General features: G+C 39.8%; 46 protein-coding genes, 6 tRNA genes and 1 other RNA gene (2 of these 53 running past the window's edge). 23 read left to right on the forward strand and 30 right to left on the reverse strand.

Translation table 11 applies throughout. The annotated features are described in order from the left end of the window. Both W7W_RS0111605 and W7W_RS0111610 read right to left on the reverse strand, forming a co-directional pair. Positions 1 to 288, reverse strand: the 5' portion of a protein-coding gene (locus W7W_RS0111605) for an endo-1,4-beta-xylanase (RefSeq protein ID WP_010663926.1). The gene continues 858 nt to the left of window position 1, outside the view; 288 of the gene's 1,146 nt are visible here — the first part of the coding sequence; it begins with the start codon at positions 286 to 288; the stop codon falls past the left edge of the window. A gap of 176 nt (positions 289 to 464) precedes the next feature. After that, positions 465 to 1,943 (reverse strand): MFS transporter, encoded by a 1,479-nt coding sequence (locus tag W7W_RS0111610; protein WP_010663927.1) that lies wholly within the window; start codon positions 1,941 to 1,943, stop codon positions 465 to 467. 284 nt (positions 1,944 to 2,227) lie between these two features. Here W7W_RS0111610 and W7W_RS0111620 point away from each other — a divergent pair, with 284 nt between their 5' ends. Beyond that, the gene (locus W7W_RS0111620) at positions 2,228 to 2,434 is read left to right on the forward strand and encodes a hypothetical protein (protein WP_010663928.1); all 207 of its coding nucleotides are present in this window, start codon (positions 2,228 to 2,230) and stop codon (positions 2,432 to 2,434) included. 579 nt (positions 2,435 to 3,013) lie between these two features. Continuing rightward, complete coding sequence (gene gap, locus W7W_RS0111630) at positions 3,014 to 4,027, forward strand: type I glyceraldehyde-3-phosphate dehydrogenase (protein WP_010663929.1); 1,014 nt, start codon at positions 3,014 to 3,016, stop codon at positions 4,025 to 4,027. Between the two features lie 168 nt (positions 4,028 to 4,195). Here the strand turns inward: gap and W7W_RS0111635 are convergent, their stop codons facing one another. Continuing rightward, complete coding sequence (locus W7W_RS0111635) at positions 4,196 to 6,721, reverse strand: FG-GAP-like repeat-containing protein (RefSeq protein WP_010663930.1); 2,526 nt, start codon at positions 6,719 to 6,721, stop codon at positions 4,196 to 4,198. A gap of 258 nt (positions 6,722 to 6,979) precedes the next feature. Further along, positions 6,980 to 8,407 carry a TIGR03032 family protein gene (locus W7W_RS22105; RefSeq protein ID WP_010663931.1) on the reverse strand — a complete coding sequence of 476 codons (1,428 nt, stop codon included), beginning with the start codon at positions 8,405 to 8,407 and terminating at the stop codon, positions 6,980 to 6,982. Positions 8,408 to 9,153: 746 nt separating this feature from the next. Between W7W_RS22105 and W7W_RS0111645 the strand changes: the two genes are divergently transcribed. The 3 genes from W7W_RS0111645 to W7W_RS0111655 all read left to right on the forward strand — a co-directional run bounded on the left by W7W_RS0111645 (position 9,154) and on the right by W7W_RS0111655 (position 13,025). Beyond that, a complete protein-coding gene (locus tag W7W_RS0111645) occupies positions 9,154 to 11,418 on the forward strand; it encodes an aconitate hydratase (protein ID WP_010663932.1) in 2,265 nt (754 codons plus the stop codon). A 170-nt stretch (positions 11,419 to 11,588) separates the two neighbouring features. Continuing rightward, on the forward strand, positions 11,589 to 12,059 hold the full coding sequence (locus tag W7W_RS0111650; protein ID WP_010663933.1) for a Dps family protein: 471 nt from the start codon (positions 11,589 to 11,591) through the stop codon (positions 12,057 to 12,059). Positions 12,060 to 12,179: 120 nt separating this feature from the next. Continuing rightward, positions 12,180 to 13,025 carry a restriction endonuclease gene (locus tag W7W_RS0111655; RefSeq protein WP_010663934.1) on the forward strand — a complete coding sequence of 282 codons (846 nt, stop codon included), beginning with the start codon at positions 12,180 to 12,182 and terminating at the stop codon, positions 13,023 to 13,025. A gap of 258 nt (positions 13,026 to 13,283) precedes the next feature. Here the strand turns inward: W7W_RS0111655 and W7W_RS0111660 are convergent, their stop codons facing one another. Together W7W_RS0111660 and W7W_RS22110 are read right to left on the reverse strand one after the other, a co-directional pair. After that, positions 13,284 to 15,623, reverse strand: coding sequence for a TonB-dependent receptor (locus W7W_RS0111660; protein ID WP_162097980.1), 2,340 nt, complete (start codon positions 15,621 to 15,623; stop codon positions 13,284 to 13,286). 237 nt (positions 15,624 to 15,860) lie between these two features. Further along, positions 15,861 to 16,712, reverse strand: coding sequence for a LytR/AlgR family response regulator transcription factor (locus tag W7W_RS22110; protein WP_010663936.1), 852 nt, complete (start codon positions 16,710 to 16,712; stop codon positions 15,861 to 15,863). Positions 16,713 to 17,553: 841 nt separating this feature from the next. Between W7W_RS22110 and W7W_RS0111675 the strand changes: the two genes are divergently transcribed. The 4 genes from W7W_RS0111675 (at position 17,554) to cobA (ending at position 23,031) form a co-directional block, all read left to right on the forward strand. Then, positions 17,554 to 18,012: a precorrin-2 dehydrogenase/sirohydrochlorin ferrochelatase family protein gene (locus W7W_RS0111675; protein WP_010663937.1), complete on the forward strand. Its 459-nt coding sequence runs from the start codon at positions 17,554 to 17,556 to the stop codon at positions 18,010 to 18,012. 125 nt (positions 18,013 to 18,137) lie between these two features. Continuing rightward, positions 18,138 to 19,925: an assimilatory sulfite reductase (NADPH) flavoprotein subunit gene (locus tag W7W_RS0111680; RefSeq protein WP_029510583.1), complete on the forward strand. Its 1,788-nt coding sequence runs from the start codon at positions 18,138 to 18,140 to the stop codon at positions 19,923 to 19,925. A 36-nt stretch (positions 19,926 to 19,961) separates the two neighbouring features. Beyond that, entirely contained in the window at positions 19,962 to 21,659 is a 1,698-nt protein-coding gene (locus tag W7W_RS0111685; protein WP_010663939.1) for an NADPH-dependent assimilatory sulfite reductase hemoprotein subunit, read from the forward strand. 79 nt (positions 21,660 to 21,738) lie between these two features. Then, positions 21,739 to 23,031, forward strand: a complete 1,293-nt coding sequence (cobA, locus tag W7W_RS0111690; protein ID WP_010663940.1) for a uroporphyrinogen-III C-methyltransferase — start codon at positions 21,739 to 21,741, stop codon at positions 23,029 to 23,031. Between the two features lie 203 nt (positions 23,032 to 23,234). Here the strand turns inward: cobA and cysK are convergent, their stop codons facing one another. The 6 genes from cysK to W7W_RS0111720 all read right to left on the reverse strand — a co-directional run bounded on the left by cysK (position 23,235) and on the right by W7W_RS0111720 (position 29,170). Then, entirely contained in the window at positions 23,235 to 24,155 is a 921-nt protein-coding gene (cysK, locus tag W7W_RS0111695) for a cysteine synthase A (RefSeq protein WP_010663941.1), read from the reverse strand. A 130-nt stretch (positions 24,156 to 24,285) separates the two neighbouring features. Continuing rightward, positions 24,286 to 24,612, reverse strand: coding sequence for an RrF2 family transcriptional regulator (locus W7W_RS22915; protein WP_010663942.1), 327 nt, complete (start codon positions 24,610 to 24,612; stop codon positions 24,286 to 24,288). A gap of 461 nt (positions 24,613 to 25,073) precedes the next feature. After that, complete coding sequence (locus W7W_RS0111705) at positions 25,074 to 25,487, reverse strand: hypothetical protein (RefSeq protein ID WP_010663943.1); 414 nt, start codon at positions 25,485 to 25,487, stop codon at positions 25,074 to 25,076. 81 nt (positions 25,488 to 25,568) lie between these two features. After that, complete coding sequence (locus W7W_RS0111710) at positions 25,569 to 25,994, reverse strand: DUF3244 domain-containing protein (protein WP_010663944.1); 426 nt, start codon at positions 25,992 to 25,994, stop codon at positions 25,569 to 25,571. Positions 25,995 to 26,286: 292 nt separating this feature from the next. Next, the gene (locus W7W_RS22120; protein WP_010663945.1) at positions 26,287 to 27,972 is read right to left on the reverse strand and encodes a tetratricopeptide repeat protein; all 1,686 of its coding nucleotides are present in this window, start codon (positions 27,970 to 27,972) and stop codon (positions 26,287 to 26,289) included. Positions 27,973 to 28,009: 37 nt separating this feature from the next. After that, positions 28,010 to 29,170, reverse strand: coding sequence for a BamA/TamA family outer membrane protein (locus W7W_RS0111720; RefSeq protein ID WP_238532135.1), 1,161 nt, complete (start codon positions 29,168 to 29,170; stop codon positions 28,010 to 28,012). Positions 29,171 to 29,325: 155 nt separating this feature from the next. Here W7W_RS0111720 and W7W_RS0111725 point away from each other — a divergent pair, with 155 nt between their 5' ends. From W7W_RS0111725 to W7W_RS0111735, 3 genes are all read left to right on the forward strand, one after another. Then, positions 29,326 to 29,856, forward strand: coding sequence for an IS1096 element passenger TnpR family protein (locus W7W_RS0111725; protein WP_010663947.1), 531 nt, complete (start codon positions 29,326 to 29,328; stop codon positions 29,854 to 29,856). Then, positions 29,847 to 30,764, forward strand: coding sequence for a tRNA (adenosine(37)-N6)-dimethylallyltransferase MiaA (gene miaA / locus W7W_RS0111730; RefSeq protein WP_010663948.1), 918 nt, complete (start codon positions 29,847 to 29,849; stop codon positions 30,762 to 30,764). The genes W7W_RS0111725 and miaA overlap by 10 nt, the downstream gene beginning before the upstream one ends. Before the next feature lie 141 nt (positions 30,765 to 30,905). Then, positions 30,906 to 31,364, forward strand: a complete 459-nt coding sequence (locus W7W_RS0111735) for an NUDIX domain-containing protein (protein WP_010663949.1) — start codon at positions 30,906 to 30,908, stop codon at positions 31,362 to 31,364. Positions 31,365 to 31,372: 8 nt separating this feature from the next. Here the strand turns inward: W7W_RS0111735 and W7W_RS0111740 are convergent, their stop codons facing one another. Genes W7W_RS0111740 through W7W_RS0111750 form a run of 3 tightly spaced genes read right to left on the reverse strand, consistent with a single transcriptional unit; the run spans position 31,373 to position 33,669 of the window. Then, positions 31,373 to 32,101, reverse strand: a complete 729-nt coding sequence (locus tag W7W_RS0111740; RefSeq protein WP_010663950.1) for a class I SAM-dependent methyltransferase — start codon at positions 32,099 to 32,101, stop codon at positions 31,373 to 31,375. Between the two features lie 48 nt (positions 32,102 to 32,149). Continuing rightward, the gene (locus W7W_RS0111745) at positions 32,150 to 33,097 is read right to left on the reverse strand and encodes a glycosyltransferase family 2 protein (protein ID WP_010663951.1); all 948 of its coding nucleotides are present in this window, start codon (positions 33,095 to 33,097) and stop codon (positions 32,150 to 32,152) included. After that, positions 33,097 to 33,669 (reverse strand): DUF4199 domain-containing protein, encoded by a 573-nt coding sequence (locus W7W_RS0111750; RefSeq protein WP_010663952.1) that lies wholly within the window; start codon positions 33,667 to 33,669, stop codon positions 33,097 to 33,099. Before W7W_RS0111750 ends, W7W_RS0111745 begins: the two co-directional genes overlap by 1 nt. Positions 33,670 to 34,011: 342 nt before the next feature. Here W7W_RS0111750 and ffs point away from each other — a divergent pair. The 8 genes from ffs to W7W_RS0111785 all read left to right on the forward strand — a co-directional run bounded on the left by ffs (position 34,012) and on the right by W7W_RS0111785 (position 35,637). Next, positions 34,012 to 34,105, forward strand: an RNA gene (ffs, locus tag W7W_RS23195) — signal recognition particle sRNA small type. Positions 34,106 to 34,113: 8 nt separating this feature from the next. After that, positions 34,114 to 34,187: transfer RNA gene (locus W7W_RS0111755), tRNA-Thr, on the forward strand. Between the two features lie 107 nt (positions 34,188 to 34,294). After that, a tRNA-Tyr gene (locus W7W_RS0111760) sits at positions 34,295 to 34,376 on the forward strand. 63 nt (positions 34,377 to 34,439) lie between these two features. Then, positions 34,440 to 34,513 (forward strand) — tRNA-Thr (locus W7W_RS0111765). Between the two features lie 46 nt (positions 34,514 to 34,559). Then, positions 34,560 to 34,641 (forward strand) — tRNA-Tyr (locus tag W7W_RS0111770). Between the two features lie 6 nt (positions 34,642 to 34,647). Further along, positions 34,648 to 34,720 (forward strand) — tRNA-Gly (locus W7W_RS0111775). A 108-nt stretch (positions 34,721 to 34,828) separates the two neighbouring features. Continuing rightward, positions 34,829 to 34,901 (forward strand) — tRNA-Gly (locus W7W_RS0111780). A gap of 118 nt (positions 34,902 to 35,019) precedes the next feature. Beyond that, the gene (locus tag W7W_RS0111785) at positions 35,020 to 35,637 is read left to right on the forward strand and encodes an L-threonylcarbamoyladenylate synthase (protein WP_010663953.1); all 618 of its coding nucleotides are present in this window, start codon (positions 35,020 to 35,022) and stop codon (positions 35,635 to 35,637) included. Positions 35,638 to 35,653: 16 nt separating this feature from the next. Here W7W_RS0111785 and W7W_RS0111790 read toward each other — a convergent pair whose 3' ends face one another. Both W7W_RS0111790 and W7W_RS0111795 read right to left on the reverse strand, forming a co-directional pair. Further along, complete coding sequence (locus W7W_RS0111790; RefSeq protein WP_010663954.1) at positions 35,654 to 35,899, reverse strand: acyl carrier protein; 246 nt, start codon at positions 35,897 to 35,899, stop codon at positions 35,654 to 35,656. Positions 35,900 to 35,927: 28 nt separating this feature from the next. Beyond that, positions 35,928 to 36,764 carry a hypothetical protein gene (locus tag W7W_RS0111795; protein ID WP_010663955.1) on the reverse strand — a complete coding sequence of 279 codons (837 nt, stop codon included), beginning with the start codon at positions 36,762 to 36,764 and terminating at the stop codon, positions 35,928 to 35,930. Between the two features lie 326 nt (positions 36,765 to 37,090). Here W7W_RS0111795 and W7W_RS22125 point away from each other — a divergent pair, with 326 nt between their 5' ends. Then, positions 37,091 to 37,885, forward strand: a complete 795-nt coding sequence (locus tag W7W_RS22125; protein WP_025006957.1) for a polysaccharide biosynthesis/export family protein — start codon at positions 37,091 to 37,093, stop codon at positions 37,883 to 37,885. A gap of 11 nt (positions 37,886 to 37,896) precedes the next feature. Beyond that, a complete protein-coding gene (locus tag W7W_RS0111805; RefSeq protein WP_010663957.1) occupies positions 37,897 to 40,257 on the forward strand; it encodes a GumC family protein in 2,361 nt (786 codons plus the stop codon). Between the two features lie 591 nt (positions 40,258 to 40,848). Here W7W_RS0111805 and W7W_RS0111810 read toward each other — a convergent pair. From W7W_RS0111810 to W7W_RS0111830, 5 genes are all read right to left on the reverse strand, one after another. Then, positions 40,849 to 41,841 (reverse strand): hypothetical protein, encoded by a 993-nt coding sequence (locus tag W7W_RS0111810; protein WP_148660882.1) that lies wholly within the window; start codon positions 41,839 to 41,841, stop codon positions 40,849 to 40,851. Between the two features lie 7 nt (positions 41,842 to 41,848). Next, positions 41,849 to 43,312, reverse strand: a complete 1,464-nt coding sequence (locus W7W_RS0111815; protein WP_010663959.1) for an MBOAT family O-acyltransferase — start codon at positions 43,310 to 43,312, stop codon at positions 41,849 to 41,851. Positions 43,313 to 43,676: 364 nt separating this feature from the next. Beyond that, on the reverse strand, positions 43,677 to 45,590 hold the full coding sequence (locus tag W7W_RS0111820; protein WP_025006953.1) for a polysaccharide biosynthesis protein: 1,914 nt from the start codon (positions 45,588 to 45,590) through the stop codon (positions 43,677 to 43,679). Between the two features lie 499 nt (positions 45,591 to 46,089). After that, a complete protein-coding gene (locus W7W_RS0111825) occupies positions 46,090 to 47,031 on the reverse strand; it encodes a hypothetical protein (protein WP_010663961.1) in 942 nt (313 codons plus the stop codon). Between the two features lie 42 nt (positions 47,032 to 47,073). Next, positions 47,074 to 48,153: an MBOAT family O-acyltransferase gene (locus tag W7W_RS0111830; protein WP_157202476.1), complete on the reverse strand. Its 1,080-nt coding sequence runs from the start codon at positions 48,151 to 48,153 to the stop codon at positions 47,074 to 47,076. Between the two features lie 52 nt (positions 48,154 to 48,205). Between W7W_RS0111830 and W7W_RS23515 the strand changes: the two genes are divergently transcribed. Next, positions 48,206 to 48,529 (forward strand): hypothetical protein, encoded by a 324-nt coding sequence (locus W7W_RS23515; RefSeq protein WP_148660880.1) that lies wholly within the window; start codon positions 48,206 to 48,208, stop codon positions 48,527 to 48,529. A gap of 78 nt (positions 48,530 to 48,607) precedes the next feature. Here the strand turns inward: W7W_RS23515 and W7W_RS0111835 are convergent, their stop codons facing one another. The 8 genes from W7W_RS0111835 to W7W_RS0111870 form a co-directional block, all read right to left on the reverse strand. Further along, positions 48,608 to 49,774, reverse strand: a complete 1,167-nt coding sequence (locus tag W7W_RS0111835) for a DegT/DnrJ/EryC1/StrS family aminotransferase (RefSeq protein ID WP_010663963.1) — start codon at positions 49,772 to 49,774, stop codon at positions 48,608 to 48,610. A 515-nt stretch (positions 49,775 to 50,289) separates the two neighbouring features. After that, positions 50,290 to 50,880: a sugar transferase gene (locus tag W7W_RS0111840; protein ID WP_010663964.1), complete on the reverse strand. Its 591-nt coding sequence runs from the start codon at positions 50,878 to 50,880 to the stop codon at positions 50,290 to 50,292. A gap of 17 nt (positions 50,881 to 50,897) precedes the next feature. After that, positions 50,898 to 51,947, reverse strand: coding sequence for a glycosyltransferase family 2 protein (locus W7W_RS0111845; RefSeq protein ID WP_010663965.1), 1,050 nt, complete (start codon positions 51,945 to 51,947; stop codon positions 50,898 to 50,900). Then, entirely contained in the window at positions 51,944 to 53,224 is a 1,281-nt protein-coding gene (locus tag W7W_RS0111850) for a phenylacetate--CoA ligase family protein (protein WP_010663966.1), read from the reverse strand. The genes W7W_RS0111845 and W7W_RS0111850 overlap by 4 nt, the downstream gene beginning before the upstream one ends. 2 nt (positions 53,225 to 53,226) lie before the next feature. Further along, positions 53,227 to 54,060 (reverse strand): polysaccharide deacetylase family protein, encoded by an 834-nt coding sequence (locus W7W_RS0111855; protein ID WP_010663967.1) that lies wholly within the window; start codon positions 54,058 to 54,060, stop codon positions 53,227 to 53,229. Then, the gene (locus tag W7W_RS0111860; RefSeq protein ID WP_010663968.1) at positions 54,047 to 55,048 is read right to left on the reverse strand and encodes a GNAT family N-acetyltransferase; all 1,002 of its coding nucleotides are present in this window, start codon (positions 55,046 to 55,048) and stop codon (positions 54,047 to 54,049) included. The genes W7W_RS0111855 and W7W_RS0111860 overlap by 14 nt, the downstream gene beginning before the upstream one ends. Before the next feature lie 39 nt (positions 55,049 to 55,087). Continuing rightward, a complete protein-coding gene (locus W7W_RS0111865) occupies positions 55,088 to 56,110 on the reverse strand; it encodes a glycosyltransferase family 4 protein (RefSeq protein WP_025006947.1) in 1,023 nt (340 codons plus the stop codon). A 191-nt stretch (positions 56,111 to 56,301) separates the two neighbouring features. After that, on the reverse strand, positions 56,302 to 57,671 hold the 3' portion of the coding sequence (locus W7W_RS0111870) for an O-antigen ligase family protein (RefSeq protein ID WP_010663970.1). The gene runs 16 nt beyond the window's last position; the window shows 1,370 of its 1,386 coding nt (coding positions 17-1,386); its start codon lies beyond the right edge, outside the window; its stop codon occupies positions 56,302 to 56,304.

Below are 57,671 nucleotides of genomic sequence, written 5' to 3' on the forward strand. Positions count from 1 at the left end.
AACAAAGGCATCAGCCTCATCCCAAAAAAAGATGTCTTCTTCAGGATGAATATTCTCCATCTTCATGCAGTTCTCGGCAACAACAGAATTAAAGTGCTTTTTTGCAATCTCAATGGCTTTAGGTTCGTTTCCGGCAATCTGCTCCACATTAAGAGCAGTACCCATCAGAAATTTCCCTTCAAAAGCATCCTTAAAAGTCAATTCTTCTTTACTCTGCGAACCGCTACACCCGGACAATAATAGTACGGATGTAAGAGCGGCTAAAGCAGAAATTTTCAACTTCTTCATTTTTATAAAATATTCTTAGTTATCTCTCTTATAAAACTCAAGGTTTTCTCAGGTAATTATTAAGTACCATCGTTCTTCAAACAGTTCGGATTTCCTGATCGTTATTGAGGTCGGTTACAATAACCTGAGTCCCTTCTTTCAATTCTATCCCTGAGTGAAAATCAAAATTTAATCTTCTACTCCTCAGTGATACTGCTTCCTCTTCGCTCCAGCAGCTCTTTCTCTATTTTAACTTCCATCGATTTATTGATGTTATAGAAAATCAAACTCACCAAACCTACAAGGAATGTAAGAGCGGGGAATACACTCATAGACAACTTAATACCCTGAATGGCTGTATCCGGCTGAACCACTGCCTGCTCATTGTATCCAAACAAAGCAAGAAGTCCGGCAAGGATCGCGCCTCCCATACTCATACCGACTTTTAACCCAAAGGCCATTGCAGAGAAAACAATAGCTGTAGCTCTACGATTATTCTTCCACTCTGAATAGTCGGCAACATCAGCAATCATTGCCCAAAGAAGCGGAATGGTCAAACCATAAAAGAACCCATGGAAAAGCTGAAGCATATAGACAGCGCCAATGGCATCAGAAGCCAGAAACAGGAATAAAAACTGCGTAATTAAAGCTCCGCTTAACCCAACAATAAAGACATCCCGCTTTCCATACTTATCGGCAAGTCCTTTAGAAAAAGCAATTCCAATCAGCATCATCAATATAGCAACGGCATTAAAAAGACTGAACCCTGAAGTTGGTGCATCATTGGGCCAGCGGAACCCAACAAACCCCATATTCTCAAACATACTGTCCACGTTGTTTATAAAGCCGTTAAACCCTACGTCTGTAAGAAAAGTGCCCAAAGCGGCCTGGTCCAGATAGTTTTCAAAATAATAAACATAAACACCACTTTTGAGAGCCATCGTAATGAAAATAAAAGTGGTCAGAATCAACATCATGATCCAGGGACGGTTATGAAAAAGGTCCGAAAGGTCTTGTTTAACACTGGAGGTTTGCTCCTTGGAAGGAACAATTCGCTCTCTGGTGGTAAAAAACGTAATCAAAAAGAACACAATACCAATAACAGCAAAGAAGCCCATCACTATTTCAAATCCGGCGGCCCGGTCTCCATCACCTACGATAAAAACCAATGGAAGCAAAACAACCTGCACAACAAACTGAGCAACCATTACTCCCGTAAAACGATAAGAGGAAATACTGTTACGGTCTGACATATTTCCGGTAATCACTCCACTCAAAGAAGAATAAGGAAGGTTATTGGCAGCATATACAATAACCAATAATATATAGGTAACCATTGCATAGGCAATTTTTCCTCCGGTACTGAAATCAGGCGTGGAAAATGCCAGAATGGCAATTACGCCAAAAGGCACTGACGTCCACAGAATCCAGGGTCTGAATTTACCCCAACGAGTTTTAGTACGGTCTGCAATCATGCCCATTACAGGCGTAAAAAAGGCTCCTACCATACCACCTGCAAAAATGATGGCGGACGCTGACGATGGCGGTATTTTATACACATCAGTGTAGAAAAAGGCCAAAAATGTCATCAAAGTCTGAAAAATGAGATTGGCTGCAAGGTCTCCAAGGCTGTAACCAATTTTCTCCTTTAAACTAATTCTCTCTGTCGTGCTCATAATTAATATTTTACAAAACTTATCTAAAAATAATTCAATTAAACATCTTTAAATCAGCAAAATCACACTCAAACATTTTATTAAAACTTGTTATGAAATGCAAAATCAAAGATATTTACTCTGAGCCAGTTTTCAAATCCTGAAAATAAAAGAGAAACAGGTCATCTGTTATTTTCTGTTCTGCTTTTGTGCTGAAAAAAATCCACCCCAATCACCACGCCCGTCATATGTGCCTGTTTAATAGCTCATTAGACCACACCTCCATTTCCCTCAAACCTGTCATAATGAAAATATTTCCTCTTTCTGATGAAAAATTTATCCACTATTTAAACCAAAATTTACTCCAACCGAATATGCCTCTGAAGGTAAGAATGGCTGATGCAATTTCAGGAAGACCAGGATCAGATAAAACGCTCAGACACCAGACAGAATATCATTCCCAACCAACAAATCAACAGCGTCCGGTTAAAAAATGGAGATTGCTTCACTAGGTTATCAGTGACAGAATAGTGGAGGCAGATTCTTTTACAAGCAAAGCAGCAGAGCCAAGCGCCAATTCACAGTAAGAAACAAAAATGAATTAAACCAATTCTTGTCTTTTACCCACGAAAAGACAGCAAGGACTTCAATAGCACTTTAAAAAATCAATTATGACATTTTCACTCCCATTAATCAGGGGTTAGCGCCAGGCGGCCGTCAATAAAGCTGTAAAAATGCTTTTATGTTCTTGAAATTCAGCAACAAAACTGTAATTGAAAAGCAATTAACTGTTATAATCATATCAAATAAACTCCTGATTAAAGATTCTATTGGTTCCGCATATTTGGGATGAGCTCAGAAAACAAAAAACAGGACTTCTTACTTTTCCAAAAGCCCCTCATCAATAAATCATCTCCTTTGCCAGACATTAAGTTAAACATTGCGTAGGGTAATATTAAGCCAATACAGGCTAATTAACTTTTATTTAAGAAATTCAGCGGGTTATTTCTTGATGTTTTTGCTTTGATTTCTTACTTTTGTACCGCGAAAACGAGAAGGTATATAAATATAATCTCTAAAAAAGCGATAATATGTCAAAAATCAAGATTGGTATTAATGGTTTCGGTCGTATCGGCCGCCTGGTGTTCCGCGCCGCTCAGAATTTCGATAACGTACAGGTTGTAGGTATCAACGACCTAATTGACGTTGAGTACATGGCTTACATGCTGAAGTACGATTCTACTCATGGTCGTTTCAACGGTGACGTTGAAGTTAAAGGTGGAAAATTGGTTGTAAACGGAAACGAAATCCGTGTAACTTCTGAGAAAAATCCTGCTGACCTGAAGTGGAATGACGTAGGTGCTGAGTACGTTGTTGAGTCAACCGGTCTTTTCCTGACTAAGGAAAAAGCTGAAGGACACATCAAAGCCGGTGCCAAAAAAGTTGTTATGTCTGCTCCTTCAAAGGACGACACCCCTATGTTTGTTTGCGGTGTAAACCTCGACAAATATACCAAAGACATGGATTTCGTTTCAAACGCTTCATGTACTACCAACTGTCTGGCTCCTATCGCCAAAGTATTGAACGACAAGTTCGGTATTGTTGAAGGTCTGATGACCACTGTTCACGCCACCACTGCAACTCAGAAAACTGTTGACGGTCCTTCTATGAAAGACTGGCGCGGTGGACGTGGTGCCGGACAAAACATTATTCCTTCTTCTACCGGTGCTGCAAAAGCTGTAGGAAAAGTAATTCCTGAATTGAACGGAAAACTGACTGGTATGGCTTTCCGCGTTCCTACTCCTGACGTATCTGTTGTTGACCTGACTTGCCGTCTGGAAAAGGGTGCTTCTTACGAAGAGGTTTGTAAAGCTATGAAAGAAGCTTCTGAAGGAGAATTGAAAGGCGTGTTGGGTTACACCGAAGATGCAGTTGTTTCTAACGACTTCGTAGGTGAAACCAAAACTTCCATTTTCGACGCTGACGCTGGTATTTCTCTGAACGACAACTTCGTGAAAGTGGTTAGCTGGTACGACAATGAAATGGGATACTCAACAAAAGTTGTTGAACTCATTCAGCACATGAATTCTGTAGATAACGCCTAATTCAGGTTTTATCATATCATCAAAAAGCCTCCTTTCCGGGAGGCTTTTTTGTTTATAATTCACAATTATCCCAATTCTTTGAGGAACACAGATATGTAAAAAAACAACCCCTTTTCAGAAATGCAGAAAAGGGGCTATAGAATTAAGCAATTAATACAAAAAGCAAACCTACCGCTTCACAAACCTGGTGGTCTCGGTCTCTCCATCAACAATAACCTGAAGAATATAAACACCTTCAGACAATCCACTCACATCAATCTGCCCTCCGGAAGCACCAAGTTCACCATTGGCTACTCTTGTTCCGTTCAAAGAAGAGATAGAATAAGCTCCTTTTGTCGCAGTGACAATATTCAAAACCGAACCGACAGGATTTGGGAAGATTCGCAATGAACTAATTTTTGAGGGCTCTTCAATCAGGGTAACATCGCCTGTTATTTCGATATCAAAACTACATTCTTCAGCATTTCCCTCCTGGTCTGTCACCGTCCAGATTATCGTATTTATACCCACCGGCAATTCTGCACCGCTTAGTGAGGCAGCCTCGTTAAAACTGTTGGAAAGTGAAACTCCACATTTATCAACTACCTGAACAGGATCCAGCTCGGTTCCACTCACCAAATATGCACTTTCTCCCATGTCCAAATCACGCGAAGAATTCATCACACACTCTATGAAAAGGGGAGTGATATCCACATAGGCGTAACGGTGAATACGGTTATCCATGGTAACAAACAAATCACGTCCGCAATCATTGTCAAAATCGGATGTCGTTATTTGAGGACCGGTCGCCATCCCACTTGTCTGAACAGGGATTTTAGCACCATCAGCAAACAAGGTTTCGGTGTTAAAGGATACTGCATTACTAAAATCAAGAACTCCAGTTCCATCATTCCTAAATACAGCAATTTTATTATAATATGTATCAGATACGCTAAGATCCAGATCCCCGTCACCATCCACATCTACCAAGGCAGCACCGTTCGGATAATTCCCCGTAATACTATAGGTAACGGCTTCAGTTACAGGATTCTCCAATCCGCTTCCCGTGTTGACAAAATGCTTTAATGAATTATTTGTAGTTCCGCCAAACAAATCGGGTATTCCATCCCCGGCTAAATCCTCAAAAGCGATGTTGAACAAATCGGCAGAAGGCAAAACATCTCCACCGGTAGTTCTGAGCACCTGCAATCCAGTAAAATTGCCATCAGCATCACCGTAAGAAGCTACCAGCAAATACTCATAAAACATCTCTTCACCAACAGGATCATAAAGAACAAACCCGGAATAAACCAGATCGACATTTCCATCATCATCGAGGTCTGTGAAGGCAAAAACTCCTGTTTCCAGATCCTTTCCATCAACCTGCAAATCCTCTTCAAATATGAAATGTTCATTGCCCTTATTCTTGAAAATACGAACAGGATTACTTGATGCCCCGCTTTTCAGCTGACCGGCTGAAGGAGCCAATGGTCCTCCGCCCCCGGAATCATCGGGCATACAAAGCAACAAATCATCCAAACCATCCTTATCGATGTCGGCAAAATGGAAAGGCCAGGACTCATCAATGTCAACATGATTCAGAGAAGAGGTTGTACCATCATTAACAAAGGTAGTAGCAGGCGTCGATTGAAGGAAACGCAGCAGTTCACCACTTTGACTGACCGACAACAACAAATCATCTGAAGGATTGAGATGAACAAAAGAAAAATATCCATTATTGGTCAAAATCTCATCACCTTTGCTGTCCAAAAGGACTTCCGAACCGGCAAAAACATCATTGCCACTATTTTGAAAAACTTTTAAATGATTGTCCATATAAATTGATCCAACCATTTCCAGAGTTCCGTCATCATCAAGATCCACAAAAGAAAACCCCCGAACATCCTCAAGAACAACACCTTCTTCAGCCTCAAGAAAAGTTGGATTTACAGCAAACCCATCAGCTATATCAAATTTCCTGATTGGTAAGCGATAGGGTGGACTTGAAGTTATCCCTGCATATAGTTCCGGGTTTCCATCTTCATCCAAATCGGCAATTTCAATGGCATTAAGGTGGTCGAGATATAAAGCAGTTGATTCATCGACCATTAAATCACCGTTAAAAGAAAAACTTCCACCTCCGTTACCTGAAAAAACTTTAATACTGCTGCTTACCTGAACAACCAGTTCAGGAATGCCATCACCCGACAAATCATAAAAGGTAAAATCTCCCAGTGCATAGTAATTGATTGCCACCCCGTCAGCCATCAGAAATCCGTCATTAATAAAAGCTCCGGATTCATCCTCTTCAAAAACGGCTATCCCGGTGTTACTCCCTGAATAGGTCATTGTCTGCAACAATTCTGTTTCTCCGTCTCCATCCACATCAAAAAACATGCTTCTACCCCAACTTTGTAATGCAGCGGGTTCAAGAACATTTAGTTCCCCCCTGGCAGTAAATTCCTGTCCAAAAGCCAATACTCCTGAAAACATCAACGCAGCGGCTGTACCGGCCAGGCGAATGCCAACAGCATGTTGCAATTTCTCCAAACGCGCAAAAACACGCTGAAGCTTCTGCAACAAATTATTAATTTCAGCACTATGGCTATTCTCATCCAGAAAAGCCAGCTGAACACGACGATACAGTTTGTGAAACTTACCAACCAGGCGATTCCACTCCTTATGTCTTGGAATAAAAAGCAGTTTCTTTTTCATCAGCAAAATTTTCGATTACAACGTAAAAAACCACAAAAGAAATCACTAGTGCCCGTTTAAAGATTTCTCCGGACAATAGTGATAATAAATTAATCTCAGTCTCTTACCTTGCCATTTAGATAAAACACACAAGGAGTAAACAGGCTGAAAGTCTGAGAGCACAAACACAGGACAAAAGCCCTGGGGTGGAAGACAATTCCAAAATCTACATCACAAAACTGAATCTTATTATAAAAACTTGATTTTCTGACAATAGTTTCACTTTTCGTCAAAAAAATCAGACCGGTTATCCCAATCTATCTTATTGTGACCTGCAACAATATCAATTTGGCGCACCAAATATTGCTCTACACCTCGCCCATAATGCTCAGGCATCACCTTAAAAGAAGGGACATTAAAACTTTTTTCTCCTTTCATCTGAACCAAAGCCATGGCCGCAGGTTTTTGTTCCAAAACAACAACCAAAGCCGTCATTAAATCCTTATCACCATAGTCACCGTTGCTGTCAAAATCATCATTTATTAAGGCGGGAAACTTCCTTTTGATTACCGACAATGCAACATTTTTGATGACTTGTGTGGAATAACTTCGTTTAAGGGGGGCAGATTGAGGCTGAGACTGAGGTTGAGGTTGAGATTTCTCCGTTTCTTTCCAAAACGATTTTTGCCCCAACGCATAAGCAGCTTTGTGGATATCCATATCGGCAGATAAAATTGAGGGCCGCAAAGAGTGAAGAATCTTTACATCATAAATTTCATCAACACTCATGGTATATTTCATAAACCCAACGACAGTTTTATAGGGCAGGTAAACTGCAATAACCCCTGCAAAAGAGGTTTTTGCAATGGGTAAATCAGCAAAGACCGGACTGTTATGTCTGAGTTTGGAAACCCCGATAAACAGATAGTCTCCGTAACGAGCCATTCCACGGGCAAAACCACCAAGACTGACAATCACCTCATAGGATTTATGGCGGGGGTCAACTTTAATCAATTCGCCTTGTGCAGAATTCAACAGATATAGTTCATCATCATAAACCCTCGGAGAATGGGGCATAGAAAGATTATCAAGGATAATTTTCCCGGATGGGTACTCCATCAGCACACCACCATTCATTTTGCTTTCGCGCCACTGATGTGGTTGGTCTCCCTGCCCGAGAGCTGTTAAATATTTTATCTGCCCGCCTGCAACAGCCATTCCGTTAAGATGACATCGATCTTCCGGTTGCAAATCACTAATAAAGGGAGGTTGCCAGACAGAAACAAAGTTGCTTTCACTTTTAATCTCACTCACTGAAGAGAACTGGGTGTTAACTGCCAGCAACTTACCATTCACAAACTCCATATCATGTAAAGCCAGATTGCCAGTATAAAAAGAAGCTCTGGGCAGATAAATGGAATCATAAATTCCGGGTTTTGTCGGATAACCAGCCGCAAGGGATGGCTCATTTCGGAGCAAAACAACTTCATTAGTATTGGCAACGGCAAGCTTACCCTCAAAAGCAGCCATCCCCATTGCGCCGGGGAAAGTCCGGGGCAACTGAATAAGTCTGTCATTATTCACAGAGCTGACTACAATAACTTTACCGGCCTGATATGTACTTACAGCCAGGGAAATACCCAGTTTCCCCAATAGTTCTGCAAATTGTGGGGAATATTCACAATCAAAAGGTTTTGGTTGATTCATTAGTCAGAATTTAATCTAAATTAATTAATCTGATGGAACTCACAATTCTTTTATACATTAACTTGAGCCTCCGCGATAGCTTCAATCACAAGCAATTTGTCGCAGATTTGAAAAACCAAAGCTCCATACTTGTTCCATTTTTCTCCAAAATATATGTTAATGTAGTAATTCTGAAAACAAAATACACTTTTATTCCATTTCACCTACACCCTCTTGATGAGTTATCGCTCACCGTAAAATATTTGACCAGTCAAACTTACCTTCAATTACTTAGTGTCTGTCCATAAAGTACCACTTGCTGCGTTACGCTTGCCGCAAAAATACTCATTTACCCAAGTAAACTCGGTTTTTGGCGGCTTCGCAAGCCCCCGAAAAAAAATCGGGGCAGGCTTTGCAACTGGCACTTACTGACCAGACACATGACTTTTTACAAACTTTCCCGACTTTATAGACGGGCATGCTTTATACATAAAACAGGTAAGGTGTAAACAAACAACAGCGCAGAGCAACGTCCTGAGTCAGGAATAGCCTGCCCCTCTCCCTTTATTGGCCGCATTGCTACAGATTAAGAATTACCGATTTATGTATATGGCAGGTTAAAAACAAAACCTACCATTATTTGTTAAAAGAATACTGTTTTAAACAGATTATGCTTACTGGATAAACCTGTAATCCGGCAAGTTTTCACTAAATTTGTCAATCTGTAACCGAAAACAACTAATCATCTTACAAAAATACATTTAACCATGGCATTCGACATTGATATGATTAAAAAGGTCTATACCGGAATGGACGAGAAGATAAAAACAGCTCGTGCCCTTCTGAACAGACCACTGACACTGACAGAAAAAATTCTTTACAGTCACCTGGCCGATGAATTTCCGGCTCAACCTTTTGAGCGGGGAAAATCTTATGTCAATTTTGCTCCCGACAGGGTGGCGATGCAGGATGCCACCGCACAGATGGCCCTTCTGCAGTTTATGCAGGCCGGAAAAGATAAAGTGGCAGTCCCGTCAACCGTCCATGCCGATCACCTGATTCAGGCTCAGGTAGGGGCTGCAAAAGACCTTGAAGGTGCAAAAGTTACCAACAAAGAAGTTTACGATTTTCTGAGTTCCGTATGCAATAAATACGGCCTAGGATTCTGGAAACCCGGTGCTGGAATTATTCACCAGGTAGTGCTGGAAAATTATGCATTCCCCGGTGGAATGATGATCGGTACCGACTCTCACACTCCAAATGCCGGAGGACTTGGAATGATTGCAGTTGGCGTAGGTGGTGCTGATGCCGTTGATGTGATGGCCGGGATGCCGTGGGAAGTAAAATTCCCCAAGCTGATTGGAGTTAAACTTACCGGAAAACTAAACGGTTGGACTGCTCCCAAGGACATCATCCTTAAAGTCGCCGGACTACTTACTGTAAAAGGGGGTACCGGATACATTCTTGAATATTTCGGCGAAGGTGCTCAATCACTTTCTGCAACCGGAAAAGGGACCATCGGAAATATGGGTGCTGAGATTGGTGCCACCACTTCCACTTTTGGGTTCGACGATGCTATGGTTCGTTATTTCCGGGCTACCAAACGTGATGATGTGGCAGATGAAGCCCTCAAAGTAAAAGAACACCTGACAGGAGACCCGGAAGCTTATGCCGACCCTGAAAAATATTTCGATCAGGTAATAGAAATTAACCTCAGTGAGCTGGAGCCGCACCTCAACGGTCCTTTCACCCCCGATTTGGCCACCCCTATTTCCAAGGTTCGCGAAGTAGCCAAAGAGAACGGATGGCCAACCAAAGTTGAATTCGGTCTTATCGGATCCTGTACCAACTCTTCTTATGAAGACATCTCCCGTGCTGCATCCATTGCCAAACAAGCAGTGGACAAAGGACTGAAAGTAAAATCAGAATTCACGGTAACTCCTGGATCCGAACAAGTTCGCTTCACCATTGAACGAGACGGTTACATCGATCTTTTCGAAAAGATGGGTGGACGTGTTTTCGCAAATGCCTGTGGCCCCTGTATTGGTATGTGGGCACGTGAAGGTGCCGATAAGGAGGAGAAAAACACCATTGTACACTCCTTCAACCGCAACTTTGCCAAACGTGCCGACGGAAACCCCAACACACACGCGTTTGTGGCATCTCCTGAACTGGTGACAGCCATCGCCATCTCCGGGGAGCTTGGATTCAACCCTTTGACTGACACACTGAAAAACGACAAAGGCGAAGAAATTAAGCTGGAGCCGCCAACAGGATATGAACTTCCGCCCAAAGGCTTTGATGTGAAAGATGCCGGTTATCAGGAACCTGCCAAAGACGGGTCCGGATTAGAGGTCGTAGTAAAACCCGACAGTAAGCGTCTGCAACTGCTCACGCCCTTTGAACCGTGGGACGGGAAAAACATTTCAAGTGCCAAACTGCTCATTAAAGCAGCCGGCAAATGCACCACCGACCACATTTCAATGGCCGGTCCCTGGTTGCGTTTCCGCGGGCATCTGGACAACATATCCGACAACATGCTGATTGGTGCCATCAATGCTTTCAACCACGAAAGTAACAATGTAAAAAATCAGCTGACCGGAGAATATGGCAAAGTTCCTGATGTTCAAAGGGAATACAAAGCCAAAAATATACCTACCGTCGTCGTGGGCGACCATAACTATGGAGAGGGTTCTTCACGCGAACATGCTGCCATGGAACCACGTCACCTTGGGGTAAAAGTGGTGCTGGTAAAGAGTTTTGCACGTATCCACGAGACCAACCTCAAAAAGCAGGGAATGCTTGCCCTCACATTTGAAAACGAGAACGATTACGATAAAATTCAGGAAGATGATGTTTTTAACTTCACGGATTTAGAATCTTTTGCTCCTGACAAACCTGTTACCATTGAAGTGGAACATGCCGATGGCACTAAAGATACCATTAAGGCTCTTCATACCTACAATGGACAACAGATTGGATGGTACAAAGCAGGTTCAGCACTTAATTTGATTGCTGCTAAAAATGCCTGATTAATACAACAAAAAATATCCAGACTCCGCCCGACATATTCGTGGCGGAGTTTTTTTTTACTACCATTCAGACTATAAACCAAATCTATATTGAATAAAGATTTCCTATTTGATTGACATTAGACTTTTGACTAATTTTGTTCTAAACAAAAACCAAAAAAGATAGAATTATGAAGAATACAAATGAATTAATTGGACTTCAAAACACAAGTGAAGTAAACGAAAAGTTAAATGAACTACTGGCCAGTTTTCAAGTATTTTATCAAAACCTCAGAGGTTTTCACTGGAACGTAAAAGGAAAGATGTTCTTTACTCTGCACAATAAATTTGAAGAGCTTTACGACGATGCAGCAGAAAAAGTGGATGAAGTTGCAGAGCGTATCTTAACTTTGGGGGGAACTCCTCTTCACACTTTTGAGGACTACCTTAAAACTTCAAAAATTGCTGTTATAAAAGATGAAAACGACGGCATGAAATTAGTGGAAGCCACACTGGAGAACCTGAGTACCCTTATAAAAATTGAAAGGGAACTACTGGAAGTTGCCGAAAAAGCAGATGATGAAGGAACCAATGCCCTGGCAAGCGACTTCATCTCAGAGCAGGAGAAAACTGTATGGATGCTCAATTCACTACTTGGATAATCAGTTATTAAAAAATTATATCGGCCCCTGTCGGATTTTCCCTTCAGGGGCTTTTTTATACATCAGACCAAAAAAATTTATTATCATTGTTGCTGAACATTAACAGCAATAAATAAACTTATGAACCAATATCCACTCATCCTAAAAGAATCAGGAGAATCCCAACCATTTCTACCATCCAAACTTAAAGCATCGCTTTATCGGGCAGGAGCCGAATCCACACTCATCGATGAAATAACCAATGAAATCGAGTCCTGGCTTACGGATGGCACCACAACCAAGCAAATATACAGACGTGCCTTCAGCCTGTTGCGCAAAAAAAGACGAAGCATGGCAGCCCGTTATAGCCTAAAGAAGGCCATTATGGAACTGGGCCCCTCCGGCTATCCGTTTGAGCATTTTATAGGACACATTTTCAGATTCAAAGGTTTTGATGTGGAAGTTGGTCAAACAGTAAACGGTAAGTGCGTGACTCACGAGGTTGATGTAATTGCCTCTGATGAGGAAAATCAACATCTCGTAGAGTGCAAATACCATAATAGCCAGGGTAAGTTCTCCAGCGTTCAGGTCCCGCTTTACATCCGCTCCAGGGTGAACGATATCATCGAAACCCGGCAGGCGCTGCCCGAGTATAAAGATCTTCGCTTCCACGGGTGGGTGGTTACCAACACACGATTTACCTCCGATGCCATGGATTATGGCCGTTGCAGCGGATTAAACCTCATGAGTTGGGATTATCCTGAAAAAGACAGCCTTAAAGAATTGGTTGAAAAATTTCACGCTTTTCCGGTGACCACCCTAACTCAGTTGACCAAAGCACACAAACAACATCTGCTCAATAAAGGCATTGTGCTTTGCAGCGAACTAAATAGCCATCAGGAAGAGTTGGATGCTTTGCAAATTCCTGCTGCAAAACAGCGCAAGATTATGATGGAACTGGAAGATCTTTGTGATGGCAAACAATAACAAATCCAAGTTAACGCGAAAATCCTAAAAACAAACACTTAATTCATCACCAAAAAACATTTTATTCTTTTTGCAACTTTGTTTGAAAATTGAGCAGAACCTCCTATTCTTACAGTGCATTCAGGAATAGCAAACCACTCTCTTGGAGCAGAATTCCTAAGTAGCGTCCCGATGAATCGGGATTAATCCGCAGGTCGTAGATTTAAGTCCTGCCTGGGGAGCTAAAAAGACCATATTCTTAGGAAAGGGTCTTTTAATTTAAAACCCATCCCTCATACGTTTATCTTCAAACACATCGGAATCACGAATTTTTCCTCTGCTTTTGCCCGATGAAAAAGTGTACTTTATTTTAAACCAAAAAGGACATTCCGATGTCAGGATATTGTCATCAACATTTTCAGAAAAACCATCTCCCATAAGGGAATACCCCTGATAAGTGACCTTCCCGGCAAAAGGAACAGCACTAGTGACCCCTACTGTAAGATTCCTGAATATCTTTTTGTCCAGAGATACGAAATACAGAAAATCCTCATAAAAAGAAGACTGAATTTGATGAACATCGGCTCTTTGCATCCCCGAAGCCGACAATGACCAGCCATGGTTCATTTGCCAGGACAATCCAAATCCCCACTCTGAAGTCCACTTTTTTACCGACTCGATCTGGTGCATGAGTGCTACTCCTTTCGGCGCTGTTTCCAGGCGAAAGAACCTGAAATAAGAACTAAATATCAGACGATCGAATGGCTTAAGTGCTGCATTAAACCGGACACCTAACCGTGTGATATCTCCAAGGTTTTGCGGCTGCTTAAAAAACCCCTCCGGATTTTTCATTGTTGTAAAATCAGCTATCACATCTGTACTCCTGGAAAAAAATGGTCCCACAGACAGGAACTGATTTCCGACCAATAAAGAATACTCCAGCGCCAACTCTTCAAAAAACTCCGGATGTAAATAAGGATTCCCCTGCTTTTGAGTGAAAAAATCACTTGAAAGCAAAGAGGGCATCAACTGTATCAGGTGAGGACGTACCACAGACCTGCGGTAACTTAATTTCACCTGATGTTTCGCGGAAGGCTTAAAAGAAAATGAGACAAACGGAAAGAAAGACCATACACCATCAAGCTCTTCGCCGCCCACCTTATTTTGAAAAAACTCAGCCCGCACTCCTGCCTGCCCCTCAAAACCAGACCCCTGAACAACAATTGAAGTAAAACCTGACAATATATTTTCCTGATAATCTTCACTTTCATCAACGGCATCTCCCAATTTCCGGAAATGCCCCTCTCCCCCGGCCATCCAACGCCAGCGCGAATTCAGCCCCACCTGATACTCCATTTTTCCCATAAGGGCTCTTTCGTAAGCATCCGTTGAGGTCCAAAAAACCTCATCTTCCATGTATTTTGTTCCCTTTCGACCGTCAAACTGATAATAACCTGCCTCAAAAGCAACCGACTGATTTTCTGCTCCATCAAACAAATGCTTGAAATACAAAGAACCACCAAAGGCAAGATTGTCATCAAGTTCATCCTTCTCCAATGACTTTTCAAAACGAGTTTCATTCTCTGTGTCCCGGGTGGCAGTCACAAAACCATCCTGTTCGTTTGAATAAGGATTTACAAATGCGTAAATATTAAACTGGTTCTTCGAATCCGGAAACCAATCCACTCCGGCCATCACTTTATGCGACCAGTTCTTCTGACTCAACAATTCTCTGTTTTTCAACACCAACTCCGGGCCTTCAAAAATCTTTTTCGTATTTTCAGATTCAATATCAAAATAACTAAACTCCCCCCGGTACGAACTGAATACATTAAGGTTCGGGGCGCTATACAAAACACTTGCGGAGGGAAAAGAGTAAATCTCGTTCGAACGAGCAGGAATTTCACCATTCAAATGGCCACTAAAACCACGAACCTCGTTTTTCCGGGTAACCACATTCACCACGGCAGAAACATCTGAGCGATATTGTGTCCCGGGTTGATGGTTTATTTCTATTTTATCAATTCGGTCAGAATCCAACTGCCCAAGAAAATCGACCGACCGTTCAATTCCATCCACCAGAATCACCACATTATTTCTTCCTTCCACCATCACATTCTGCATCATGTCCACCTGAATACCAGGAACAAACTTCACCATATCAATTCCGGAAGCTGAAGCTTCCTTCATATTTCGATTTACAAAATAAGTAGTTCCGCCAGAAGTATTTTTGGCTCTTATCCGATCCCTGACTGCCCTTACTTCCTCTAAAGCATAGGAAGCAGGAATCAGCGTAAGTTCTCCCATATCATAAAACTCACGGCCAGCTAAAGCTATTTTTTGAGAAGACAACTCGTAACCGACACAGCTAACCTGAATCAACCCCTCCTGACTTCCTGGCACATTCACGGAAAACCCACCATCCGATCCGGTAATGACACCTGTTACCATACCAGAATCGGGCAATGACTTAAATACCACGGTGGCAAATTCTACTGGCCCTCCGTTTTTCGCTGTTACAGCTCCGTTGATTTTAACCAGTTTCTGAGCATTTAAACTGATGTCTAAAAGAAAAAGCAAGAAGAGTCCAAACCATAAACATTTCATTATCCTTTTCATAATCCCCATTTTTTTTGTTTTGTAAAACATTCTGCGTTCATCTCGCCCGACAAAAGAGAACATTTATTTAAACTCAGGATTTTCCTCTTTCGTCATGACGTTGATGCAAAGAGAATAAAGGATACAGAAAGCCCAAAGAAACTGGGATATACAGAAAAGTTTTGTGATAAAATGATAAGGAAGACTCCTCCTTTGTGATCAGCAACAAGTTTTTGTGATAAAGAACAAGACCCAAAATCAACAGTAGCGGCGATCAAAATCATAAATTCTGGAACGTGATACAGGCACTTCTCCGGAAATATGAGACAAACGAAGCCGGTAGCCCAAACTGTTTCCTTTTTTCTTCTGAACCTGGTCCACGTTAACAATATAGGCCCTATGGCACCTTACAAAAGCAGGAAATGACTCAAGCTGCTTTTCGATCTGTGAAATGGAGTTACGAATGGGTATTTTCTTTACTTCTCCCTGTCGAAACAAGTAGAAAATGACATAATTTCCATCCGACATCGCATAAAGAAATTCATCCTCAAAGAATTGCAGCGATTCCTTTTTTAACTGAGAGGAAATATTAACCTTTTCCCCTTTCTCAGGGTTTTCATTTGCATTCATATTTTGAGAAAGATCACTACTCCCGTAAAATACCTTAAGATTGGATGAAGTAAAATAGACAAAAGGAAGAATGGCTATAAAAAATGTCCTGATAATGGAATCAAAAAATGTAGCCCAATTCCATCTTGAATTGACTGACAGAGGCTCCACAATAAAAGCCAGCAGAAAAACGGCACACCCCATCATGAGCATCAACAATAAAACAGCAAGCAATTCCCTGCCAAAAGTCCAATGCTTATCAATTCCAAAAAAGGGAACCACTCTAAGCAAGAAAATGCCTCCCATTGCTGTAAGCGAGATTCCTCCCGAATAAATCAACATCGTCAATTCGAAGTTCAGGAATTCTCCTTCATGTGTATTTAATGGCTGATAAAAAACAGTAAACAAAAGGCTAAACAAGAATAAGATCAAACTACCACGAACAGGATATGCAATGATATAATTCTGGGGGAACAAATGAGTAAATATATTTTTTTTCATGGACTCAGCAGATCATTTTCTAATACTTACACAAAAGTATCTAATTTTCGGCAAACCTGCTGAAACAACGGTCCCATTTCAATCCCCACTTTCTTGCCTCCATACCCCCCTCAAATGAACTGCCGGAAACTGGAGAATATCGTCGAACAACAACCTTGTCAACAACAACTCATAAAAACACAATTAGTTATTTTACTGAAACTTACATAAATGAAAAACTAATACCCACAAAAAGACCATGCTTTAACACTAATAAAACATACAAAACACTTAAAAAACCCTTTAAAAAAAAGAGAACACAAAAGATAAAGGCATTAAATTCAAATAACGTTTTGCAATTAAATATTGCTTCGGACAAGGCCCCTGCCAACATATTCCATATAAAAGTAAAAAAACGTCATTACGAGAGATCAGCCCGAAGCACTCTCTAAATATACACATGCAACTATAAACTTAAGCCAATATAAAACACAAATTAATTCATACCATTTTAAAATGCTTAACTTTTACAAAATAACTAATTACCTGTAATAGTACACTTTAGACATGAAGAACAAATAATTTCGGAAACTTTTATCCGATTTTATTTCTTTTAAAAAAAATAGTCCCCTATATTTGAATTCGAAACAACAAAAAACCAACCAAAATGCAAGCTATATTTTCTGCAAATATGATGATGAAAATGACATATACCATGATGTGTATGTGTCACCATTATATATTGCAGAAAGGTAAATATCATAATTGAATCAGGATATTAAAATTTAAAATGAAAGCCCTTCTGCATAATGTAGAAGGGCTTTTTTTATGGATTTTTCAATAACTATCAACCCCCGGAACTATGAAACAAAAAAATTACCTGCCAATAGCCATCAACATCACCGGAGAAAAAATCCTCGTAATCGGAGGAGGACAGTCGGCATGGAAAAAAATCCAGATTCTGAAACGATTTGATGCCAAAGTTGAAGTCATTGCATTAGAGATATGCGATGATTTAAAAAAAAGTAACATCCCCTATCGCATTAAATCCTATGAAAAAAGCGACCTCAAAGGCTATCTGATGTTCTATTCCTGCACCAACAACCCTCAACTGGATAAGCAAATAGCGAATGATGGTAAAAAAGCAGGTGTGCTCGTAAATATTCACGATCAACCGGAACTTTGCCAGTTTGTTTCTCCCGCCATCTACCAGAAAGACCATCTGAGAATTGCCGTAAGCTCCAATGCCAGGGATGTTTATGCGTCTATAGAAACCAGAAATATCATAAGAAATTATTTTGAATCAATAGCTAACAATTAAGTTCTGAACACAAGCCAATCAGGAACATAAAATTCAGTTTTCGGCATTTAGACACCACTTTGTTGACCTATTACAGAAATCAGAAACAGTAAAACCTTATTAACCATCTAATGACACAAACCAAAATGAGTAACCAACTATCACCTCTAAACGAAGCTCAGTTAAAGTCGCTGGAAAAATTAACAACGAATCTGACAAAAGAACAAGCCATCTGGCTGAATGGCTACATCCAGGGCTTTTCGGCAAGCACATTTGCTTCCGCTGATTCCGAAATTTCTCCGGCTGCGGTCGAAAAAACAGCAAAAACACCCCTGACCATCCTGTATGGGACACACACGGGACGCAGCGAAAAAATAGCCAACAAGATTCACGCTGAAGCCACAGCAAAGAATTTTGAAAGCACTCTGGTGGCGATGGACCAATACAAACCGCGAAACCTGAAGAATGAAAAAAACCTGCTCATCATCGTCAGCACCCACGGAGAAGGCGAACCGCCGGTGATGGCTGAGGACTTTCATCAATTTATCACCGGGAAACGGGCTCCCAAACTAACGCGATTAAAATTTTCTGTTCTTGCGCTGGGCGATAAATCCTATAAACATTTTTGCCAAACAGGAATAGATATCCAAGAAGCCTTACTAAAATCAGGTGCCGAAGAAATTACCGATTTGGTGAAGTGTGATGTGGATTACCAGCCAGATGCAGATCAATGGAAACGGGAAGTTTTCAACAACCTGCACAGTGAGCCAGCTGAAGAATTGTCCACTTCAAGCCCGGAGAATCCAACCGGAATTGCAACCAGAACCTATTCAAGAAAGAATCCTTATGAAGCAACCATCCTGGACAAGGCTCGCATTACGGGACATGAATCTAACAAGGAAGTATATCATCTGGAAATATCCATTGAGAATTCAGGAATCAAATACGAACCAGGAGATTCACTTGGAGTAATTGCACAAAACCCCGACAAACTGGTAGACGAGCTACTATCCTCTCTCAAAGATGATGGTTCGGAGTCGCTGGACACACATGCCGGAAAAATCTCCTTCCGTGAGGCTCTGCTGCACCACTACGAAATCACCATTCTCACCAGAGATCTGATTGAGAAATATGCAGAAAAGACCAATCACAAAGAGGTAAAAAAGCTCATAAAGGATGACCAGAAGCTGGAAACATATCTCTACGGTCATGATGTACTCGATTTACTGCATGAATTTCCGTCAAAAATAACTGCCGTGGAACTCCTGGAAATCCTGCGACCATTGCCCCCAAGACTTTACAGCATTTCTTCGAGCCAGGAAGCTGTGGGAGAAGAAGTTCACATCACAGTATCTAAAGTTATCTACGAAAACAAAGGAAGACAACGACTGGGTGCTTGCTCCGGACACCTGGCCGAACACAAGGAAGTGGACGATAAAATACTGATATACATCGAAAAGAATCCAAACTTCCGCCTTCCGCCCAATGGCAGTCCCATCATCATGGTTGGCGCCGGAACCGGCATTGCCCCTTACCGCGCCTTTATCCAACAGCGGGAGGCCATCGGACAAAAAGGCAAGACATGGCTATTCTTCGGGGAACGTAGATTTTCCTCTGATTTTCTTTACCAGACCGAATGGCAGAAATATTTAAAAGAAGGATACCTCGGCAAAATAGATCTGGCTTTCTCTCGCGACCAGAAAGAGAAAATCTATGTGCAACACAAGCTCCAAAAGCAACAAAAAAAGATTTTTAAATGGCTGGAAAACGATGGAGTCTTTTACCTGTGTGGCGACATGAAAACGATGGCTAAAGATGTGGAGGCAACGCTTCTTTCCATCATCGAAAAGCAAGGAGGAATGACTCCCGAAAAAGCCAAAGGATACCTCAAGAAATTAAAGAAAGAGCGGAGGTTTCAGGCTGACGTGTATTAATCAGGAACAATACTTTCATAATAAAACACCAAAGACATGAGCAATCAAATAGACTGGACCACACTTTCGGAAGTAGAAAAAATAAAATATGACAGCAATTATCTTCGGGGCACACTCAAAGAAAGTCTGGCAGATCCGGTAACCGGAGCCATTGCCCCTGCCGACACACAAATATCCAAATTTCATGGAATTTATCAGCAGCACGACCGTGATGTTGCCAAAGAGCGGAAATATCAAAAACTGGAACCGGCCTTCTCATTTCTTATCCGGGTACGTCTGCCGGGTGGAATTGCCACAGCCGACCAATGGCTGCAAATGGACAAACTGGCCGACAGCCATGCCAATGGAACCATTAAGCTAACGACCCGCCAGGCATTTCAGCTCCACGGAGTCATAAAAAGAAACCTGAAACCCACCATTCAGGGAATCAACGAAGTCCTGTTAGATACCATTGCGGCATGTGGTGATGTCAACAGAAATGTAATGTCACATGCCAATCCTTCCGAATCTCCGCTCCATGCGCAGGTCTATAAACTGGCCGGTGATTTATCCAGGCACCTGACACCGCAAACAGGAGCTTATCACGAAATATGGCTTGATAAAAACCTTGTTTCTTCCAGCAAAAAGGAGACAGAACCCATATACGGAGATCGTTATTTGCCCCGAAAATTTAAGATTGGCATCGCCATTCCTCCATACAACGATGTGGATGTATTCTCTCAAGACCTTGGATTCATTGCCATAGAAGCAAAAGGAAAGCTAATTGGTTACAACATAACAACAGGCGGAGGAATGGGTTCCACCTTTGGAATACCCGAAACCTACCCAAGACTGGGAGATGTAATTGGATTCTGCAAACCGAATCAGGTAATTGATGTTACCGAAAAAATCGTCCTCATCCAGAAAGAGCATGGAAATCGGGAAAACCGAAAAAGAGCACGGCTTAAATACACCATCGACACCAACGGAATTGACTGGTTCAGGAAAGAGCTCAACAAAGCGCTGGGATTTCCTCTGGAAAAAGCCAAGCCTTACAGGTTTACCCGCAATGGCGATCGTTATGGCTGGAAGCAGGGCACAGACGAAAAATGGAGTCTTAATCTTTTCGTTGAAGGTGGAAGAATAAAAGATTCTGAGCAGCTCCCCCTTAAAACAGCCTTACGGGAGGTGGCCAATGAAGTGAATGATGCACAGTTTATTCTGACAGGTAATCAAAATCTGATTATTGCCAACACCAACGAAAAAGAGAAAGTAGCCAAAATTCTAAAAAAACACAAAGTATGGCCCACGCCTCTTTCAGGCTTACGTCAGAACTCAATCGCCTGTGTGGCATTGAATACCTGCGGATTGGCGTTCGCCGAGGCCGAACGATATCTGCCCGACCTGATCACAAAAATTGAAGAGATTTTAAATAAGTACAACCTGCTAAAAGAAGAGATTGTGATACGAATGACCGGTTGCCCCAATGGATGCGGACGTCCTTACCTGGCAGAGATCGGACTCATCGGAAAATCTCCCGGTCATTACAATCTCTACCTGGGTGGCAGCAATACCGGAAACAGACTAAACACACTTTACAGAGAAACACTTACTGAAGCGGACATTCTTACAGAACTGGAACCCATCATTAAAGATTTCTCCAAAAACAGGTTAAAACAGGAATCCTTTGGTGACTTCGCTATCCGACAAAAATATGTCACAGAGACAAAGCAGGGGAAGGATTTCCGGCATTAAAAATCAACCTCAATAAACCAATCTACCGGGCAAAGAGCTCCTACGGGAGTCCCCTGCCCCAACCTAAAAAAGGCACCCCATGGACAATACCAATAATCTTCAGGCAGAGTTTTTACCCATTTCAATCAATATTAAGGACAAAAAAATCCTGATCGTAGGTGCGGGGCGTGTAGCTCTTCAAAAAGTAAAGAATCTTCAGCGCTTCAATGCCTCCATCACTATCATCGGCGAAGCAGTGAATCCTGAATTACAGGCAACAAATAACATCAACATTAACAAAAAAAAATATGAGCCTGCAGATTTGCAAGGAGCTTTCATGGTATATGCCTGTACCAATGACAGAACAACCAATGAAGCCATTCGTCGCGATTGTGAAGAACAGAACATTCTGGTCAACGTCGCTGACCGGCCCAAATCAGGAGATTTTATTTCGCCGGCCATCCACAAAAAAGAGGACATCACCATTGCAGTGGGATCGAATGGAAACAGTCCGGCCAGATCGGTAAAAATCCGTAATCTGATTAAAAACCATCTGGAGTTTAAGTGTGAACAAATCTCCCTGAAAAACACATCACCTGAAAAATATGACAGAAGCCTTCACTCTCCAAACTTGCATCAGGCGATACCCCGACCAAAAGGGAAAGTGATTCTTGCCGGTTTCGGGCCAGGAGACCCGGGACTTTTAACCCTTAAAGCCAATCAATACCTGGAAGAAGCCGACTTTATTTTTCACGATGCTTTGCTGGATGTCTCTTACCTTGACCGGTTTTCAGCTGAAAAAATCCCCGTTGGCAAAAGGTGTGGTCAGCATTACAAAAAACAGGAGGAGATCAATGAATTATTGCTCAATGCTGCGCTCACAGGCCGAAAAGTAGTTCGGCTGAAAGGTGGAGACCCCTTTGTTTTCGGACGCGGAGGAGAAGAAGTGGAATTTCTGAACAGCCACCACATTGATGTGGAAGTCATCCCGGGAATTACCAGTGCCTTTGCCGCATCAGCCCAGTTTGGCATCCCCCTGACGCAAAGAAACATCTCCTCTTCCATCGCCTTCGTAATGGGACATGACATGACTCAGCGACCATTTCCAAAAGCAGACACGTTGGTATTTTACATGGGGGCCAAATTTCAATGCGAAATATCGAAAGCACTACAGAAAGAGGGGTGGAGCAAATCCACTCCGGTAGCACTTCTGAGCAATATTTCCAATCCCAACTCAAGGGCAGTAATCTCCCAGCTTGACCAGCTGTGCGAAGAAAAATTACTGGAAGACACCCCTTTATTGTTTATCGTTGGGGAAACGATTAAAAACATCCCTGATCTGGCAGGAATTTCAGAAGAGAAACGACATGCAGCAGCTTCCTTCCATGCGTAAAACCCTTAAAGAAGGGTTATGCTACGAAACAAAAAACCTCCTGTCGCCACAGAACCGACAGGAGGTAAAATTTCATCATCCGCTCAACCTGACTTCCCTTCGCATAAACCCCAGATAAGAGAATAAAAAGAATAGTCAGGGCCAATAGACATAAAAAAACCGTCCCTGCCAAAACAGAAACGGCTTTTGGATAGAAAATTGATTCAAATTTCAAACGTACTCAAATACCGCTCACCGGTATCAGGCAATAATACCACTATTCGTTTCCCTTTTAACTCCGGCCTTTTTGCGAGTTCTATGGCAGCCCACAAAGCAGCGCCAGATGAGTATCCGCAAAGAATTCCCTCTTTTTGTGCTGCCTCATGGCTAAAATGGATGGCATCCTCATTTTCCACAGTAATAACCTCATCAATAACCTCCTGATCGAGAATATCCGGCACAAAACCGGCACCAATCCCCTGAATTTTATGAGGCCCCGGCTGTCCACCCGACAAAACAGGAGAAGCAGAGGGCTCAACAGCTACAATTTTCACACCCGGTTGCTTCTTCTTTAAATGATGACCGACACCGGTAATCGTCCCTCCGGTTCCAACTCCTGCTACAAACACATCCACCAGACCATCTGTGTCATCCAAAATTTCCTGCGCAGTGGTTCTGTAGTGGGCATCCGGATTGTTTTTATTTTTGAACTGCTGTGGAATAAAAGATTTAGTATGTTTTTCGGCTATCTCCTGAGCTTTAGCAATGGCTCCTTTCATGCCATCTGATGCCGGTGTAAGCACCAATTCAGCACCAAACTTTTTAAGAAGTTTCCGACGCTCAATACTCATGCTTTCGGGCATAGTAAGTATTAACTTATACCCTTTTACTGCAGCCACTAAAGCAAGCCCCACACCAGTATTTCCACTCGTAGGTTCAATAATAATGGTTTCCGAATCAAGGACTCCCTCTTTCTCTGCTGCCTCTATCATAGACAATGCAGGTCTGTCCTTTACCGACCCACCGGGATTGTAAAACTCAAGCTTTGCAACCACTTCAGCGACTGCCCCATCAGCCATCTTGTTCACTTTCACAAGGGGCGTACTCCCAATCAATCCTGTCATATTTTGAGCGATCTTTGTCATAATAGCTGTTTTTTAATAAATGATGTAAACTAAATATAATACATTAATCCTTCGTCCTGAACATTTAATGCCGGAAGAACATCCAGAAACACCTCTCCGAAAACTTTATCAACAGAATCTGAGGTCTGTATCAAAAAAGAAGAAATTGCTTTCTGCCTGGAAGTAAGCGGCTCCCTCTGTTTTTTTTACTTTGTCTCTCCCACTCAGGGTCGAGACATCGAAAAACCTCCAATAAAGAAATCTCTTTCAATGGCCTAGCAAGACGATACCCTCCCTGAGCACCTCTCTTTACTTTCACAATGGCACTTTTGCGAAAATCGACAGCAATACCTTCCAGAAATTTTGGCGGAAGATTATCTGACTCAGCCAATTCTTTTACCGACCTGTGCCCAGGCCACGCATAATGCAACTGCAAAAGAAACACAAGACCATAATGTACGCGTTTGGGAAACTTCATTACACCTCTTTTTAATATGTTTTATTTGCAAATATATTCTTATTATCAATAACAACAAAGATTGACAAAGGTTTATACAAGCATATTTTTTTAATATGATTTAAGCATCCAGGAGAAGGAAAAAGCAAGGGAAACAGGCAATAACAACGGCTTTACATCCACTAAAACAATGATAATAAGACCGGGCAGGGACTAATAAAAAACAAAAACCCCGAAAGCAGAATTCATTGCTTCCGGGGTCTTACATCCAAATTACAAAAAAACTTTTTTTTGCACTTAGAACATGGGTAGAACGGGAATAATAAAAGATTAAAGGGTATTCTATATTCGTATTAGCCTGAGCACGACAAGACAACTCATCAGTATAAAATTAACGTAAGTTTTTGGTCTTATGAAACTCTCAATTCTTTTACACATACTCTTTTGTGGCAGTTTTGAGAAATCAAAGCTCCATGCTCGTTTCATCCCTTAATCCAAACAAGACAGGCTCGTCTGGTAGTAAACGGTCTTAATTCATACATGAAATTTTCACGGGCAATTAGCATAAGAACTACAATATTATGCGGCGTATTGGCAACCACTCCGATTTTGAACCGACCAACAAAAGAGATATTTTCAACAAAATAATCCACTATCCGAAGATACCCGGAAGCTTTAAAACTTAATTTAGCATTACTGAAGTCAAGCAAAACGCCCTTTGTTTCGGGAGGCAAATCCTCTTTCATTAAAGCATCCCAAAAAGAGAGAACATCATCGACGGTTACTTCTCCTTGAAAAACACCCACAATTGCTCTGGATTTCCAATTGAATTCAACAGAAGCCAAACACTCCTTTGTGGAGGGCAAAAATTCGATTTGATCCTGCATCAGAGTCATAAATCATCATTTGTTAGTAAAAGCCCCCCGCGGGCACAGGGGGCTTTTGAGGGCTTAAACATCAGGGCGGGCGGGTATTATTCAATTAATGGCAAACTGTCCGGTAAACCTCACAGTTCCCATATCTAACTCAACTTCATACTCTCCGGAGGCAAGCGCAGAAAGATCTACTACAAAATAGCCGGAGCCATGTACATAGAAAGAATCACTAACACTTCCGGAGCCTGAAACAGCCGTCACATCAACATCCACAACACCAACATAATCCTTAACAAATAACACCAAATCATCTCCTCTTATTTCAGCATCCACAGATACCATAGAAGAGAGATTCTTAAGAATACTAAAAGATTTCAAGGTGGTGTCCCGTACCTTCAACAAATCAACTGCTACTGGATCATCAGACTCTGCTGAATCATCATCTTCTTCATTTTCTGCGAATGCAAACCCAGAAAAGGTCATTGACATTAAAAAGGCAATTACTAAAAAATAATTTCTTTGTAACATGGTCTTTGAATATAAGTGCAACAATAAATCACAATTCAAAGTAAATGGTTAACCTGCACGCAATCAATACTTTTTAACGCCACTCATTTTATTTAATGGCATTAAACAACCCAACAAGCTATATCACAATCGATTAGCACTCAAATATTAACAATGGGGGGATAAATGGAAGGGCCCTGAAAAACGGTGGGACAAATGGTTAAAGTCACTTAAAATCAAAGAATTAAACAGATGAACGGCAATTGATTGCTGTTTTGCCTGACTTCTGCGTTTTAATATAAACCTTACGTCATCAATTAAACAATTCAAGCAAATTATTAAGAGAAGGATAGTCAGAGAGATTTTCGAGAATCCTTTTTTTCAGGTTAGATTTTCTAACCCTTAAATTATTATTGGTAATTCCCAGGACTGTGGCAATCTCCGCAGAAGGAATCTCAAACTTTAGCAGAAAAAGAACAACTTTCTCCGTATTGCTAAGTGGAAAGCCTGAGGGAACGTCTACATTAGAATAGAATAAATCATCGTTCATCAAATTATACATCATTCCTGAGAATTCTTCTTTCAAAGCGTTCAATTCGGTCTGCAACTCCTTATAGGCAGAGGAATCTGACCGAATGTATTTTTGAGAAAGCATATCAAAACGCTGCTGAGCAACCATCTCCCGCTGTGTAATCAACTGATAAAAACGCAAAAGATGACGGCGCTGAAAACCTTCTCGAACCTTCCCGGCAACCTCTTTTTCTGCAGAGATTCTCATCAAACGTTCATTTTCATACTCCACACGACTTTTCCGAAGGTTAAGAAAGTAGATTAAGACAATAAAAACCAGAAGAACAAACCCGGCCCCGGCAATAAAGGCAAATCGCTGAAACTTCTGTTTCTGCCTTAATGTCTCCACCCTGGCCTCAGACAGATCATATTGCTTCTCCAGTTCCAAAATCTTCTTTTCACTTCTTTCGCCTGATTTATCCACCAGAAAGTTAACCGCATCTTTATATCGGGTGGCAGCCAGTTCATAATCACCAACCTTAGAAGCTTCATTCCCCAAATTGACAAACAGATTGTAATCCTGCCATTCACCTAAAGAATCAGGAAAATGTTTTACCGATTTTTTCGCATAAAACAAACTTGAATCTCTTTTTCCTAAACCGGAATAAACCCGGGAAATAGAATAATAGATATTAGACAGCCGCGGTTTAAGCTTAACTTCTGACATCCGCTCCTCAAGTATCTTATATTCTTTCAAGGCATTCTCATAATCTTTATAATAATAATAATAAGCAGCTTGCGCATTGATAATATCATACCGATTCTCAAACGAAACTCCATTCAGCAACCTGAGTTTATCCAACACACCCTGAGACTTTTCCTTATTATCAATAGAAATGTATCTCCAAAACACCGCCAGAGAGGTAATCACAACCGCAGATACATCCTCCATTTGCTCGGCTTTACGTAAAGCCATATCCAGATATTTTTCGGCCTGTTGAAAATTATTGTTATCATAATGAAGAATGCCAAGGAAAAACCAAAGTTTTGCTTCTTCTTCAAGACGAAGCAACCCGGGGAATGTATTTATCATTGGCTCCACCTCCTTCAGCGAAATGAATACAAGTGAATCGGGGCTATTGGGAATCTTATATCTCACAATCCCCTGGTAAACAAGAGCTCTGGCAATATTATTATTTGGCAACGGACTCCGAAAGCTTTCTACTGCAACACTGATGGCCGAATCACTCACAAAGGTTTGGTCCAATCTACTTTTAAGAATGGTACTCAGCAAATAATAGTATCCTCTATTTTTTGAATTCAGCTGCGAAACATCAATATCTTTTAAAGAATCATTGGCCGCATTATAATCCTCATAAATAAGGCTATCTATTGCAACCAGGGTTCTTTCCGCCTCCTTCTGAAAAGGAGTCTGGCAACTCCAAAAAGTCACTAAAAGAATCAAGGTACAGAAGAAGCAAAACTTCATTGGGAGGTTTATTTATTAGGAAAAATTTATATTCAAATCAAAAAGCTTCTTTCAAAGATATAAAAAAACCGGTGGTTCCAATTGAAGAAACCCCGAAATCAAATCGAACGTTCAGCGGGTCGTCCGGAAGCATCCTAAAACGGAGGCCTCCTCCTGCAGAAGAAATCAAGTCTGTAAAAGGTCTTTGATATCCGTTGTCGGCTTTCCCTGCCCCTGCAAAAGCCACCACTCCCAGACGCCACCAAAGATGCTGTCGAACTTCGGCTCTCGCCAGCCACACAGCATTCCCGGTCTCTTCAAGAGGGTGTCCGATGCCACGAAGTCTCTCCTTCCCCCCCAATTGAGGTTCCTCATAAAACGGAATGTTCCCCTCTGCATAATCAATGATTACCTGAAAAGCCAACGAAGTAACCTCTTCTTTCAGCGTAAGGTATTGTCGGCCATCAAAGGTATATCGCTGATAATTATAATCTCCTACTCCTGAAACCCCGGCAAACAACGGGAGTATTTCCAACCACAATCCACTCTGAGGTGATAGTGTGCGGTGCCTTGTGTCAACCACCAGCTTTGGCCCTACCCCGGCAATAAAGCCACCTTCAGCTCCTGTAAGACCCTCTCCTTCAAAAACAAAAGGAGCTGACTCGTCAAAGCGATTATTGTTCAGAAGAATCCCTCCGCCAATCCACAAAGCAGGAAAAGGATTGCTTAAAAAATCCCATTCTATCCGAAACTCCTTTCTGTCAAAGAAAAAATCCCTGTCATCGGCTCCCACCCAGAATTGATCTTCCCTGCTATTCAAAAATGCCTCACCGGTAGTCAGCCACCTCCCTCCAAGGTACCATTCATGCTCCAATTGTAGCTGAAGCATCCCTTTAGTAGAATGCTCTGCATTGATGGCAAGAGTATTATACTTCCCCTTATGAGCACTGTTCCACTTAACAGCAGGCATTACCCCATATACAAACCCATTGCGGGGACTCACGCTCAGAGATGGATAAACAGTATATACCACCCCCTCCTTCTCCCAGGTTACAAGGTCAAGTACTTTTTCTCCCAGACCTGCAATCCCTGATGTCTGCCCAAGGGAATCAGTTTTTTCACCATCACCTGCTCTAACCTCCTGTGAAAAAACACAATTCACACCTGATACAATCCAAATAAAAAAGACAATCAGTCTCAATAATCGACCATACATCATATTCTAAAATCAATTAATTTCTAACCAGCTTTATGCACCATTTGTCAATTAATCCTCAAATCAGGCAGAAAAATACCTGTTTTTTGTAACAATTCGGATAGTTTTGCGTTTTTCCTTACCATAATCAAACAGAGAACAGAACATTTCAAACCTATATGATATATAAATTTCGGATCATATCCAGTGAAAATGAAGACTTTATCAGAGAGATTGCCATTAACAGTCACGCAACCTTCTTTGATTTACATACTTTCATTGTGGATGAATTGAATTATGATAAGAGCCAAATGACCTCTTTCTTTCTTACTGACCAAAACTGGCACAAGGAAACAGAAGTCACACTTATTGACATGACCGACGGACAGGATCCAGACATAAAAGTGATGGACACTACCAAGCTGGGAACACTTATTACTGAGAAAAAACAAAGATTGCTGTACGTTTTTGATCAGTTTGCCGAACGCGCACTTTTCTTAGAATTATTCGAAATGAGCGACGGGGAAGAAAAGCACCCTACATGCATCAGACGGCAAGGCACTCCCCCTGTTCAACTGGACAGTTCTGCCCTGGAAAGCGGGGATTTGGATGACATCGATTTGCTTGAATTTTCAGGAGATGAAGAAAACGAAGACATCATGGACTTCGGCGAACAACAAGACTCATACGATGAAGAAGAATGGTATTAAGCAATAAAACTGTCGTCGTTATTACCGGACCAACGGGCATCGGAAAGACCGGCCTTAGCATTCAACTGGCCCAAGAACTCAACTGTCCTGTAATCTCTGCTGATTCCCGCCAGATCTTCAGGGAAATGAAAATCGGAACGGCAGCTCCCAACCAGGAACAGCTTGAATTGGTCCCACACTTCCTTATCGGGACACATTCCATATTTAATTATTACAGTGCCTATGAATATGAACAGGAGGCCCTGGCTATAACCAATAAATTGTTTCAGAAAAACAATACCATAATTCTGACAGGCGGTTCTATGTTGTATATAGATGCCTTTTGCAATGGAATTGACGATTTGCCAACCATAGATCCTGAACTTCGGGAAAATTTACAACAAAAGTATAGAACCGAGGGAATCGAGAGCATCCGAAGACAACTGAAAATACTGGATCCGGACTTCTATACCCAAGTGGACCTGAAGAATCCAAAGCGCGTCATTCATGCCGTTGAAATATGTCTGATGACCGGTCGTCCATATTCTGAACTCAGAACCAACACCCGAAAAAAACGTCCGTTTCGAATCCTAAAAACAGGATTGGACATGGATCGAACTGACTTACACCAACGAATCAACGCCAGGGTAGATAAAATGGTACAGGAGGGATTGGAGGAAGAAGCCGTTAATCTGTATCCTCACAAAGAATTAAACGCTCTCAATACGGTTGGCTATCGGGAATTCTTCGATTACTTTGATAAAAAAACATCTCGTGAGAAAGCCATTGAACTAATTAAAAGAAACTCCCGAAGGTATGCACGCAAACAACTGTCATGGTTCCGCCGGGATAAAGAAATTAACTGGTTTGACCCGAAAAATCCTGAGGAAGTTATTACATTTGTAAATGAACAGCTAACCAATAAATAACGTCTGTTCAGAAAATAACTTACCGAAGGCATCGACATTACGAACAAACTTTAACAGGCCGGGGCTCCTAATTAATTAAATGATTCTTTCTCGCGGTTTACAATCTTAAGAGAAGAGCTCCGGCTTTTTTATTTTCTCAAAATGAGCAATCCAACCTGTTTCAACATCAGAGTTTACGGCATCTGTATCCGGGAACGCCACCTGCTAGTTACCGATGAATATGTAATGGATACTTATATGACGAAACTACCCGGCGGAGGGCTGGAATATGGTGAAGGTCCTGTGGAATGCTTAAAAAGAGAATGTCAGGAAGAGATAGGCATTGAAGTAACGGTGACAGAACATTTTTATACCACCGACTTTTTTCAACCAACCCGATTTTTCAAAAACACCCAGCTGATAAGCATTTACTATCTCTTTCAGCTGCCGGAGAATGATGATCTTAAAATTTCAGGAAAGAAGTTTGATTTTGAAAAAGGGAGAAACGGAAGTCAATCCTTCAGATGGATTGCCATTCAAAACCTAAAGCCTGAAGACATGACCTTTCCGATTGACAAAAAAGTGGTGGAACTTATAAAACTTAATTTCCCAACACCATAACTGGGAAATCATTTTTGTGCTGTAAAAATAAGAGGAACAGAATCAGAAGTTAGATCATCTTCTTTAAAACTTCCGTAAAACCGGATATTCTTAAAGCCGCATTCTTGCAACAACCTTTCCGTCTGACCTTTTCGTAATGGCAACAATTTTACCGAATTACGAATTTCCTTGCCGCTTTTCTTCACGGTAAGAAAAGTCCTGAAATCAACAACATCTTCTGATTCGTTGAAATCATAAAACCGCTCAAATCTTATTTCATCATTATCAATGGTTGGCAAACCTCCGATTTCCTGATCCAAAATACGATCGTAGTGAATAATCTGCACCATCAACATACCATCAGGTTTCAAAACATCTTTAGCATTCAAAAAGAACTGTCTTATCTGTTGCTTGTCAATCAAATGAACAAGTGTATTCCCAAAAGAAACCACCGCATCAAATGTATTGGGTGGCCATTTTTCAGAAAGCTTTAATATATCCATTTGAGTAAACCGAACATTCTCTGAGGCACCGGCCTTTTCCCGGGCAGCCGAAACCATTTCGGGATCCAGATCAATTCCTTCGACCAAAACCTTTTGTTCTGCCAGTTTCAATGCCAGGTTTCCGGTTCCGCATCCGGCCTCCAGAATTTGCTTGCTGCGAACACCTCCCATCTTACTATTAATAAAGGCTACCTGCATGGCAGATGGAGGAAAAATATAATCGTAGTAAGGTGCAATAGATTGATAAAAGGACATAATCAGAATTATTTTTAATCAATGGATTAACCGGGATTAACCATTGGTTTAAAATTTTTCGGAAACATGATACTCATTTCTGTCCGGGCGATTGCGTGATACCAATTCTGCCAGGAAACCGGTAACAAAAAGCTGTGTTCCCAATATCATGCAAACCAACCCAATATAAAAAAACGGATTACTGGTAACCAAAGGGGCTACCACGCCATGAGCAACACAATACAACTTATGAGCTCCGAGCCAGATTGCAAGACCAAATCCGATTAAAAACATAAGTGTCCCCAAAGCACCGAAAAGATGCATCGGCCGATTTCCAAATTTTGATATAAACATCACAGACAAAAGATCCAGAAATCCTTTCATAAATCGCTCAATTCCAAATTTTGTTACTCCATACTTACGCTCTCTATGAACCACAACTTTCTCGGTAATCTTATGAAAGCCGGCTCTTTTTGCCAATATAGGAATATAGCGATGCATTTCGCCATACACCTCAATGTTTTTTACAACGTCACATCTATATGCCTTAAGTCCGCAATTGAAATCATGAAGCTTTATTCCGGAGATAATCCGGGCAGTTCTGTTAAACAATTTACTGGGGAGTGTTTTATTCATTGGATCATGCCGCTTCTTCTTCCAGCCACTCACCAAGTCATACCCTCCCTCACGAATCAAAGCATAAAGCTCCGGTATTTCATCCGGACTGTCCTGTAAATCAGCATCCATAGTAATCACCACTTCACCCTGTGCGACTTCAAAACCTTTGTTTAATGCTGCAGACTTACCATAGTTTCTGCGAAAACGAAGCCCGTTCAAAAAGTCAAACTCCTTTTTCAACTCTTTAACCACCTTCCAGGAATTATCAGAACTCCCGTCATCAACAACCACTACTTCAAATCCGATCTCCATTTTTGAACACACACGTTCAATCCACCGGACAAGTTCCGGCAGTGACTCTTCTTCGTTCAGAAAAGGAACAATAACTGTTAACTCCATTACTCAATATTTTTCATGGCATTAGAAAACGGATCCTGCGGCCTTCTGCGTTGAAATATGGCAATAATCAAGGAGAGCAGCAACCCGGTGAAGCCGGAGCCCAAAATGCCCGACAAAATCATTAATACAGGATTGGCAACCAAAGTAAAGATATCTTCCATCTGAGCAACCTCATTTTCAGACATTCCCATGGCCAGATAAGTTTCCTGCATCTGAAGAATTAATTCATCAGTATAACTCGGATTTATCACCTTCATATACAAAAACATCCAGGCGCCTAAAACAATACCGGCGAGCATCGCCATTCGGGTTCCCAGCCATACTCCCTGTCCGTACTCAAGCGAACCGCTCATGAAGTTTTGACGGTAACGCACCATAGAAATATGAATAAACCCAATATAAACAAGCCAGTTTAACACACTATCCAAAAAGGAAGTCTCGAGTCCTGTCATTTGTAAAAACCAGAAAACGCCAGCAAGTGCCAGTCCCATAAAAGCACCCTGATTCAAAACAAACCTGGCTTTATTTTTTTGTAACTCCCTGTCTGTCTTTTCTGTTGACAAATCATCCATCGTTTATGTAACTTATTTCAAAATTAATACACGGCTAAAATACATAAATTGTCACTATTGAACGAGTAATTTCTGTTTTTCAGAACAGATTACTTCAAGACTCAACCAGTACCAGGTATTCATATGAGGAAAAGCAAAAGAACCGCAGCAATTTCCTTTTTTAACGAACACTTCTGTATCGAGACATCTACCGTAGATTAACCATAGATCATAAAAAATTTATTTTTTTTCAGGCAAAAACAAATTGAAATCAAACACATTAGCTATAAACCACCCAAAAACAATAAATTTTTTTCACCCGGAAATTTGCCGGCAATGGTAAAATTTCTACTTTTGCACCCCGGGTAAGTCCTATACGACCAGCTCCTGCTGAACTCCCCCAGGGCCTGACGGCAGCAAGGGTAGGCGGTTGTAGCGGTGCGATATAGGTAGCTTACCCGCCCTGCCAATATAGCTCAGTTGGCCAGAGCAGCTGATTTGTAATCAGCCGGTCGGGGGTTCGAATCCCTCTATTGGCTCTCACAAAAATTATATCAATTTTTCGTTTGCAGATAAGATAATTTATTTATCTTTGTCGTCCCAAACGCAAGGCAATACAAGGCCTGTAAACGTTCTTAACATTACCGGGGAGATACCGAAGCGGTCAAACGGGGCAGACTGTAAATCTGTTGGCTCAGCCTTCGTAGGTTCGAATCCTGCTCTCCCCACTGCGTCCTCCGGAGCATTGACAAAAGAGGACAAGACACCTTCGCCAAAGCCAGGGTGTACAAGCCAATATAGCTCAGTTGGCCAGAGCAGCTGATTTGTAATCAGCCGGTCGGGGGTTCGAATCCCTCTATTGGCTCATCATTGATGTTCTTTGAAATTGCGGGTCTTGTAAAATAATTACCGGGGAGATACCGAAGCGGTCAAACGGGGCAGACTGTAAATCTGTTGGCTCAGCCTTCGTAGGTTCGAATCCTGCTCTCCCCACTTTTTGCGGGAATAGCTCAGTTGATAGAGCATCAGCCTTCCAAGCTGAGGGTCGCGGGTTTGAGTCCCGTTTCCCGCTCAAAAAAAAGCCTGATTGTAATCCGATCAGGTTTTTTTAGGTCTTACATTTTATGGATCAGGGTTTTAAAGGCCTCAAGCAAAACTAAACCAGTTCCACCCCACATTTGCGGGAATAGCTCAGTTGATAGAGCATCAGCCTTCCAAGCTGAGGGTCGCGGGTTTGAGTCCCGTTTCCCGCTCAAAAAAAGCCTGATTCGTTTGAGTCAGGCTTTTTTTATTCAAAATATCAGAATTTCCCTGTCATCCATCACAATCTATGCTTATATTTGTTTGTTCCTGAACAAAATCACAGATGCTATGCTTGTAAAAATATATCCGGAAAATCCCAATCCCCGGGAAATTCAAAAAGTAGTGGAGGCACTGCGCAATGGCGGCATTGTTATTTATCCTACCGACACGGTTTATGGTCTGGGTTGTGACATTAACAACACGAAAGCACTGGAGAAAATAGCAAGAATCAAAGGCATTAATCCCAAAAAGGATCACCTGTCATTTATTTGTCATGATCTGAGTCACCTTTCGGATTACACCAAACCTTTGGGAAGTGCTACTTTCAAACTTGTAAAGAAAAATCTTCCCGGACCTTTCACTTTCATTTTGCAGGCAAGCAATAGTGTCCCGAAATTTTTTAAAAGCAATAAAAAAACCATTGGCCTCAGAATCCCTGACAATCCCATTATTATTGAGATTGTCAAAGAACTGGGCAATCCAATTCTGAGTACATCCATAAAAGATGAAGATGAAATCCTTGAATATACCACAGATCCGGAATTGATTCATGAAAAATATCAGAACCTTGTTGATATAGTAATCGATGGAGGTTATGGAGGAAACGAGGCTTCTACCATTGTGGATTGCACCACAGAGGGCGAGTTTGAAATTGTTCGGCAGGGAAAAGGAGAACTGGAGTTGTAAAAAAAAAGTTATTCAGCTAAACTGCCGAATAACTTTTTTTCCTTTTGATATACTCCTCAATAGCATTCAGATTTTTAAAATTATCCTCCATCAAATCGACATCATCGGTCTGTATTCCAAAGCTTTCTTCCAAAAATGAAATAAGACTCAATAAGCCCATTGAGTCAAAAATCCCCTCCTCAAAAAGCATTGTATCATCTTGAATTTTTGCAGGATCGGTAAAAGATGTTTCTGCAATAAAGTTTTTAACTGATTCCTTCATTCGGTTCATATTTTTCTATTAGTAAAACTTATTTCACATTCCGGGATTCATGTTCAATCACTTCCACAATTCTACGGGCAAAAAGCGGATAAATTCGTTTTGCAAAGGAGTAGGATGGATGTGAGTCCCGCTCACCAGCAGCATTTTCAGGGGCCAGATATATCCCCCCCTCGGTTTCCAGGGTCCTGAAGTCCCATAAAAAGATATTGTCATCGGGCTGATCCCAATCCTCAAGGACCCACATAGAGAACTCCGTTGCAGCTCTTGCAGCTTCCGGAGTTGTAACCGCTTCAACCAGCGCAGGCGGAGTCCAAAGCAAAAATTTTGTATCCGGATACTTATGCATCTCCTTCTTTAAAGCCTCATATTGTAATTTGTAGTTTTCTACGGATTTAACATCTGAATCCACATCAGGCTGAACATCAAATACAATATCGCTGGACGGGAAACAATGCTTGAAAATGACAACATCATAATCAGCGGTAAGTGTTTTTAATGTGGGCTCCTCCATAAAATAATCCTGGTGCCCGTTTTTCACCCATATATTATAATAATCATATGGATAATTATTCCAGCCATACGGATCGCGTTTTGGAAAATTCATTTCAATAACCTGATAATTGGTTTCATTTTGTTTGTTATATTTTTCAAACCACCTCGGGATTCCTGTCTCAAAACCTATTTTTCGTTTAACTCTGGCCCAAAGGCTGTTTTCCACCCGCCAAATAACTCCACCTGTACTGTGATGCAAAAAAACAACTTTAGCATTTTTTGCTTTACCGGGATTTTCAACTTTCGCATTATCGCAGCCGGAAAATCCAACCCCTGCCAACATGATAGAAAAAACAAACAATAATATTCTCATAACAACAAGATTTATTTTGAAAACAATTAATGTTTTTGAAATATAAGTAGAAAGCCAGCCGTTGTCGATTGGATTTTGACAGAAGCGCTATACTTTTATTTGAGCGGCGTAATTTTGTAATTTTACAACCAGTTTTTTTGTCACACTTTTTAAGGACACCTCCCAAAATCTGATTATAAATATTTCCCACAATTCCCTGAAATACCCAAACCCGGCATTTTATTTGACCAGCGCAAATATTTCCTTGATTATTTTCTTGCATTATACCGTAACTTTGGTTGAAATTGAGGTCATAAAAAAATTACTATCTGATAAATTTCCAGAAGATGATAAACGGATTGATAAAAACATTGGTTGTAAGCATGGTATTAGTACTTTTTTCTTCATGTTATTCATTAAAGAAATCTATTTACCTTGACGGAGACTTACCAAGGAAGTTAAATGATATTGATGGAACCTTTTTGCAGAATCCCCCCGAATACAAAGTAGAGGTTAACGACTTGCTTTACATCAGGGTTACCAGTTTAGATGAGCAAACATCTGCTTTTCTGAATAATGAATCGGGTTATACCAATATGCCGGAATCAGCATCGGCCACAAGTCTTTTGGGATACCGGGTGGACAAGGACGGTTCAATTGAATACCCCTTTATTGGAAAAATATTTGTAGCAGGCCTCACTTTGGAAGAAATACGCGAGAAAATCACACTTGCCGTAAGCAGATATCTGGAACAAAGTAATGTCATCGTAAAGCAATTAAATGATAACATTACCGTTATAGGCGAAGTTAATATGCCGGGCAGATTCCCTCTTAACAGTGAGAAAATTAACATCATAGAAGCACTCAGTCTGGCCGGAGACCTTACAGACTTTGGAAACCGGAAAAAGGTACGCCTTATTCGTCATCGGAATGAAATTCCTCAAATGTTTATCATAGACATCACAGATGAGCGAACCATCTATTCGCAATACTTCTGGCTTCAACCAGGCGACATTATTTATGTAGAGCCCAGACCTTACAAAGCATTAAGCCTGAATGCCACATTTGTTACGGCAGGTGTTTCTATGATTACAGCCACTTTTGCCATACTAACTTATCTGAACTCGCGGGAAGACAACTAAAGATTTGAAGAATGACAAATTACAACGAAAATACAGAAAGAGAAAACAATCTGAATATATTGAAGTTATTGAAGCAGATGCTGAAGTACTGGTATTTCTTTCCAATATTTCTGACGCTTACAATAGCGGGAGTTATTTTATACAATAAAACCACCACTCCTCAATACCAAATAAGCACCAGATTACTGGTGTCAGAGGGCAATGATAATCAGTCATCCATGACAGGCGGTGGAGAAAATGCGCTCCCTGGAATAAACCTGGGAAGTCAAAGCAACATTGAGAACCAGCTAATCATTCTCACCTCCCGACGACAAATTGAAAAAGTTTTAAAACAACTTGATTTTACCATCTCCTATTTTAAAGATGATTTATTTCGAACCAATGAAATTTACCAGGAAAGCCCATTTACAGTAATCCCGGATACTTCAGAAGTCAAGTTATCCAACCTGGACTTTTCAGTAGAATTTCATTCAAAGGATCAGTTTACCCTTTCTTTAATACATGATAATCAATATTATTCCGAAACACACAAATTTTTCGAAAAAATCAGTACGCCTGATTTTGTTTTCACAATTGCTCCCAATGAGGAAATCATTTCTCGCGGAGAGAGATATATTGGTCGGAAATTCCTATTTAAAACCAGAACAATCAAAACACTGGCAGGGCATTATCAATCGAAAATAAGACTGGACAGAGTAACCCGGGAAAGTTCAATAATTGAGATTTCTATTACTGAGAACAACATCAAGAAAGGAAAAAACTTCCTGAACAAACTAGCTCAGAACTCAGTGAATTATACCCTTGACAAAAAAAACCAAATTGCCTCCAATACCATTGAGTTTATTGAGAGGCAACTTGTAGGAGTAATGGATTCACTGGCCGCGGCAGAGTCTGTTCTCGAGGGGTTCAGAAGTCGCAATGAAGTAATGGATGTATCTTTTCAGGGACAAATGATTATCACCCAATCTAATGAACTGGAAAATGAAAAGGCTACACTGGAAGCACGTCTTGATTACCTCACGTATCTCCTGAATAACATCGAAAACAATCTGGACATCAATGACATTGTAGCTCCTTCGGCAATGGGGGTCAACGATCCGGTATTAAATCAGCTTATTGGAGAATTGGCCTCCCTCAACGCAGAAAAATCCAGTCTCCAATTCAACACCAATATCGAAAATCCCAATATTGTCCGGATCAATCATCGGATCCAAACTTTAAGAAATTCCCTGCTGCAGACCACCCGCAGCATTATTGAAACAACGCAACTTTCTCTGAACGATCTGAACAAGAGACTCTATCAGCTAAGTCAGGAAATTAGAAAACTGCCAAAAACAGAGCAGACACTTTTAAACATTGAACGGAAGTTTCGGATGAACGATGAGATGTACACCTACCTGCTCGAGCGCAGGGCTGAAGCTCAGCTGGCCAAGTCGTCCAACCTCCCGGACCACGAAATTGTAGAAGAGGCCATTGCCCGGGGACAGGTTACCCCCGACAAAACTCGAAGTATGCTAATGATTGTGGTTTTCGGCCTTATGTTTCCGGCAGTTATTGTTTTCTTAAAAGTGTACAACAATGATAAGATTCAGGATGAGTCCGAAATTTCGGAATTAACAAACTATCCCCTCATAGGAACTGTTCCGCTGCATTCAGACTCCAACAAAAGGCTTGTATTAGAGGCCAACTCACATTCCCCATTGGCCGAAGCTTTTCGAAATATCAGAACCTCCATTGGATTTTACGCTCTGGAACAACCTGAAAAAACAATTCTGGTAACCTCGTCTGTCCCATCAGAAGGAAAAACCGTATTTGCGGCCAACCTGGCAAATTCTTTTGCTCAATTAGGGAAAACAACTTTATTGATGGGGTTTGACCTGAGGATGCCGGCCATTAACGAAGAGATGTTCCCGGATTTAAAAACACCGGGACTGGTACATTATCTGCTTGGAGAAAAAGAATGGGAAACACTTGTTCAGCCATCCAGAACAGGAAACCTGAACATCCTAACATCAGGAGACATTCCGCCAAACCCTACGGAATTAATTGCCAACAAAAAAACCGATCAACTTTTTACCAACCTCAAAAAGCATTTTGAGATTATAATCATTGACACTCCACCCGTAGGCCTGGTCAGTGATGCCTATCTTTTAACCAAATATAGTGATCTGACATTGCTGATCACCCGTCAGAATGTAACCCCTAAATCGGTCCTCAAGAAATGTTTGAATGATGAAAAGATGAAAAAACTGGAGCATGTGGGAATTGTATTGAACGGCGCCCAGTTTGAGAGGAAAGATTATTCGTATTATTACAATACTGAAAAAGAGATTAAGAAGAGGAAAAAAAGGAGAAAGAAAGAACGAAAATAAAAAACCCCGAAATGATTCGGAAGGGAAAATCACATTCTCCTTTCATAGAAAGATATTATCAATTAATATGATTTAAAACTTTTATCTTTTGAACAAATCACATATTTACGGAAGAAAAACTGAAAGAAATTAACACCAATGTCCTATTTTATTAATTTTAGCATAAAAGGTATGTGAAAACAACTTTTTAAGGAAAGGAATATTTCGGGGAAGGCTACATTTCCACATAAACCAAATTTCAGTTTCTTCAAGTTCAATATTATCAAAGGAATATATTATTCTTTTTGCTTAAAAAGAATGTCATTTTGTTCGCCCCCACCACCAAATCTTTATATTTTTTTAACATTGCTGATCTATTATGATAAGCAGAATGCACTCTCATTATCGTTTCTCAGGTACAAGAAGATGTATCCACGGTCTGTCTTTCCTAATACTCCCACCAATATATCGCCCCCATATGGACATGCTCAGGTATGACCAAATTTATTTTAAAACGCTACCTCATATTTTGCCAATCGAGTCATTTCTGATAAAACACGAGAATCTCCAAAATGTCTAAAAAAATCGTGGGAGAACACATAATCAGAAGAATCAGTTATTTAGATCATTGTTTATTCGTGCATTTATATCCTCAGCTAACTTTTTTGTAAATATTGTAGCTCCGTCAACATTTAAGTGTTGAGAATTGTAAAAATACTTTTTGTTAAAAACCAAAAGAGAATCCCTTGAATAATCAAGAAAACAGGCATTGTATTTATGAGCTATCCTGTTGTAGTAATCTACATTCAGAATTGTATTAAATCCTTCTGCATGTATGGGAGGATAAACTAAAAAGACTATGATTTCTTCCGTTTCACATTTAGCCAAGAAGCGCTCAAAATTTTGAACGGAAACGCTATCCGAGGATGTAAATTCTTGTACCAATTGGGTATAATCAAAATCTGTCATCCCATTTTCTTTTAACGATGATTCTATCCCTTCATTGGCATTTGTTGGCCAGGATTTATCTTTTGGGAAATATCCTCTTGAATCCTGAACTTTAAAAATCTGAACATTTAAGAAAGATAGCATTCCGGTTATAATTTCAAAAGGCTTACCTGAATACTTTACCATCGGGACAGAATAATCCAGACAATTGAAACTTCCTGTTAACTTCATAAGCTCCTTTACTTCCGGAATATTTAAATAAGGTGCAAATTTTATGGAGTTTTTAAAACCTTTATTTAGACTCCTAAGTGTCCCATTACTTACTATTTGAATAATTATCTTGGGTTTAGTGTTTTTCAATCTATAAAACTCATACTGAGCCTTTTGAGGGATAAACGGAGTGCCGTCTAAGGCAAGATTGTATGAATTAATCCCCAATATAGAATCAATAATAAAGGGATCAACCTGCACTAACGCTTTGGAACTACCATTAACAATAAGATCAGCATTTAATTTCCCCTGATTTATTTTTGTTAGGTTATAAAATAATGTTGTCTCACTTCTCCTAAGACCGGTAGAAACAACTTTATCCAAACATAAAGTTACAACATATAAAATTATTGAAAATATTACAATATCAACAATGAATCGTTTCATATTGGTTTCAAAATTGAAAATAAATAAAATCCTGAGACCCTCCAGCAAATACTATTATATACAATATGAGCAAAATATACAAGCTCCATCTAACTATTCGATATTTAATCCCAAAAAGAAACTCTATTCCATATTGTTTATCTCTTCCAAACCATTCAACTACTATTAATAGCACTATATTTAACAACGAAAATGCGAAGTCAGACAACAATCGTCCACCCCATGAAGTAGGAATAACATTAAAAAAATTCTCGCTTGTAAGAATACCCTTAATATAGTCGAACGCATGTCCTAAGTTCTCGGCTCTAAAAAATACCCATGCAAATACAGTCAAGGCAAAAGTAATAAGCATATGAAAAGATTCTTTAAAAGTCGGTAAATACCTGTCTTGGGCTACAATTCTCAGGTTGTTTCTATTATTATTGGTTAGCAATAATGGCAAAAAGAATATGGCGTTTAGTGCGCCCCAGATAATAAAAGTCCAATTTGCACCATGCCAAAATCCACTTACAATAAAAATTATAAATGTGTTTCTAACTTTCATTAAAGTCCCACCTCTGCTACCGCCTATAGGGATGTAAAGATAATCTCTAAACCAAGTTGAAAGGGAGATATGCCATCTTCTCCAAAACTCTGCTATATCTCTTGAAAAATATGGAAAAGCAAAGTTTTGCATTAAGTTAAACCCAAAAAGCCTAGACGTACCTATGGCGATATCTGAATACCCAGAAAAATCTCCGTATATCTGAAAAGCAAAAAACAAAGCTCCAAAAATCAGCGTACTCCCATTCATTTCTGCTGAATTATTAAAGATTTGATTTGCAAATTCAGCACAATTATCCGCAACGACTATTTTTTTGAACAAACCCCAAAGAATTTGACGCATTCCGTCAACAAACTTGGCATAGTTAAAAGTTCTTTTATGAAAAAACTGAGGTAATAAATTGGTTGCACGCTCTATTGGTCCAGCAACTAATTGAGGGAAAAAACTTACAAAGGCAGCAAAAGCAATAAAATCACTAGTTGGTTCCAGTTTTCTCTTGTAAACATCAATCGTATAACTTAACGTTTGAAAAGTATAAAAGCTAATCCCAACAGGTAAAATGATTTCAATTGAATTGAAACCCAAAACAACCTGAAGACCCGGAATTACATGATATAATGAATCTAAAAAGAAATTATAGTATTTAAAAACACCTAAAAATCCAAGGTTTACAACAATGCTTGCCCATAACAAAAGTTTCCGTTTAGATTGGTTTTCTTCATTTTTTAGTTTGAAGCCAACAGTATAATCAACGATTGTACTAAAGACAATTAATGATAAAAATCTCCAATCCCACCAGCTATAAAAAACATAACTCGCTACTACAATCAGCAAGTTTTGAAGCTTCAGATTTTTTTTTATTACAAACCAATATAGAATAAAGACTATCGGTAAAAAAACAGCAAAATCAATTGAATTAAATAACATTGTTATTGTCTAACTTTTATCAATGATTTTTGTGTACTTTATTTTAACATAAGAAATAAAAACTATCTTTCCACAGAAGGTAATTGTGGTGCGCTCCATTTTCAGGCTACACACCAGATAAAACTAAGCACAACTCCTTAACTAACTATTTTTATGCTAATTGAGAACATCCCTTGGCGAACGCCCCCATTTCACAAGTGCTAAAAAACCATCCGTATTTCAGCAAAAATAATATGTCATAAAGAACAAGTCTACAAGCGAATCTTTAGTCCAAATCGAAAATGAACAACCTCTTCATAAGTAAGATCTGGCTGATAACTATAAGTAACCTTAAAACAACCTAAATTTGCGGAAACTTGAGAACTCATTTTCCAACTTTAACCACACCATCAGCTTCAAGTTGTCTCTCAAATCTGGCGCCGAAAAACTCGGGGACCATCCCCTTCAGTCGGGAAAAGAGAATATCATCCGACTCAAAGTTCAGGCTATTCAACATCTCCTCAATTTCTTTATTCACCTGATAAAAATCAACCGGACGAACTTTCCCAATCATAATCTTTTTATGATAGGTAGGTAACGTATTCTCGGAAGATGCCAACAACTCTTCATAAAGCTTTTCTCCCGGTCTCAAACCGGTATATTTGATTTGAATATCCTCGCCAAGCTTCAATCCGGCGAGTCTTATCATATTCTTGGCCAGATCATCAATCTTTACCGGTTTCCCCATATCAAAAACATAGATCTCTCCTCCATTCCCCATAAAAGCAGCCTCAAGCAAAAGTTGGCAAGCTTCGGGAATGGTCATGAAAAACCGGGTAATGTCTTTATGTGTAACAGTCAGCGGTCCACCCTGAGCAATTTGCTTTTTAAACAAAGGAATTACCGAACCATTAGATCCTAAGACATTACCAAAGCGAGTAGTGATAAACTGTGTTTTGCCCCCTTTTTGTGCGGATAAAGCCTGCACATAAATTTCACAAACCCTTTTGGAAGCTCCCATCACATTTGTGGGATTTACCGCTTTATCGGTTGAAACCATCACAAATTTCTCTACGCCAAACTCCACAGCCATATCAGCAAGATTCTTTGTTCCTCCGATATTAACATGAATGGCCTCATAAGGTGCAGATTCCATTAATGGAACATGCTTGTAAGCTGCAGCATTAAAGACAATATCGATGTCCCAATTCTCAAAAACCTTCCTGATTCTGTTTTTATTGGTCACACTGCAAAGAATCAACTCAAAAGGAGCATCGCTGTAACTCAACAGCATTTCCTGTTGCAAGTCATATAAAGCAGATTCGGCCTGATCGAGAAGCAACAGTTGCTTAACGGGAAATTTCATCAACTGACGCACAATCTCTGAGCCAATAGAGCCGGCAGCTCCTGTAACTAAAATAGTTTTCCCGGTTAAGCCTTCCATAATATTCTTCTGACTGAGACGAATCTCCTCCCGTCCAAGCAAGTCTTCAATCTTAACGTCTCTTATCTGCTCTGTATTGGAGATCCCGTTCAACCAATTGGAAACAGTTGGCATTATCTTCAACTTCCAGTTATTTTCCAGACAGGCATCTGCAATTTCCTGTTTCCTCTCAACGGTAATATCATTAACTGCCAGGATAATCACCTCAACTTTAGAAAGTTTACCTTTACCGCTTGCAACATCACTCCATTTTACAACGGGCAATGAAGATAAAGTGACATGATGCCTGCCGGAATCCTCATCCACAAAACCAATAACATTATATTCGTTATTCTTATTGCTTTTGATGGCTTCCATTGTAATCAAACCCAAATCACCGGTCCCGTAGATTATGGTGTTGATATTTCCTTTCCGGCTGGTAAAATAATTATAGGCCTCTTTAACCAGCATCCTAAATCCAAAAGAAAGAAATATCACCAAAAGATAATGAATAATCAACACCAGGCGGGGAGTACCCCCAAACAAAACTCCCTGAGGACCCAAAAACGAGACTACTGCCAATAGAAATATAAGTGAAGAAGTGGATGCAAGAAACATATTTTTTAACTCATCGAGATTGGTATGACGAATAACCCCGCGATATGTCTTAAAAATCAGGAAAAAGAACGCGTAAGTAATGGAAGTCCAACCGACTGTCCTCAGGAAATCCCACATGGAATATTCTTCCAGGTTGACATTAACCCTAAGAATATAGGCCATCACTAAAGAGCTGTTAACCAGCAGCATATCAATAACAAATATCCACCATGGAGAAACTATTTTTCCTTCAAATATTCTTGTCACCAAACTTCTCATTGGGATAATTTTTTGGAACTGAAAATCATATTTATCCATATACAACAACACTTAATGCCTTGATTTAATAATTTCTTAAAACAAGCAATAACCTCACTTCAGGAATCACAAGTTAAAGCAGGAGCAATAAGCATTGCAAGTGGGTTTTTATTATACCGTCCTATTTATTGACGAATGGATTGATTAAATAACCTAATAAGCTATTTACTGAAATCAATGACTCTGCCACATATATAAAACGGAAAATGCACAAACAGGCTGAAAACCTACAAACAATGGTTTGGAACAACTCCCCAGAAAAATTGTAATAAATACTTCCGTTTATGGTTGCGACCTAACCAAAACAGGGAATATGGAGAAACGCATTTAGTTCCAGAAGGTTGCCCTGACCTCCTCTGCTCAAAGACCTTCGGCCTTAAAAGAACATAACCTTTCTTTATCAAAATAACACTCTGTATTTCTCCAAAAGAAAAAAGGCTCGCTTTCTGAAGGTTACACTTTAATTTTTAGTTTCTACGATATATCCTTCAAGAACTTTAGCTATTGAATCAGCACCAACCCTGTTAATATGAACATAATCACCAAAGAAATCAGGGGAATTAAAATAGTTTGTAAGATTAATAAAAGAAACATGAGGTTGCTTTAAGCGCATTTCAACCTGTTCCAGATAATAAATTCTATTGGTAGATGGAATCATTTCAAACAAACTATTCTCCATAGGCATTCCCACAAGAATAAGATCAACATTCATCCTGTCAGTAAGTGCGACAATAGAATCCAGATAGTTAAAATTCATTTTACTGATATTCTCAGGAAATGAATCATGAAGAAACATTTTATTTAGTATTTCCTGCCTGTTATCAACTCTTTCTTCAACCTCTCTCCGGTTAAACTCAACATTCGTATAACCGCCAATATGTGGATAAATCTTTTCCTCCTTCTTAAAAACATTGATAAGGTATGGAATTACGGGAAATATCCGATTCCTCAAGTAAACCTCAGAATAAGCAAAATAATTTACCGGAATACCTTCAAATAAATCAAGACCATTCTCTTCACGCAAAAAGGAAATTCTCGAAAAAATCTCAACTCCGTTTGTTTTATTCTCCGAAAACACCAAATCCCAATAAGAGGAAGTTTCTACCAGAGAAAAGGACAATATGATTCTGTCCACATTATTCGGTCGGGATAACAAATCCCTTATTTTTACAAAAGACACTACTGCAGGCTCTCCGGCAAGACCCACATTGCAGGATTTTTCTATGTAATCAGGGTTTATTCCTCCTGTCGCCAAGGAGCTACCCGTAATAAGTGTCTCTACATCTGAAGGCACCTGAAATCCGAATTTATCAAATAATATCTTATTCCCGTTATAGGAAACAACAAGCAAAATCCCCAATATGAACACGAATAATATCAAGCGCTTAGCAAACCGTCTCATGATACTACATTTTTTAATTTACATACTTTTCAAAAATCAAAGCTAAAATTCTGCATACACAAAAACCATTTGGTTTTTGGAGAAATAAACCACAACAAAAAGCCAGAAAAAATAAATCCCCCATCGATAGCCCCATCTTAAACGATTAAACCACTCTCTGAGTTGAAGGCCCTTATCCTCAATCATCCACTCAAATATAAGGAACAACAAAGCTGTTGACAAGGCAACTCCGGCCTCCCATCGAACGATGTTAAAACCATAGTGGGTATTATCAAGACCCTGTATTTGAGGCAAGAACCTGAAAAAATGAATCGCATCTCCCATACTTTGCGAGAAGAAGAAAACCAAAGAAACCGAAAAGAAAATATAAACCAGGCTCCTGCTCCCCCACTTATACACAAACGATGGAACTAATTTATTCCACTTCACCCTTTTCCGCTTCGTAAAGAATTCGTAAGTAAGGGCAATCCCCTGCAGGATGCCAAGTACAACAAATGTCCAGTTAGCACCATGCCAGATACCAATTACCAGAAAACTGCTAAAAACTGCGTAAACAGCTGCCTTATTTCCCCACTTCCTATGCTTCAACAACAAACGATTATAAATAAAATCGTTACACCATGAAGAAAGTGTTATATGCCATCGCCTCCAAAAATCACCTACGGTTTGAGCAAAGAAAGGACGACGAAAGTTATCGGTTAGTTGAATGCCAAAAATCCGGGAAAAACCAAGTGCCATATCTGTATATCCGGAAAAATCGAAGTAAAGTTGAAGGGGTTGAATAATAAACGTAATAATTAAAGGCACTCCCTGAAACTGTTCTACATCGGCATAAACTTTATTAACCACAATGCCCAATGTGTCGCCAATCACCAGCTTTTTAAACATTCCCCACATTACTAACTGTCCTCCCTCCACGACCCTCTGATGATCGAATTTAAACCCGGAAAGATTTATTTGTGGTAGAAATTTCCTGTGCCGCTCAATAGGGCCGGCCATAATTTTAGGGAAATAGAGCATATAAAGAGTTAGATTCAGGAAGTTTTTCTCAGGCTGATCCTTGGCTTTATAAACGAGGTATAGATAACTAATCCCCTGGAATGTATAATAAGAAATACCCAATGGAAGGGCAATTCTTCCAATAACCCCAAAATCACTGGCTTCAATCCCAAGTATGAAAAGAACATTTTCAACAATAAAGGAAAGATACTTGAATAAAACCAGGCCCCCTATGTTAAAAACCTGCCCCCCAATAAAGATATTTTTTCGTTTCTTTGAGTTCTTTTCTTTATTAACCATCAAAGCAATCCAAAAATTAACAAACGAAAAGAGGATTGCATATACCAGAAAGGAAGGAGAAAAAAACGCAATAAACAGCAAGCTCGCCAATAACAATATGGCACTTCTGATTTTCAAAGGAGAAAAAAAGAAAATAAAAAATAATGCTGTAAAAAACAATAAGAATTCCAGTGAAGCAAAAAACATAGAAAATTTTTAAAACATTAATTCTAAAACCAAAAATCCCGGTCAAGGTCCAATATGATTATGACATAAAGACCAATTAAGATTAAGACAATTATGGGTTAAGAATTCTTCTCATTTCTTCTATTACATATAATTGTTCCTCCTCACTCATTGAAGGAAAAATGGGCAAACTCACAGTTCCCTGCCAAGCTTTCTCGGACACAGGGAACTGAGATGGATCCAGTTGATAATTATCCCGGTAATAACTCAACCTGTGCATAGGCTTATAATGAACCGAAGTACCTATTCCTCTGTCTGCCATTTTTTGAATAAAATCATTTCTGCTGATTATGCATTTTTCATTAAGAACGACAGGAAACAAGTGCCATGCATGATGTTCCGGAGGCACTTTAGATACCGGAAGATCAACCATTTCCAAATCGGAAAGTTTCTCCAAATACCTCTCAGCCACGACCTGTCGTTCATCCCTGTAACGATTGGCCTCTTCAAGCTGTGCCAACCCAATGGCAGCATTAACATCAGGCATATTGTATTTGAATCCGGGTGCAACCACATCGTATTCCCAGGAAGGTTTATCAGAAGTAAAACGATCCCACACATCGCGATTAATTCCATGCAGTCGCATTACCTTGACGCGATTATAAATCGTCTCATCATTGGTTGTGAGCATCCCCCCCTCGCCGGTTGTGATGGTTTTATTAGCATAGAAACTAAAACAAGTAACATCCCCCCAACTTCCAACCATTCGTCCTCCAAGCTTTGCTGGAAAAGCATGGGCTGCATCTTCCAGTACCTTAATCCCTTCCTTCCGGCAAATATCCATTATTCCTGTTCCGTATGGATTAAACATTTCTGCAGACTGTCCTCCATAATGAACCACCACCAGATACTTCACATCAGGATACTCTTTGATCGCAGCGGTAAGAATTTCAGAAGTAATCAATGATGTTCCATACTCCACATCCAGAAATACCGGATCAGCTCCCATGTAGCGAACAATTTCAGCACTGGCAGTAAAAGTCATATCAGGCACAAATACCTTATCTCCCGACTGAACTCCCAAAGCCTCAATGCCAAGGTGAAGTGCCGCTGTGCAGCTATTTACGGCACACGCATAACGGGCATTCACTTTTTCGGCAAATTTATTCTCGAAACTAAGGGTTTTGCTGGCTGTGGTAAGCCACCCGCCTTCAAGCACTTCGGTAACGTACTTTAACTCATTGCCGGTGCAGGAAACTTTTGAAAATGGAACTTTCATCTGTATAAAATTTATCTAAGTTATCAGTCTTATGAAATCCACATAATGTCATTATGATTCACTTTTTTCAGGCACCAACCCCTACTTTTTGATTTAGTTAATCAGTAACTAAAAAAACAGGATAATTCAGGTTATTTCCATTTTCCGTTCATCAGGAAGTAAAAAATGGGAATTTTCTGAATTACATGGCGATGAAAGGGAAAATTAATAGTCTAATCTAAAACCCTGATTAACTCTTTTGATGATTGAACCAAGGCTCATGACTAAAAACAAAAGCTGCATGGTAAAATATTCCCATTATCAGGAAAGTGGCCCTCGCAAAATCAAAATAATATAAACGCTTAGATTCAGTGTTTCTCATTAATTGAAAATTTAGAGGAATGATAAAATCAGCTCAGGAATTAATAGAATTGAAACAGCTTCGTTCCATTAACAAGAATGATCCTGGCTATATCTTAACGACTAAAAGAAGGACCGGAGGTAATCTGATTTGTTTTGACAGCTTCAATAAGCATTCAATTAAAAAGAACAGCCTTTATGGTAAGAAAGATGATTTTAAAATCTTTAAAAAAAGAATGCCCGGATGCATAATCTTCATAAAAGGTTAGCTTCTTTGGAAGAATCACATCCCGGTACGTTTTATGCGGATCATCTGACTGTTCCAACAACTGTTCTTCATTCCTGAAATAAACTGAGGCATTGTCAGTTACTCCGGGCTTTACCTTAAGCACTTTTTCCCAACGTTCCGGATAGGCATTTACCCACTGTCTTACCTCCGGCCGGGGACCGACAACGGACATATCCCCTTTCAGAACATTTAATAACTGTGGCAATTCATCAAATTTGGTTTTCCTCAAGAACTTCCCGACTCTAGTAACCCTTGAATTATCTCCTGCATTAAACTCCCCTTTTTCAGCCCCGGGGATTCTCCTCATTGTTCTGAATTTAATGATTTTGAAAGGTTTTACATATTGTCCGATTCTTTCCTGAATGAAAAAAGCAGGCCATCCGGAATCAATCACAATCCATAACGTAATCATCACTACTGGAATGAACAAAATGACCAACAAAAAAATGGAAAAAACCAGATCAAACAACCTCTTCATTGAAAAACCTATATAAGTTATCGCGAAGTTTGCATTATTTTAAAAAAGACATTCTTCTTTACAAGAACAGCCAGAATTCCTTTTAAGTATCCCAGTCCGTAGGAAATATGCATCAGAAATAATGCCCCTATCACATAAAAAAAAGTCCCGAAATTATTCCTGAAAGCACTTTGCAACGCCACCCAACTCAAAATAATGACATAGAGACCTGCGAAAAAAAGAAATAAACCCGAAAACAGAGTGAAAAAAAACGATAGTAATCCGCCCCAAAAGAGAAATAATACAAAGACAGGAGGAATTAATTGCCTCCAGGTTGGCAACAATCCTAATTTCTTTACAACTAAAGGCTTAAACAAACCATACTGATAAAACATCCGAAATAAATTATGCCAGGAATCCCGGGCAAAATACTTTATTTTTAAATCGGGCAAAAGAACTATTTTCATTCCTGATCGCCGCATCCTGCCATTAAATTCATCATCCTGGTTCCGAACAAGCTCCTCATCAAAAAGCCCGATCTTGTCAAAAACAGACTTAAAAAAGCAACCAAATGGAACTGTATCCACCTCCATAGGCGCTGATGCTCCAATTCGAAAAAATGAATTTCCAACTCCGGCAGGATGCCCCATGGCAAAAGCAATGGCCTTTGATTTAGACTTCGGATTGGGAGGGATTGTCTCCACCACTCCGCCTACATTATCAGCATCGTAACGTTTCAACCCGTCGACCAGACGGGGCAGGTAATCTTCCGGATACTCTGCATGAGCATCCATCCGAACAATTACCTCTCCACTGGCGTATCCAATAGCTAAATTTAAGCCGGAGGGAACAATTCTTTCACGATTTGAAATGGTTATTATTTTTAAATCCAGATGGCGGACATTGTATGTATTAATTATATCCAGAGTTTGATCATCGCTTTCTCCGTCAACAATAATTACTTCAATTTTCTCGCGGGGATAATTTTGAGCAAAAATATTATTTAAAACCATTTCAATATAACCGGCCTCATTTCGTACCGGCATAATTATGGACAGTAAAGGATATGAGTTTTCCAGTTTTGTCATATCTTTTCGAAGTTTTTAAACTTTCCTGCTCCTGTGCGATCTATTTCCGGAACCCTGACAACAACAACCGTCAATCCTGCTTCAAGATACTTTTCAACAGCTTTGTTTAGAGCACTCCTTAATTGAGGAGTAATTTCATTCCGGGAAACAATCTGAATTTCAAAATTCTTATTTCCTCTACCCACAACTTTATACTCCTGAATACCTTCCAATTTATTTATTACCCCCTGAACAACGTAATAAAAGGTTAGCCCAGGCACTTTTTTCCCGGAAGGTAATACAACAAGATCACTTAAACGCCCTCTTAATTCTTTAATATAAGTTCTGCCGCCTTCGTGCACTATTGATGCATTATCTCCAACTTCGTATCTGATTATGGGAGTTCCCTTATTGTGTAGGAGTGTGCATAATAAACGACCTGACTCCCCATCGGGTAAAAGATGTCCTTGCTCATCTACAACCTCAAGATACACCAGTTCATCGGAAACCAGCCATTTTTCTCCTCCTCCAAATCCAATAACACAAACTTCGGAAGCACCGTATTCATTGTACACCGGAATCCCAAACCCAGCTTCAAGTATCGCCTTATCCGCTTTAGTACAGACCTCTGCTGTAACAATGCAACTTTTTAACCCGGGACACTTCTCTTTTAAAACAATATTGTTTTGGATTAAATATCTTGCAAAAAATAAAAGGGTATTGGTATAACCATAAAGATAACTAAATGAATGCTTTTTGAACACTTTCACCCACTCATTTAAAGATTGGTCATTCAAATTAAAAACATTAAACCTTTTACGATGAGAAATAAAATCTTTCAGCTTTTCTTTCCAGAATTTCACTCCGGACAGAGGAATTCCATAAAATCTGGCCTGCGAATCATTTAAACTAATCCCTGCTTTGGAATAATGATTCGCTACATTCAACCAGATAAGAGTATGAGTTAAGCGATCTCTTACAAATACAAATGGTTGCCCTGATGAACCGGATGTTTGAGAAGTATAATATTTCTCTTTTCCAACATCTGAAATCTTCTTAAGATGGTTACCCTGGAGATCCTGCTTTGTCAAAATCGGCAAATTTTTCCAACAACCATCCCACCCGTTGCTAATGCCTCTGTAAAAACCATTATTTCGAATATGATAGTCAACCAGGTCATGTTTCTTTTTTTCCTGCCAGATCAGAAGATCATCCTGATTCATCATTGACCTGTATTCTTCGTAAGCTTCTTCAACAGGAAAACCTAACAATTTAAGTGTCTGAAAGAAATCCGCCATAATTAATCTCTTGCTAACAAATCTGAAGGTCTTACAAATTCAATTTTCTGATCTGATTTGCAAAGATGCTCTAGCATATAGAAAAAATTTGCTCTGTTCTCCTTTTTGTTTTTAAAGCTAAACATCAATGGATGTGCACTTAAAGTATAGGTAGGAAAATTTGTTCTAAGGATGTAATCGGTTACTTGCTTCCCAAAACCGGGATAGTGATTTTCCAATAGCAAAATATCTTTATAGTAAAAGATTCTTCCGGTCATCTTAGTGCTCCGAAATCCAAGTTTGTGAAGAACATTGGAGTAGGATACTCTCACCCATTTATAGTTTTTGTCCTTCAACAACCTGATTAAGGCTTCATTGTCACCCGTTGCAGCAAAAGGGAATATTCGTCGGTCTCCCAAACTAAAAGCCCCCCTCCGCATCCATGTCATTGGCCGGTTGTGAGGAGGAACAAAACCAACCACATTCTGCTTCCCTTCAATGGCCCTTTCCAGAGTATTCTTACTCCTTTCCAAACTTTTTTCCACTTGCTTCACTTCAAATAATGGAATCCACTCATGTCTCCATGAATGAGAAGCTATTTCGTGTCCACGACTATAGATTTCTTTAATTAATTCCGGGAAAGTATAAGGATATAAACCTTCTTCTGCAGAAAAACCAGTAACAGCAAAACAACATTTTACATCATACTGATCCAGAACGTCAAGAATAACCCTCAGATTTGCAATTTCACTTTCCAAAGTTTTAAAATGAAAATTATAAGGCAAACTGGAATTTATTAACCCAATCGGTCCATCAAAATCCCAGATAAGCACAATTTTCTTCTTAAATATTTTCATCCGAATCCCTTAATGTATAATAAAAATATCTTTGACTTATTTTCTGGGCAAGCTCTAAATTTTCAGTATAATAGATTATTATTGTATCCGTCTTATATTTAATAGCAACAGGCTTTAGCTCATGGAACCGCATTTCTTTCTCGTTATTTAAAAAATTAATTCTATTCAAAGGCATGCCTTTTCCCTTTTCTAAGATAAAGGAAATTATTTTAGTTATATGCCTTTTATCTGACAATTGAAGATCCGTAATAAAAAAAGTGCCGCCCATATAATATCCGGAAAAATAAGTTTCATGCCCTTTCAACTGGAACACTTTTATTCCGGGATAATAATCTTTAAAGCTGAAATAACGCCATTGATAAAAAGCCTGATCTATGTAAACAGACAGCCTATTGCTTTTAAATCTGTCTTTAAAAATGTCATTTAACCGTTCGGGTGATATTTCCAGCATTTGGAAAAGAGATGAGACTTCCTTAACAGAGAAAAAATTCAGAAAAGGATTTTTCACTTTATTCAAAGCGTTTATATTTATGCCTTTCATTTTTAAAGGAGTTCCTATATGATAAGGAATAAAATATCTATGAGCACTAAGTGTTTTTTTATAGCCATTTCTCAACATGGAAATTTCTGCCGCAGGACTTGGGTCACTCCCCAGTGTTAGTATCTTTTGAACATGGGCATTTTCATATAGTTTAGCCGCAATTCCTTTTCCCCTGCAATTCTTATGAACCATCAAATCACAGGCCCACTGAGCCTCTATTATTTCATTATCCACAAGCAATTTGCAGGGAATCAACCCAAGTTGACCCACCACTTCTCCATTTAATATTGCTAGCTTAAATGATGGCATTTCGGTTCCTTTCCGGCCCCTGAACTTCCAGTAAATATAATCGGGATTTCGCCTTTTCCTTCTTGTACCAAACATTACCGAAGCAAATTCGTAGTGTACTTTCTCGTATTCCGGAGAATAATTTACAATTTCAACCATAAAGCATTTAATTACTGTAAAACAATTAAATCGCTAAGTTCAATTGCTGTTTTCAAACAATTGTTTCCATTGGTGCCTTACCACTGCCCAATCAAAAGTTTCCGCCTTACGACGAGCATTAGATGCCAACACTTGTCCGGTTTCAGAATTATCAATAATTTTTAAAATTGCACTCGCCATCTGTTTAACATTGCCTCTTGAAACCAATATCCCTTCCTTTTCATTCTCCACCAAATACGAAATACCGCCCACATCGGTAGTAACCACAGGCAACCCAAGAGCCATTGCCTCAATCACACTAACAGGTGTATTGTCAACATGGGTTGTATTTATAAAGAAATCATATTTCTCAGCCAGGGAGTGCCAGTCGGCTTTTGACATCCATCCTGTAAAAGTCACATTTTTTTGAACCCCCATTTCGCCGGCCTGTTCCAAACATTTCTTTTTTGAACCATCTTTATCGGGCCCAACCATACATAAATGAGCATTCGGATACTTGGTTAACAACTCTTTCAGCACCTTTATTGCCATTGTAGGATTGTATATCTTATCAAAACTACGAACCCATAACAAATACGGAGAAAACGTTTTTCTTTCACGGAACTTATAATTTTCCAAAAAAATGTTGTTAGGGATAAACATTACATCATATCCGGCTTCGGAAAAAACATTAAAGAAATAGTTGGATGGAGCTATATTAATACTGCTTTTCCCAAAAATACTTTTACACAATACCGGATTTTTCTTTAGCCTGAAAGGAAGATTTCCCCCATGAAGAATTGGGAAATATTGCATTTTGAAGATTCTGCATACCCAGGCGGACAATAATGCAAAATAAAAGGCCTGCTTACTGTAAACATCTATAAGAACAAAGTTGACTTTATTGCTTAGTCTGATGATGGAAAAAAGCATATCAAATAATCGGAGTAATTTATTTTTGTATTCTGATGCAAAATAAACTTCATACCCCATATTTATTAATTGCTCACCAAGCGTTTCAATATTCGTAACTGAAAAACCATGTTTTGATAACTTATTACCAATATATAATATCTTCCTCATTCAACAATCTATTAAAACTTTAAACATGAGATATAATACAAACACGACAAAACTGACATACAGAAATTTAATTCCTAATCCCATGACTTAGAATTTAAGCAAGCAAAAAATTAGAAGAAGAGTTCTGATTTCTCAAAAAAACAGTTCACTTATCATTAACATTATTTCTCTGCATCTGCCGGTATCGATTTTTATTTAAACTGACGACTCTTTAAACTATTACCTGGCAACCCTGAATACATAAACGAAAACCCATATAGGACACCTGGCAAAGCCAATCGCATGGCAGCATGAAACATTGTAAGTAGGCTTAAAAACAAAAAAGCAACAAAAAAAGCACGGGATAAAGGAGAAGGAGTTTTAAGGAAATATAAAACCGGCAACCACACAAATGAAATTATCATAAAAATTAATCCTAACATTCCATTCTCCGAAAGCAGTCTTGAATATTCGGTATGAGCAGCTGCCTCGTGTCCAAAGTAAATTGCGTGCCATTTAGCTGCCATTCCATAGCCCACACCAAGAATAGGAAATTTTTTGAATGCAGCAATGTCACCTTCCATAATCTCGTCTCTTCCGGTAAGGTAACTGCTGTCTTCGGCGGGAATCCCTGTCCTCAATTCGCTGTTGGTAACACCTGTATATCTATAAAATAAATAATTATTGGTTATTTTATTGGTGTACCAAATTGTTCCAATAAAAAAGAACAGCCCAAATATCACGTATGGCATCATCTTTATTGTTTTCCTTCTAAATGAGCTTTGCTTAACCCACAATACAATAAAAGCCATAAAGAAAGCAATTACAAACGCCATCATTCCTCCTCTTGACAGAGTGACCAGCCCCCTAATCAGCAAAATTGCTATCATGCCCCAATCAAGCCATACCAAAGGGGTAATATTCTTTCCAATAATCCGGAACAACAGTACCATCAGCAAAAACCATCCGATCACTGTTGACACCTGGTTTGCACCAAATCCACCTGCCGCATCAGGACTAGATCCAACATATATAAACTGAAGGCCTGACAAGCCGGATTTAAGAGAAATGACTACCACTAAAGCAAAAGCCGGAAGAAAAGCAAAACGCAATCCATTAAGATATACGTTTTCGACAACTTTGCGTTTATAGAAATACATACCGGACAAAACAAGTGTGACGGGGCCCAACAAGTTAAACATTATCATTTGGCGAAGATCCTCGGGATTAGGATCAGAAGTCAAAAACAATGCAGGAATTAATAAAAAAAACAATAAAAGAAAAATCCACGGGAAAGACCTTTTTTGATTAATTATCAATCCAACCAGCAAAATACCAATACTAAAATATTTCCCTGCTTCCCATGCAATATTTGCTCCTGAAATCCGGTAAACAATCTCAAACCCGATAATATACAAAGCATAAAATCCAGCCCGAGCTCCCCTATCCCGATGGATTATAATATCATAAATAAAAAGAATTGTAACTGCCAGATAAAAGTACCCTGGAACTCCAGGGGCATATTTCCCGGTAATCCCTATAATGACATGGATAATAATCAATAAAAGATGCGTGCTTTTTC

Origin of the sequence: Marinilabilia salmonicolor JCM 21150 (genome assembly GCF_000259075.1) — a bacterium.
GTDB classification, from domain to species: Bacteria; Bacteroidota; Bacteroidia; order Bacteroidales; family Marinilabiliaceae; genus Marinilabilia; species Marinilabilia salmonicolor.

What these genes read in the sequence shown, in the direction of transcription:
- W7W_RS23515 (WP_148660880.1), top strand. Translation starts at nt 48,206, where the DNA reads ATGAAAAGAACATTTTCAACAATAAAGGAAAGATACTTGAATAAAACC.
- W7W_RS0111820 (WP_025006953.1), bottom strand. Translation starts at nt 45,590, where the DNA reads ATGAGAAGTTTGGTGACAAGAATATTTGAAGGAAAAATAGTTTCTCCA.
- W7W_RS0111655 (WP_010663934.1), top strand. Translation starts at nt 12,180, where the DNA reads ATGAACCAATATCCACTCATCCTAAAAGAATCAGGAGAATCCCAACCA.
- W7W_RS22915 (WP_010663942.1), bottom strand. Translation starts at nt 24,612, where the DNA reads ATGAAGTTTCCCAAACGCGTACATTATGGTCTTGTGTTTCTTTTGCAG.
- W7W_RS0111725 (WP_010663947.1), top strand. Translation starts at nt 29,326, where the DNA reads ATGATATATAAATTTCGGATCATATCCAGTGAAAATGAAGACTTTATC.
- W7W_RS0111860 (WP_010663968.1), bottom strand. Translation starts at nt 55,048, where the DNA reads ATGGTTGAAATTGTAAATTATTCTCCGGAATACGAGAAAGTACACTAC.
- W7W_RS0111635 (WP_010663930.1), bottom strand. Translation starts at nt 6,721, where the DNA reads ATGAAAAAGAAACTGCTTTTTATTCCAAGACATAAGGAGTGGAATCGC.
- W7W_RS0111710 (WP_010663944.1), bottom strand. Translation starts at nt 25,994, where the DNA reads ATGTTACAAAGAAATTATTTTTTAGTAATTGCCTTTTTAATGTCAATG.
- W7W_RS0111745 (WP_010663951.1), bottom strand. Translation starts at nt 33,097, where the DNA reads ATGGAGTTAACAGTTATTGTTCCTTTTCTGAACGAAGAAGAGTCACTG.
- W7W_RS0111855 (WP_010663967.1), bottom strand. Translation starts at nt 54,060, where the DNA reads ATGAAAATATTTAAGAAGAAAATTGTGCTTATCTGGGATTTTGATGGA.
- W7W_RS0111790 (WP_010663954.1), bottom strand. Translation starts at nt 35,899, where the DNA reads ATGAAGGAATCAGTTAAAAACTTTATTGCAGAAACATCTTTTACCGAT.
- W7W_RS0111840 (WP_010663964.1), bottom strand. Translation starts at nt 50,880, where the DNA reads ATGAAGAGGTTGTTTGATCTGGTTTTTTCCATTTTTTTGTTGGTCATT.
- W7W_RS0111735 (WP_010663949.1), top strand. Translation starts at nt 30,906, where the DNA reads ATGAGCAATCCAACCTGTTTCAACATCAGAGTTTACGGCATCTGTATC.
- W7W_RS0111825 (WP_010663961.1), bottom strand. Translation starts at nt 47,031, where the DNA reads ATGAGACGGTTTGCTAAGCGCTTGATATTATTCGTGTTCATATTGGGG.
- W7W_RS0111675 (WP_010663937.1), top strand. Translation starts at nt 17,554, where the DNA reads ATGAAACAAAAAAATTACCTGCCAATAGCCATCAACATCACCGGAGAA.
- W7W_RS0111805 (WP_010663957.1), top strand. Translation starts at nt 37,897, where the DNA reads ATGACAAATTACAACGAAAATACAGAAAGAGAAAACAATCTGAATATA.
- cysK (WP_010663941.1), bottom strand. Translation starts at nt 24,155, where the DNA reads ATGACAAAGATCGCTCAAAATATGACAGGATTGATTGGGAGTACGCCC.
- W7W_RS0111660 (WP_162097980.1), bottom strand. Translation starts at nt 15,623, where the DNA reads ATGAAAAGGATAATGAAATGTTTATGGTTTGGACTCTTCTTGCTTTTT.
- W7W_RS22105 (WP_010663931.1), bottom strand. Translation starts at nt 8,407, where the DNA reads ATGAATCAACCAAAACCTTTTGATTGTGAATATTCCCCACAATTTGCA.
- W7W_RS0111645 (WP_010663932.1), top strand. Translation starts at nt 9,154, where the DNA reads ATGGCATTCGACATTGATATGATTAAAAAGGTCTATACCGGAATGGAC.
- W7W_RS0111850 (WP_010663966.1), bottom strand. Translation starts at nt 53,224, where the DNA reads ATGGCGGATTTCTTTCAGACACTTAAATTGTTAGGTTTTCCTGTTGAA.
- W7W_RS22110 (WP_010663936.1), bottom strand. Translation starts at nt 16,712, where the DNA reads ATGAAAAAAAATATATTTACTCATTTGTTCCCCCAGAATTATATCATT.
- W7W_RS0111650 (WP_010663933.1), top strand. Translation starts at nt 11,589, where the DNA reads ATGAAGAATACAAATGAATTAATTGGACTTCAAAACACAAGTGAAGTA.
- W7W_RS0111680 (WP_029510583.1), top strand. Translation starts at nt 18,138, where the DNA reads ATGAGTAACCAACTATCACCTCTAAACGAAGCTCAGTTAAAGTCGCTG.
- W7W_RS0111685 (WP_010663939.1), top strand. Translation starts at nt 19,962, where the DNA reads ATGAGCAATCAAATAGACTGGACCACACTTTCGGAAGTAGAAAAAATA.
- W7W_RS0111845 (WP_010663965.1), bottom strand. Translation starts at nt 51,947, where the DNA reads ATGACAAAACTGGAAAACTCATATCCTTTACTGTCCATAATTATGCCG.
- W7W_RS0111865 (WP_025006947.1), bottom strand. Translation starts at nt 56,110, where the DNA reads ATGAGGAAGATATTATATATTGGTAATAAGTTATCAAAACATGGTTTT.
- W7W_RS0111620 (WP_010663928.1), top strand. Translation starts at nt 2,228, where the DNA reads ATGAAAATATTTCCTCTTTCTGATGAAAAATTTATCCACTATTTAAAC.
- W7W_RS0111720 (WP_238532135.1), bottom strand. Translation starts at nt 29,170, where the DNA reads ATGATGTATGGTCGATTATTGAGACTGATTGTCTTTTTTATTTGGATT.
- W7W_RS0111785 (WP_010663953.1), top strand. Translation starts at nt 35,020, where the DNA reads ATGCTTGTAAAAATATATCCGGAAAATCCCAATCCCCGGGAAATTCAA.
- W7W_RS0111610 (WP_010663927.1), bottom strand. Translation starts at nt 1,943, where the DNA reads ATGAGCACGACAGAGAGAATTAGTTTAAAGGAGAAAATTGGTTACAGC.
- miaA (WP_010663948.1), top strand. Translation starts at nt 29,847, where the DNA reads ATGGTATTAAGCAATAAAACTGTCGTCGTTATTACCGGACCAACGGGC.
- W7W_RS0111810 (WP_148660882.1), bottom strand. Translation starts at nt 41,841, where the DNA reads ATGAAACGATTCATTGTTGATATTGTAATATTTTCAATAATTTTATAT.
- W7W_RS0111795 (WP_010663955.1), bottom strand. Translation starts at nt 36,764, where the DNA reads ATGAGAATATTATTGTTTGTTTTTTCTATCATGTTGGCAGGGGTTGGA.
- W7W_RS0111705 (WP_010663943.1), bottom strand. Translation starts at nt 25,487, where the DNA reads ATGACTCTGATGCAGGATCAAATCGAATTTTTGCCCTCCACAAAGGAG.
- gap (WP_010663929.1), top strand. Translation starts at nt 3,014, where the DNA reads ATGTCAAAAATCAAGATTGGTATTAATGGTTTCGGTCGTATCGGCCGC.
- W7W_RS22120 (WP_010663945.1), bottom strand. Translation starts at nt 27,972, where the DNA reads ATGAAGTTTTGCTTCTTCTGTACCTTGATTCTTTTAGTGACTTTTTGG.
- W7W_RS0111750 (WP_010663952.1), bottom strand. Translation starts at nt 33,669, where the DNA reads ATGGATGATTTGTCAACAGAAAAGACAGACAGGGAGTTACAAAAAAAT.
- W7W_RS0111815 (WP_010663959.1), bottom strand. Translation starts at nt 43,312, where the DNA reads ATGTTATTTAATTCAATTGATTTTGCTGTTTTTTTACCGATAGTCTTT.
- W7W_RS0111740 (WP_010663950.1), bottom strand. Translation starts at nt 32,101, where the DNA reads ATGTCCTTTTATCAATCTATTGCACCTTACTACGATTATATTTTTCCT.
- cobA (WP_010663940.1), top strand. Translation starts at nt 21,739, where the DNA reads ATGGACAATACCAATAATCTTCAGGCAGAGTTTTTACCCATTTCAATC.
- W7W_RS22125 (WP_025006957.1), top strand. Translation starts at nt 37,091, where the DNA reads ATGATAAACGGATTGATAAAAACATTGGTTGTAAGCATGGTATTAGTA.
- W7W_RS0111835 (WP_010663963.1), bottom strand. Translation starts at nt 49,774, where the DNA reads ATGAAAGTTCCATTTTCAAAAGTTTCCTGCACCGGCAATGAGTTAAAG.